General features: G+C 42.4%; 37 protein-coding genes and 6 pseudogenes (1 of these 43 only partly in view). 24 read left to right on the forward strand and 19 right to left on the reverse strand.

The features are described 5' to 3' along the window. Window positions 1–275, reverse strand: the 5' portion of a protein-coding gene (locus HGO23_RS19270) for a Thoeris anti-defense Tad2 family protein (RefSeq protein ID WP_209027526.1). Its footprint begins 520 nt before the window's first position; only the first 275 of its 795 coding nucleotides appear in the window; the start codon lies at window positions 273–275; its stop codon lies off the left edge, out of view. A gap of 354 nt (window positions 276–629) precedes the next feature. On the opposite strand from HGO23_RS19270, the gene HGO23_RS19275 reads away from it, so the two are divergent. The 3 genes from HGO23_RS19275 to HGO23_RS19285 all read left to right on the forward strand — a co-directional run bounded on the left by HGO23_RS19275 (window position 630) and on the right by HGO23_RS19285 (window position 2110). Next, the gene (locus tag HGO23_RS19275; RefSeq protein WP_169928490.1) at window positions 630–794 is read left to right on the forward strand and encodes a hypothetical protein; all 165 of its coding nucleotides are present in this window, start codon (window positions 630–632) and stop codon (window positions 792–794) included. Window positions 795–902: 108 nt separating this feature from the next. Next, window positions 903–1760: a hypothetical protein gene (locus tag HGO23_RS19280; RefSeq protein ID WP_209027527.1), complete on the forward strand. Its 858-nt coding sequence runs from the start codon at window positions 903–905 to the stop codon at window positions 1758–1760. Then, entirely contained in the window at window positions 1757–2110 is a 354-nt protein-coding gene (locus HGO23_RS19285; protein ID WP_280529523.1) for a tail fiber assembly protein, read from the forward strand. Before HGO23_RS19280 ends, HGO23_RS19285 begins: the two co-directional genes overlap by 4 nt. A 124-nt stretch (window positions 2111–2234) precedes the next feature. Here the strand turns inward: HGO23_RS19285 and HGO23_RS19290 are convergent, their stop codons facing one another. The 4 genes from HGO23_RS19290 to HGO23_RS19305 form a co-directional block, all read right to left on the reverse strand. Next, window positions 2235–2681, reverse strand: coding sequence for a biopolymer transporter ExbB (locus HGO23_RS19290; protein WP_209027528.1), 447 nt, complete (start codon window positions 2679–2681; stop codon window positions 2235–2237). 20 nt (window positions 2682–2701) lie between these two features. Continuing rightward, window positions 2702–2872, reverse strand: a complete 171-nt coding sequence (locus tag HGO23_RS19295; protein WP_209027529.1) for a hypothetical protein — start codon at window positions 2870–2872, stop codon at window positions 2702–2704. Window positions 2873–3087: 215 nt separating this feature from the next. Next, window positions 3088–3540 (reverse strand): hypothetical protein, encoded by a 453-nt coding sequence (locus HGO23_RS19300; protein WP_209027530.1) that lies wholly within the window; start codon window positions 3538–3540, stop codon window positions 3088–3090. Window positions 3541–3792: 252 nt separating this feature from the next. Continuing rightward, window positions 3793–4320, reverse strand: coding sequence for a phage tail protein (locus tag HGO23_RS19305; protein ID WP_209027531.1), 528 nt, complete (start codon window positions 4318–4320; stop codon window positions 3793–3795). Between the two features lie 1195 nt (window positions 4321–5515). On the opposite strand from HGO23_RS19305, the gene HGO23_RS19310 reads away from it, so the two are divergent. From HGO23_RS19310 to HGO23_RS19320, 3 genes and pseudogenes are all read left to right on the forward strand, one after another. Next, a complete protein-coding gene (locus tag HGO23_RS19310) occupies window positions 5516–5800 on the forward strand; it encodes a hypothetical protein (RefSeq protein WP_209027532.1) in 285 nt (94 codons plus the stop codon). A gap of 344 nt (window positions 5801–6144) precedes the next feature. Next, a complete protein-coding gene (gene dinD / locus HGO23_RS19315) occupies window positions 6145–6969 on the forward strand; it encodes a DNA damage-inducible protein D (protein ID WP_209027533.1) in 825 nt (274 codons plus the stop codon). A 345-nt stretch (window positions 6970–7314) separates the two neighbouring features. Beyond that, window positions 7315–7689 (forward strand): annotated as a pseudogene (locus HGO23_RS19320) (Arm DNA-binding domain-containing protein); the annotation flags it as partial. A 9-nt stretch (window positions 7690–7698) separates the two neighbouring features. Here the strand turns inward: HGO23_RS19320 and HGO23_RS20115 are convergent. From HGO23_RS20115 to HGO23_RS19335, 3 genes are all read right to left on the reverse strand, one after another. Next, on the reverse strand, window positions 7699–7869 hold the full coding sequence (locus tag HGO23_RS20115; RefSeq protein ID WP_425330503.1) for an IS3 family transposase: 171 nt from the start codon (window positions 7867–7869) through the stop codon (window positions 7699–7701). A gap of 53 nt (window positions 7870–7922) precedes the next feature. After that, window positions 7923–8606, reverse strand: a complete 684-nt coding sequence (locus HGO23_RS19330) for an IS3 family transposase (RefSeq protein WP_209028834.1) — start codon at window positions 8604–8606, stop codon at window positions 7923–7925. 235 nt (window positions 8607–8841) lie between these two features. Then, window positions 8842–9501, reverse strand: coding sequence for a 50S ribosomal protein L11 methyltransferase (locus HGO23_RS19335; protein ID WP_209027534.1), 660 nt, complete (start codon window positions 9499–9501; stop codon window positions 8842–8844). Window positions 9502–9680: 179 nt separating this feature from the next. Here HGO23_RS19335 and HGO23_RS19340 point away from each other — a divergent pair, with 179 nt between their 5' ends. The 5 genes and pseudogenes from HGO23_RS19340 to HGO23_RS19360 all read left to right on the forward strand — a co-directional run. Then, window positions 9681–9917: a hypothetical protein gene (locus HGO23_RS19340; RefSeq protein WP_099136793.1), complete on the forward strand. Its 237-nt coding sequence runs from the start codon at window positions 9681–9683 to the stop codon at window positions 9915–9917. After that, the gene (locus tag HGO23_RS19345; protein ID WP_209027535.1) at window positions 9910–10302 is read left to right on the forward strand and encodes a hypothetical protein; all 393 of its coding nucleotides are present in this window, start codon (window positions 9910–9912) and stop codon (window positions 10300–10302) included. The genes HGO23_RS19340 and HGO23_RS19345 overlap by 8 nt, the downstream gene beginning before the upstream one ends. A gap of 592 nt (window positions 10303–10894) precedes the next feature. Continuing rightward, window positions 10895–11215, forward strand: coding sequence for a hypothetical protein (locus tag HGO23_RS19350; RefSeq protein WP_209027536.1), 321 nt, complete (start codon window positions 10895–10897; stop codon window positions 11213–11215). A 311-nt stretch (window positions 11216–11526) separates the two neighbouring features. Continuing rightward, window positions 11527–12362: pseudogene (dinD, locus tag HGO23_RS19355) on the forward strand (DNA damage-inducible protein D). 328 nt (window positions 12363–12690) lie between these two features. Continuing rightward, window positions 12691–13773: pseudogene (locus tag HGO23_RS19360) on the forward strand (tyrosine-type recombinase/integrase); the annotation flags it as partial. 7 nt (window positions 13774–13780) lie between these two features. On the opposite strand, the gene HGO23_RS19365 reads toward HGO23_RS19360, so the two are convergent. After that, window positions 13781–14182, reverse strand: coding sequence for a hypothetical protein (locus HGO23_RS19365; protein ID WP_209027537.1), 402 nt, complete (start codon window positions 14180–14182; stop codon window positions 13781–13783). Beyond that, on the reverse strand, window positions 14161–15534 hold the full coding sequence (locus HGO23_RS19370) for an MFS transporter (RefSeq protein WP_209027538.1): 1374 nt from the start codon (window positions 15532–15534) through the stop codon (window positions 14161–14163). The genes HGO23_RS19365 and HGO23_RS19370 overlap by 22 nt, the downstream gene beginning before the upstream one ends. 90 nt (window positions 15535–15624) lie before the next feature. On the opposite strand from HGO23_RS19370, the gene HGO23_RS19375 reads away from it, so the two are divergent. From HGO23_RS19375 to HGO23_RS19390, 4 genes and pseudogenes are all read left to right on the forward strand, one after another. After that, window positions 15625–16515 (forward strand): LysR family transcriptional regulator, encoded by an 891-nt coding sequence (locus HGO23_RS19375; RefSeq protein WP_209027539.1) that lies wholly within the window; start codon window positions 15625–15627, stop codon window positions 16513–16515. 687 nt (window positions 16516–17202) lie between these two features. After that, window positions 17203–18048: pseudogene (locus tag HGO23_RS19380) on the forward strand (Fic family protein); the annotation flags it as partial. 390 nt (window positions 18049–18438) lie between these two features. Beyond that, window positions 18439–19740, forward strand: coding sequence for a CmlA/FloR family chloramphenicol efflux MFS transporter (cml, locus tag HGO23_RS19385; RefSeq protein WP_209028836.1), 1302 nt, complete (start codon window positions 18439–18441; stop codon window positions 19738–19740). Between the two features lie 234 nt (window positions 19741–19974). After that, window positions 19975–20137, forward strand: a pseudogene (locus tag HGO23_RS19390) (ISKra4 family transposase); the annotation flags it as partial. Window positions 20138–20218: 81 nt separating this feature from the next. Here HGO23_RS19390 and HGO23_RS19395 read toward each other — a convergent pair. Then, the gene (locus HGO23_RS19395) at window positions 20219–21172 is read right to left on the reverse strand and encodes an Rpn family recombination-promoting nuclease/putative transposase (protein WP_099136789.1); all 954 of its coding nucleotides are present in this window, start codon (window positions 21170–21172) and stop codon (window positions 20219–20221) included. 184 nt (window positions 21173–21356) lie between these two features. Beyond that, the gene (locus HGO23_RS19400; protein WP_209027540.1) at window positions 21357–22772 is read right to left on the reverse strand and encodes an MFS transporter; all 1416 of its coding nucleotides are present in this window, start codon (window positions 22770–22772) and stop codon (window positions 21357–21359) included. A gap of 95 nt (window positions 22773–22867) precedes the next feature. Between HGO23_RS19400 and HGO23_RS19405 the strand changes: the two genes are divergently transcribed. Next, entirely contained in the window at window positions 22868–23524 is a 657-nt protein-coding gene (locus tag HGO23_RS19405; RefSeq protein ID WP_099136787.1) for a helix-turn-helix transcriptional regulator, read from the forward strand. A gap of 81 nt (window positions 23525–23605) precedes the next feature. Here the strand turns inward: HGO23_RS19405 and HGO23_RS19410 are convergent, their stop codons facing one another. Continuing rightward, window positions 23606–25255 carry an LTA synthase family protein gene (locus tag HGO23_RS19410; RefSeq protein WP_209027541.1) on the reverse strand — a complete coding sequence of 550 codons (1650 nt, stop codon included), beginning with the start codon at window positions 25253–25255 and terminating at the stop codon, window positions 23606–23608. A 368-nt stretch (window positions 25256–25623) separates the two neighbouring features. Here HGO23_RS19410 and HGO23_RS19415 point away from each other — a divergent pair, with 368 nt between their 5' ends. Continuing rightward, entirely contained in the window at window positions 25624–27714 is a 2091-nt protein-coding gene (locus tag HGO23_RS19415; RefSeq protein ID WP_244967850.1) for a plasmid pRiA4b ORF-3 family protein, read from the forward strand. Between the two features lie 162 nt (window positions 27715–27876). Next, window positions 27877–28707, forward strand: coding sequence for a formate dehydrogenase accessory sulfurtransferase FdhD (fdhD, locus tag HGO23_RS19420; protein ID WP_209027542.1), 831 nt, complete (start codon window positions 27877–27879; stop codon window positions 28705–28707). Between the two features lie 87 nt (window positions 28708–28794). Here fdhD and HGO23_RS19425 read toward each other — a convergent pair whose 3' ends face one another. Further along, window positions 28795–28956: a hypothetical protein gene (locus HGO23_RS19425; protein ID WP_209027543.1), complete on the reverse strand. Its 162-nt coding sequence runs from the start codon at window positions 28954–28956 to the stop codon at window positions 28795–28797. Window positions 28957–29489: 533 nt separating this feature from the next. Here HGO23_RS19425 and HGO23_RS19430 point away from each other — a divergent pair. The 6 genes and pseudogenes from HGO23_RS19430 (at window position 29490) to HGO23_RS19455 (ending at window position 36403) form a co-directional block, all read left to right on the forward strand. Beyond that, entirely contained in the window at window positions 29490–30227 is a 738-nt protein-coding gene (locus tag HGO23_RS19430; RefSeq protein WP_209027544.1) for a Slam-dependent surface lipoprotein, read from the forward strand. 93 nt (window positions 30228–30320) lie between these two features. Next, window positions 30321–31796: a surface lipoprotein assembly modifier gene (locus HGO23_RS19435; RefSeq protein WP_099136783.1), complete on the forward strand. Its 1476-nt coding sequence runs from the start codon at window positions 30321–30323 to the stop codon at window positions 31794–31796. 60 nt (window positions 31797–31856) lie between these two features. Beyond that, window positions 31857–34808, forward strand: a complete 2952-nt coding sequence (locus HGO23_RS19440; RefSeq protein ID WP_209027545.1) for a TonB-dependent receptor domain-containing protein — start codon at window positions 31857–31859, stop codon at window positions 34806–34808. Between the two features lie 8 nt (window positions 34809–34816). Beyond that, a complete protein-coding gene (locus tag HGO23_RS19445; protein ID WP_209027546.1) occupies window positions 34817–35632 on the forward strand; it encodes an energy transducer TonB in 816 nt (271 codons plus the stop codon). Between the two features lie 199 nt (window positions 35633–35831). After that, a pseudogene (locus HGO23_RS19880) lies at window positions 35832–36059 on the forward strand (type II toxin-antitoxin system RelE/ParE family toxin); the annotation flags it as partial. A gap of 14 nt (window positions 36060–36073) precedes the next feature. Then, entirely contained in the window at window positions 36074–36403 is a 330-nt protein-coding gene (locus HGO23_RS19455) for a HigA family addiction module antitoxin (protein ID WP_244967851.1), read from the forward strand. 146 nt (window positions 36404–36549) lie between these two features. Here HGO23_RS19455 and mnmE read toward each other — a convergent pair whose 3' ends face one another. The 5 genes from mnmE to rpmH form a co-directional block, all read right to left on the reverse strand. Beyond that, a complete protein-coding gene (gene mnmE / locus HGO23_RS19460; protein WP_209027547.1) occupies window positions 36550–37914 on the reverse strand; it encodes a tRNA uridine-5-carboxymethylaminomethyl(34) synthesis GTPase MnmE in 1365 nt (454 codons plus the stop codon). A 92-nt stretch (window positions 37915–38006) separates the two neighbouring features. Further along, window positions 38007–39638, reverse strand: a complete 1632-nt coding sequence (gene yidC / locus HGO23_RS19465) for a membrane protein insertase YidC (RefSeq protein WP_209027548.1) — start codon at window positions 39636–39638, stop codon at window positions 38007–38009. 2 nt (window positions 39639–39640) lie between these two features. After that, entirely contained in the window at window positions 39641–39901 is a 261-nt protein-coding gene (yidD, locus tag HGO23_RS19470; RefSeq protein ID WP_099136768.1) for a membrane protein insertion efficiency factor YidD, read from the reverse strand. Continuing rightward, window positions 39865–40224, reverse strand: a complete 360-nt coding sequence (gene rnpA, locus HGO23_RS19475) for a ribonuclease P protein component (RefSeq protein WP_099136767.1) — start codon at window positions 40222–40224, stop codon at window positions 39865–39867. Before rnpA ends, yidD begins: the two co-directional genes overlap by 37 nt. A 17-nt stretch (window positions 40225–40241) precedes the next feature. Beyond that, entirely contained in the window at window positions 40242–40382 is a 141-nt protein-coding gene (gene rpmH, locus HGO23_RS19480; protein ID WP_038267117.1) for a 50S ribosomal protein L34, read from the reverse strand. Window positions 40383–41070 lie beyond the last annotated feature (688 nt).

Consider the following 41070-nt stretch of genomic DNA (forward strand, 5'->3'; position numbering starts at 1 on the left):
TCTTGTGTTGGAGTCCAGCGAGACCAATAACCGTTTTTATCACTCTTCTCAATATAAGCATCCCCATCATCTGTATTACCAACCTCTGATTTATGAGTAAGACGCATGTGCTCTATAGGAGCATTCCAACCGCTACGGTGTACCTGTTTTCCCAAATACACGAGGCTCAGCGCCCATGCAGAAGTACCGGCTGGGACAGTTATATTGTCATCGCCAATATTATATTGGTCTGGATTAAATGGACACTTGAGATCCAGATTATTAACGTCAGACATAAACACCTCACTTTATTATTCGTTAAAGGTCATTTCATCCTGCTGTTAACGCACCAGAAACCTTACTGAGGTCAAATCTTCATCTCAATCGGATTACTACTATAGCAAGGCTTATAATTTGAAAGGTGATAGGTGATTTAGTGAGTTGTAAATTCGAAGTTTGGTGCTGATAGTGAATACCCTTATTCCCCTTCCATTAAGCCTCACTAAACGGCAAGTTAAATAGCTCTGCCGTTCCTTATGTATCCATAATTTGTGTAATTTATATTATTGCATTATTTGCATCATTAGTTTTATTTGTTGCATATATTGCAATAATATAGCTGTATAAATTATCAGCATTTGAGGTTAGAGATGAAAGTCGATAACAAAGCGATTTTACTGACTCGTCAGCAGATGGACGCCCTACGCAAGATACAGCAGGACGAATACAGCCGCTCAGAACTGGGTATTAAACCCACCCTTCACGAAGTGGCCCGCAAGCTGGTAGATAAGGCTTTATCACAGACAGGAAGATAACAATGGCAAATTATCACGAAGCGAGGTATCACGCTGTCAACGCACTGAAAAAAATGGTTGAGCCGATGACGGAAGCCGAAAACGAGACCCTGATAGCACGGTGGAGAGATGAGCAACACTAATGCGGATGTAATTAAAGAGTTTCTAATCTCACTCGGCTTTGAGGTGGATGGCGCGGGTGAGAAAAAATTCAGCGCAATCATCGCGGGCGATTACGCGGATAAATCAGCGTCTAATAAACAGATATTTAGCAGTTTTGTTTCCTCATCAAAGGGTGTTGAGGCCGACGACAATAACGGTAATCGTATCGGAATGTACACTAATGATGGCCGGGTTTATTTTGCCGTACACCGGAATAACAAATGGCTGGGGGATGTGGAGTGTCCAGGCAGGGGCGGCACAATGGCGTTGCAAGGGGACAGCTACACGAAAGAGGAGGCTAATAGCCGATATCAATCCGCAGGAAACTACGCAGATAAATCCGCCGACAACAAACAGGCGTTTAACAGCTTTGTTTCCTCATTACGGGGGATTGAGGCGGGTGATGATAACGGTAATTTAATTGGCATATACGCGAATAAAGGCCATGCTTATTTTACTGCCCATAAGAATGGCAAATGGATTGGGGATGTGGGATACCCAGATAGAAGCGGCACAATGGCACTGCGGGAGGATGTGTTGGGTATAGCGTCATACCGTAATGTTCTGCGCAATCGCAAACTCAATTCCACATACACCAATCGTGAAAATCGTCCAATTTTTGTCAGTTGTACTGTAGAGCGAACCGGCAGCTACCGACTGTATTTTATTGTCGATGGGGTTACTGTTGCGGAAGATTCCCGCCCGCCCGGGGTTGAGGGTGGACGCTGGGCGCATCATATCTCTGCCATTGTCCCGGCAGGTGCCAGTTATCACCTGTACGGTGATGGTGATGCGGCCACATTATTACATTGGATGGAATTATGAAGATGAAATATTTCAAATCACCTGAAAATCAGGTTTACGGCTATGAGTCAGATACCCCGGACGACTGGATTAAGGCGGGTTTAATCCCGATTACCGAGGCAGAGGCTGACGCTATTGCAAATCCGCCCCCGACACCCGCGCAATTGCAGCAACGGGCAGAACGGGAAAAACAATACCGAATGTCGCAAGCGGCAAACTCAATAGCCCCGCTACAGTACGCCGTCGATCTCAACATGGCAACGAGTGGAGAGCAAACGGCTCTGACGGAGTGGAAAAAATACTGTGTGCTGCTCAATCGGGTGGATTGCACTACCGCTCCCGATGTCAAATGGCCGGAGCAGCCGAAGTAAATAAGGGGGCTGCGTGCCCCTTACTTCATTCAATAGCCAATAGGGGAGATTAGCGGGTAGTTGGGTGGATTGGGGAAATTGTGGGTAGATGCGAAAAAGCCCTCGGAGGGAGGGCTGGAAGATGCTAGCTTTTTTTTGAAAAATTGAATAACTGAAATAATAACAAACATATATGGATAAAGGAGGCTATGGCAATTCCGATTGTTATTGATGGCAATGGAATCCCCGTTATATTTGAAATCAGCAATATACCAGAAAAGAAAAGAATACCGAGTTCAACAAATACAAATGAGTACATTATTACGACAGATGTCATATAGCCATAGTGATTTAGCTTGGTTATATTGCGCCCTTTTAATCCTATGACAAATGTTAGTGCTGCTATTAGTACGGCTATGGTGGTTCCTGCGTATGACGATGACGCAATAGCACCGCCTAATGCCCCCCTATTTTTCGCAAAAGAAATGTCAGGGACTAAATAATATTTAAAGGTAAAGTAAAGTATTATTACTATAATGTATGGCAACAAAATTAGGATTAAGGCTGGTGCAACCTTATGTTTTTTTGTCATTTGCGCCCCCTTAATCTCAGTTATCTCAAATCTTCGCCTATGGCTTGAGTGAAACTCCTCATTATAGCTGATCTCATTCCAACAAAACAATTGTGTATCTCTTCTGCTATTTCTGCGTTTGATACTTTATGCAGGTTAGCACTAATTTGCCCTTTTCCTGAGAGGTAAAATTCAGTAAGGATATCTGCCATTTCTTCTCTAGCTTTTATATGTATATCACTAAATGCATCGCCTTGTCTTTCTATTATTTGAGTGGTTATTTGTTTTATATCTCTGTTTTTTTGGGTTTTATTATTACCTCAAGGCCATTAAGTAATTCTTCTGGTATATCTCGGCACCCCATGGTGCGTAAAATATTATTTATAATGCCTACACCCCGCCCATCAGATTCCACTCTTAAAGTAGTTCATCCAATGAATTGCATTGTCAATGCATCTTCTGTTGTTACATTTTGCATTAATGATTCAATTTGAAGTGAGGTGCCATTTAACTCCTTTTGCATGATGTAATGCTTTAATTCTCGAATTTTGGGGCCATACATAGATGATGCAAAGCCCATAATATTTCCATTAATAAAAACAAATGATGGGAAGCCAAGCGATTCATCGGAAGCCAGACTATCTCTAATATTAGCGACTGAAAAAGTTGATGTGTTGATTTTTTTTATCAATTCACTATCGCTTTTTTTGGTGAAAAGATATGTGCTTTCGTCAATTTTATGAAGGTATAAGTGGTAAGTATTGCAATCTAGTTCATGTTCTTGTGGATTTATAATATTTTTTTCAAAAAGGCTCAATAAATTGATTCTTTCTTTGATACCATTATTTTCTTGATAGAATGCATAAAAATTTATCTTCATAATAAACCCTGTTTTTATAACCACTTATACGTAATCTGAATTCAGCCCCACCATACACTACATCACCCCTGCTAATGTGTTGATCAGAAATTGCTTAATTTGTGAGATTATGGACATAATTAATTCTCTTAGAGATCAACTAAAAGTTATTATTTAAATTTGAAACAATATTGTCAGTTATATTATTGACAGGTGATTTTCATGATTGATATGAACCCGCAGAAAGTTGCGGGTTTACTTGTTAGCTCAGAATTAAGCTGCTCTTACTATGTAATTGAATGCAATATTACGGGGACGTGTTTCTGATGCGGTTCTAGCAACCCTAGATGCATCAAAACTCCAATCGCCGTTCGTAGGGAATGATCCGGGAGCATGCCCTGCCGTGTCGATCATATTAAATTTCGCCTGAAACGCCCCGTTCGCGCGTGGAGCTTCAACCCCTTTTACCATTCCGAGTGATCCTGTAATATTTTGTAACGCATCTGTCTGCTCCGATAAAATCTGGCGCCCATTATCTATTCCACGCCTCCCATCCCAACCACGAATAAACTCCCCTCTCAAATCAGGTAGTCTGCCAGATGGATAGGCAAGAGCCAGTTTTGGGTATCTTCCTTTGTCAAATAGGTCACCATTGCATTGCAACCAGCCTTCCGGTGAAATTTCTGACGGCCAAGGAACAGGAACACCAATAGGTATCACTGTATAACCAAAGTCTTCATAAGATTGCTGCGCTAATGTAGTATCTTTTAATTCTGATATTTCAGGCTTTTTATCTTGCATATTTATTCCCTCATTTAATCAACAATACACATTGCTAAATAACATGAAGGCGGTGGGATACTTCTCCGCCTGTGAACATCAATAAAAAGGTTCATCAATACTGGAGAGAACTTCTGGTTAGGATGGCACGGAATGGTTGTTTGGAAATTAATAAAATCCATACCCCACTGATAAGACTATGAGTTTAAAGGGGGCAATTATCCCCTTTAACCTAACTCCTTGATTTCATTAATCTCTGTCCCTGTGACAGAATTACGCAAAATCAACATGTTACAAGCGATGTTCGTGTAACCCATTGATATAATTAATTTCCTGCACAGAGCGGTAATTAAGCAAAATCAGCAAGTTATCTAAAAGCGGGATCTCTCACCTTTAACTCTTAAGCCTTCTGCATGGTGCCGGCATCGTTCCGTTTGAAACGGAGAGATTAACCAATGAGTAGCTAAGGAGATTTGGCACTCTTCCGTTTCAAGCGGAGGTGTGAAATTAACTACAAGGATTCCTTGAGCTTAAGGAATCATCAATCTCAGAGGCTCAACTACGAAATTTTCGTAGTTTATATTTTCACCAATTGGGATTTGAAAGCCCATTTAAGTGGGAATGCCCATTTTAGTGATAACTCATTGATATCTAATCAGACGACAGATTTGTCTTCTGCTTATAATTTGAGCGCTGATAATGTCGGTATGCAAAACCCAATATCCGATAATCTGACTTTGCACAACTCAATAAGAGGTGTGCCCAAAAGAGTGGGCTAGAAACAAGGGGTTAAGTCGTTTTGTCCAGACCGTTATGTCTAAGTAATACGTTGAAACACAATGAATTTATTGCGTTTGTCCAGCACATAAAGTAACCATTGGGATTTCCGCCATGGTTGGGTCAAAGTGACGGCCTCGGAAGAATCAATGAGTTAAGCAACTAGGGTGGAAATCGCCACGGTTGCCACTTATCCTCAAATTGAGGATGAATGAAGTATCAATAAGTTACAAATGACACAAGAAGGCTTGAGTTTAAGCCGCCCAGTAAAAGCCCTTTAAAATCCAAATTTGGGTTGTCTTTAAGGTGGGTATTGAGATTTCCTCAACACCTTTTGCTGAATGTGACTGAGTAACTGAGTACGTATTACGTTCGCAGTGATTTAACTGACTGATTTTTATCATGAAGCAAAAACCAGATCATCTATAGGCGGTGGAACATGGCAAGAAGACAGAAGAAGAACGCACCCTTGATAGTCGCCACGATCACAGGAAAGATTACCGTTTCCCCCAAGCGTATAAAGTGCCAAACAGGTAAGGTGATGGCAGTCGCTACCATGCAGGCACAGAGCGAGAAGCGCAGTGATTACCCGCTGCGTGTCGTGGGCTTTGATGAAATGGCGCTATCGGTGATGCTGTTACAGAAAGGTCAGGTGATCACTGTGACGGGAAAGGCTTCTTACTGGCGGGGCTATCAGTTGGCTGTCAGTTCTATCGCTCAATAGGTTCCGACGCAATACGTCGCAACCCTCTATAGCTCGGAACGTTAAACGTACCAACCTACTCACTTTCGACGAAATTCGTCGTCAGTCATTAGCTCAGGATGTTTAGTGTACTGACTTCATTGATTGTGGGGATACCAGATAACGACAAAGGAAATGATTAATACGGTGAAAGTAACAAAATAATGCGGAGGTTCAACTACCGAGGATTTTCCGGTAGTTCGATAGCCACGGTGAGATTACGGAGAGGGTTATTCTTGGATGGCATAACAGTATTTGAATTACACTAAAGGTAAGCTATCCGTATTATCAATCTATACCACTAACAAATATGAGAGGTTCGATACATGGAGCACCACCACCAGCCATTTGAAGAAATAAAACTATTCAGCGATGAGGGAGTTGAATACTGGTCAGCGCGAGAATTAGCGCCACTACTAGATTATAAAGATTGGCGGAATTTCCAAAAGGTTTTAAACAAAGCAATTCAGGCGTGTGAAGCCAGTAATCAAGAGCCTTCATACCATTTCGTTGAAGCCAACAAAATGGTTACTCTTGGGTCTGGTGCTGAAAGAAAAATAGATGATATAAACCTATCCCGTTATGCCTGCTATCTTGTTGTGCAAAATGGTGATCCCAGCAAGCCAGTGATAGCCGCAGGACAAACATATTTTGCTATTCAGACCAGACGACAGGAATTAGCCGATGATGAGACGTTCAAAAAACTGCGAGAAGATGAAAAACGGCTATTTCTACGCAATGAATTAAAAGAACATAATAAACAGTTAGTCGAAACAGCCCAGCGAGCAGGAGTAGAAACAAATATCGACTTTGCCATTTTCCAAAATCACGGCTACCAAGGCCTATACGGTGGGCTAGATCAAAAAGCAATCCACCAGCGAAAAGACTTAAAGAAATCACAACGAATATTAGATCACATGGGGTCAACAGAACTTGCGGCTAACTTGTTTAGAGCAACGCAGGCCGAGGACAAGCTGAGACGGGATAACGTAAAAAGTAAAACACAAGCAAACCAGACTCATTTTGACGTTGGAAGAAAAGTAAGAGATACGATCCAAGAGTTGGGTGGAACAATGCCAGAGGATTTACCATCACCAGAGAAAAGCATCAAACAATTAGAAACGATAGCAAAGAAAAAACTCAAAAAGTAATCACATCACTAATATGTGACTTTCATGATTGTACATATTTCAATCATCCCATTGGTACACCTCGATTTAGCGTGTACCCAAGGGTGTACCCCTAGAAAATATTGAATAGAACAAATCCAGTAATGACACGGCCTAACACCTCCTACTCAATGAATAGATTCAAATAACGTTTCTTAGCATTTCAGAGAAAATCACAAAGCCAGATATATATTGTTATATCTGGCTTTTTTGTTATCAGAGTATTGCAGAACGAATCACAGTAGCGCATGGTTATCGTGTACCACTAGAGATCATGAAACTCATTTAGTGGTACACGGTCATTTTTTTACATTGGAAATTGCACAAATGCCGAAGCTCACTGACAAAGAGATCAGAGCATGGATAAAATCCGGTGAAAGGTTCGAGGGAAGAGCGGACGGTAACGAGCTATATCTATGCTATCGAAAAACCTTTAAACACCCTATATGGCGTTTTAGGTATAAGTTCGCAGGTACACCCAGAGTGATAACTCTAGGCTCATACATTGATCTATCACTATCAAAAGCAAGAGAATTCACCAGAGAGCTATCAGCCCGTGTTGCGTTGGGCTATGACGTTGCTGGGGAAAAGCAGGAACGCAAAACCGAAGCACTGGCAAAAATTGAAGCTGAAAAGAACTCCATCAAAGTATCAGATCTCGCGGCTGAATATTTTGAACGTCAGATACTCCCGCGCTGGAAACTGTTCTGCTCAAGAAAAATCGGACACTTTTACGAAGGCCATTTCATATTCCACGGGTGTTAAATCATTATTGGCCGTGTGCAATCGTGTTAAATTGTAATAATGCAGATAATCCAATACATCTTTTTTCCTCTCTGCCTGGTTTTCATGATGGGTTTTGAAGAGCCAATCCTGTTTCAAACTGCCAAAGAAACGTTCGACAACAGCGTTATCCCAACACGCCCCGACATCCCCTAGCTTGCTCTCATGTCATAACTGCTGAGCAAGTCCCGGTATTGCTGGCTTGTATATTGGCTCCTTCTATCACTATAAAAAACACAGCCTTGTGACGGCTGACGTAAGTGATACGCTTTCATTAAGGCCTGGCTGATCAAGGTTGTATCTATTTCCGTTGAGATCTGCCATCCCACTATCCGACGTGAGGACAAATCCATCACAATAGCCAGATATAACCAACCTTCGGGCGTCTTCAAATAGGTGATATCTCCTGCCCAAACTTCATTCGGCGCCAACGGATTAAAGTTCCGGTTAAGTAGATGACAGGCTGTTGATATCGCTTTACCTTTGCGCGGAGCCCGGTAGCGCTGCCGCTGTCTGACGGATAATCCGAGCTGATTCATGAGCTTTCGGGTCCGATAGTCACTGATGGTAAAGCCTTCTTTGCGTAATTTTTTCGCCAACATCCGATAGCCTAAACTTTCCCGGCTTTCTTTAAAGAGTGCCGTTGCCTTTCGGTGTAATTCGCGTTGCTCATCAGAAAGTAACCGAACGGGTTTTGCCTGCCAGGCATAAAACGTGGAACGACTGACTTTCATCACGCGACATAACTGGCAAATGGGAAATGGCTCTGCATGTTCTTTTATGAACCAACATCTTACAGCAGTTCTCTCGCAAAGAAGGCGCTCGCCTTCTTTCAGATCTCCTTCTCCATTTTTAGCTTTTTCGTTTCATAAAGACACCTTAATTAAAGTCATTCTATTCCTTTACCAAAGTGTCCGAATTTATTAAAGCACAACAGTCTCCGTGAGCCGAAAATCCTAATCAACCTGAACTCTGTTTAAGAAAGGAAAGATAATATGGAAGCCAAGTTTTTATCGCTTTGGGATAATATTATATTAAGACAACATTTTTTATAGAAGCGGTTAATGACCTTTATTTTTTTATTTCATGAAAACTCCACCATATCCCAAATTTTTTCTCTCTTTTTTCTTTGTACAAAACGGAATACTTTTGAAGTGTTTTGTAGAATGCCTTCATTGGGCCAAATTCTGCGAAGGTCATAAACATTACCCCTTCATCTGTCAGATAGTTACGATACTGGCTAAGAAGAGTTTCTCCGTAACTTGATATGGTATGTCCTGAAAGGCTTTTTTCTGACCAAAACTCAGGAGAAATTGGCCCATTAGCAAATATATAATCATATTTACCTTCGACAGACTCAAAGAGATTACTATTCATAAAATGGATGTCAGTAATCTTATTCAGATAAGCATTATTTTTGGCATGATATAATATATGGTCATCGACATCTGTTGCTATTATCAAAGATGCACCATTAAGGGCAGAATAAATGGCAAGAACACCACTACCAGTTCCTATATCAAGAACTTTTTTCCCCATAAAATTATGATGCCTAATATTTTTTATAAGTAATGGTGTAGAATGCGTTTGTAATGGGGATGGAAGAAATGCTTGAGGAATAACAGATAAATTAATCCCTGCCAGTGATATTTTCACAGGGATTCCATTATTCATTCTTAATCTTTCCTGCTCCAACCACCATTTTATATAATTTTTGCTATTCTTATTCATAGTAAGCTCTTTTTGTCAAGATTATTTTCAATTATTAAGAATAGATACAGTCGAGAGTTTTTTATTTCACATGCTCCACCATACAAAGATTGGTGTTTATCACTTCATTATAATAAAAACTAATGACTAATAGAGATCTGTATAAGTCAAAACAGTTTCATTTCATAATGGTGGGAATAATGCTGGAAATTTGTTTGCAATCTCTGCACATTACTGTTTCTGTGGCTAAGCCTGTCTTTTGGGATATTGCTGCCACCAAGTCTATCAATATGCTGCTAATTGCCGCTATTACAGATTTTGTTATGGGAGGCTCTTCCTCGTTAGGTAGGTTAAAGCAGCTTTGTAAGTTTAATATACCAACCTGTAGTCGAGGTCCTCACTTTGGCTCAGTTCCAATAGGACAAATTTTTGGCTGATCGCGCCAATTGGGATTTGAAAGCCCATTTAAGTGGGAATGCCCACTTTGACGGTAACTCATTGATATTAAATCAAGCTGCAAATATGCAGTCTGCTTGTATTTTAACCACCAGACTTATTGTCGGTTGGTTACCTCGTTGCATAGAGCAAGAACTGCCCCTCTTTAAGAGGTTCAGTTTGAGCACTGAAAATATCGGTATGCAAAATGATGAATATTTGTGCCGACGAAAAACGTCGATGCAAAATTCAATATCCGATAATCGAACTTTGAACGTAACTGATAGTTACTCGCAAATGACTTTGTGCATAAATGATATTGACTCACAAACTTTGCACACCTCTTTAAGAGGAGCACAAAAGAGTGAGGCAGAAACAAGGGGTTAAGTCGCTTTGTCCAGCCCCTTATGTCCAAGCAATACGTTGAAACACAATGCATTTATTGTGTTTGTCCAGCACATAAAGTAACCATAGAGGTATTCTCTGAGAACCAAAGTGAGGACCTCGGATAAATCAACGAGTTATCCAACTATGGTGAAGATCACCACGGTTGCCACTGGTTATTGCTTCCGTGAGCGTGGTACAGATATGGCACAGTTATTGACAGTTATTTTTCGTATCTGTACCACCTTAATTGATTGATATAAAAGTAAAATGTTCCAAGTGGTACAGATGGTACAGTTATTTCGTGTTTTTTTCGTTAGGGCGTGATTTTCGAATAAATTTGCTAAGTCTCTATTGTGAAAATCACAACGCAGGTGGGCTTGAGTTTAAGCCGTCATAGTAAAATCCTTATAAAACAACATGGTCAAAATCGTGACCATCTTTAAGGTGTGATATTCCACCTTGGGTATTGTGATTTCCGCAATACCTTTTGCTGAATGTAACTGAGTGACTCCATACGTATTACGTTCGCAGTGATTTAACTGACTGATTTTCATCATGAAGAAAAAACAAGATCATCTATAGGTGGTGGAAAATGGCACGAAGAAAGCAAAAGAATTCACAAGCTACAGCAGCCACGGTCACAGGAAAGATAACCGTTGCCCCCAAGCGCATCAAGTGCCAGACAGGGAAAGTAATGGCAGTCGCTACCATGCAGGTACAGAGCGATAAGCGCAGTGATTACCCGCTGTGTGTCGTGGGCTTTGATGAAATGGCGCTGTCGGTGATGCTGTTACAGAAAGGTCAGGTGATCACTGTTACGGGAAAGGCTTCTTACTGGCGGGGCTATCAGTTGGCTGTCATCTCAATAGGTTCCGAGGCAATACGTCGCGACCTCTATAGCTCAGAGCGTTAAACGTACCAACCTATTTCATCTCACTGAATGCGATATTCGTCGTCAGTCATTAGCTCAGGACGTTTAGTGTATTGACTTCACTTCATTGATTGTGGGGATATCAGATGACGACAAAGGAAATGATTAATAAAGTGAAAGGTAACAAAATAATGCGGAGGTTCAACTACCGAGGATTTTCCGGTAGTTCGATAGCCACGGTGAGATTACGGAGAGGGTTATTCTTGGATGGCATAACAGTATTTGAATTACACTAAAGGTAAGCTATCCGTATTATCAATCTATACCACTAACAAATATGAGAGGTTCGATACATGGAGCAACACCACCAGCCATTTGAAGAAATAAAAAGAATTGATGAATCTGGTATCGAATTCTGGTCGGCTAGAGAGCTTTCTAAGCTTCTTGAATATTAAGAGTACCGTCACTTCACGCCTGTTTTAGAACGAGCTAAAGAGGCCTGCTCCCATAGCGGACACAATATTGAAGACCATTTCGAGGATGTCCTCGATATGGTCAATATTGGCTCAGGTGCACAAAGAAAATTAAAGGATGTAATACTGTCTCGCTATGCCTGCTACCTCGTTGTACAAAATGGCGATCCTAGCAAGCCAGTGATAGCGGCAGGGCAGACATATTTTGCGATTCAAACTAGACGGCAAGAGCTAGCAGATGATGCAACATTTAAAAGACTACGAGAAGATGAAAAGCGGCTATTCCTGCGCAATGAGCTAAAAGAGCATAACAAGCAGTTAGTTGAAACAGCCCAGCGAGCAGGCGTAGAAACAAATATTGATTTTGCCATTTTCCAAAATCACGGCTACCAAGGTTTATACGGTGGACTAGACCAGAAAGCAATCCACCAGCGAACCACCAGCGAAAAAGCTTAAAAAAATCACAGCGAATATTAGATCACATGGGGTCAACAGAGCTTGCTGCTAACTTGTTTAGAGCAACCCAAGCCGAGGAAAAGCTGAGACGAGATAACGTAAAAAGCAAAACACAAGCAAACCAGACTCATTTTGACGTTGGAAGAAAAGTAAGAGATACGATCCAAGAGTTGGGTGGAACAATGCCAGAGGATTTACCATCACCAGAGAAAAGCATCAAACAATTAGAAACGATAGCAAAGAAAAAACTCAAAAAGTAATCACATCGCTAATATATGACTTTCATGATTGCACACATTTCAATCATCCCAGTGGTACACCTCGATTTAGCGTGTACCCAAGGGTATATTCCTAGAAAATATTGAATAGAACAAACCCAGTAATGACAAGACCTAATACCTCATACTCAATGAATAGATTCAAATTTCAGAGAAAATCACAAAGCCAGATATATTGTTATATCTGGCTTTTTTACTATCAGAGCATTGCAGAACGAATCACAGTAGCGCATGGTTATCGTGTACCACTAGAGATCATGAAACTCATTTAGTGGTACACGGTCATTTTTTTACATTGGAAATTGCACAAATGCCGAAGCTCACTGACAAAGAGATCAGAGCATGGATAAAATCCGGTGAAAGGTTCGAGGGAAGAGCGGACGGTAACGAGCTATATCTATGCTATCGAAAAACCTTTAAACACCCTATATGGCGTTTTAGGTATAAGTTCGCAGGTACGCCCAGAGTGATAACTCTAGGCTCATACATTGCTCTATCACTATCAAAAGCAAGAGAATTCACCAGAGAGCTATCAGCCCGTGTTGCGTTGGGCTATGACGTTGCTGGGGAAAAGCAGGAACGCAAAACCGAAGCACTGGCAAAAATTGAAGCTGAAAAGAACTCCATCAAAGTATCAGATCTCGCGGCTGAATATTTTGAACGTCAGATACTGCCACGCTGGAAACACCCCGACATACTCCGCAAAAGAATAGATAAAGACATTAATCCTCGCATTGGTCATATGAAGCTGGAGGACGTGAAACCCCGCCATATTGATGAAATGCTCAAGAGCATAGTAGACAGAGGCGCACCAACTATGGCGACCGATGTTTTCCGGTGGCTAAGGCGCATGTTCGATTATGCTATTAAGCGGCAGATGATAGAAATTAACCCGTGTTCAGCTTTCGAGGTTGCGGACGCTGGTGGAAAAGAAGTATCACGCGATAGATGGCTAACCAGAGAAGAATTAATCATTGTGCTGAGGGCGGTTAGAACGTCTACGATCAGCCGTCAGAATGAAATCAGCTTTAAAATACTGTTAGCTCTATGCTTGCGGAAAATGAAACTATACGGCGCACGATGGCAAGAATTCAACTTTAAACAGGCTGTATGGCACTTTCCGGCAGAACGTAGCAAAAACGGTGATGCGGTAGATATTCCACTGTGCCCACAGGTTATAGAGTGGTTTATGGAGTTAAAGACTATGGCTTGCGGTAGCCAGTACGTTTTACCAGCCAGAAAAATGCAGCATCGTATGATCCCTCATATTCAGGAAACAACCCTGTCCGTTGCGCTTGCCAAAGTAAGACGAGCAATACCTATTGATATGCCTAACTTCACTATTCACGACTTTAGACGAACTGCCAGAATCCACTTAGCCGCATTAGGTGTTTCCATTTCTATTCCACAATGGCTGTTTCATGCAGGTATCGCCAGCTGACGTAGCCTGTATGGATATCAATAATTACTACAGACCAACGGACCTGCGTAGTTCCTGCACTATGATGGGTTTCGCGATAGCGACATATCACGCTTTCTGCAGTTTCAGCCAGCGTCTCGCAGGCATCGATATCAATGTGCAGCTGGGGGCGAGTCCCTACGTTGTTACGAAACAGATTTTCTACTTCAGTGAGACCGATGCGGTGACCTTTTATTGTTATCATGCTGAAATCATTACTGAAACTATTCAGTAGTTTCTCTAGCGCGGATGGATAATCCTCACGACCGGAAAATACCTCCTCTATCCATTGGTGAAGTTCGATCACACTGTGGTGAGCAATTAATTCTTTTTCTGATTGCATAGAGATTCCGTTTTTTGGCTAAGTTGTATGAGTTTTAACAGGGGCAAAAATAAAAATCCCAGCCCGGCGGCAATAAGGAACGAGTAGTGATAAGCAGATGTGGTGGTGGTTTGCTGCTGTAACAGATTAAAAATAAGAGTAAAGAATGCAGCGCCGACGCTAAAAGACATCTGGCGATTCAGGTTCCAGACCGTGCTGGCTCGTGCTAGACGTTCACCGTCAAAATCCAGCATTGCGGTGGTCTGAGCTGTGTTAGCAGCAATGCCTCCTCCCGTGCCCATCAGCAAGTAAGCTGCAACCAGCAGTGGTAGTCCATGCGCAGCCCCGATCAGCGACAGAAGCGCGATTCCTACGGCGTGCAACATCAAACCAGCAAAGAACAGCCTTGCTGCTCCAATACGGTTATAGAGACTACCGCAAGCCATCATGGCACAGAACGATCCGCCAGCGTACAGTACCATTAGCAGTCCCGTTTCACTGGCAGACCAGCCGAGTACCTGCTGCAGATAGAAAATATTGAGTAGGTTAACGCCAGTAAATATGCCTGGCACAGCGTAGTAAACCAAAACAGAGAAGCTCATACGCTTATTGCGCAATACGCTCAGATCGAGAATCGGATGGACTACGCTGCGAGCGTGTTTGATATAGAGTAGGCTAAAAACAATACCTGCCCCTGCTAATGCGAGAGGAAGCCACCGACTGGTAGCACTGGCATACAGTGACATACCTAACAGTAGATTGGCAAGCGCTAGACTCACCAGCAGCAGACCCATGAGGTCTGGTCGGCGCGCTGTGGTTTTTTCTTCTTTGATCCACAAAAATGCCAGTAACGCCGTGATGAGACTGAAGGGAATATTGCAGAGAAATACCCAGCGCCAAGACAAGTGATCGACGATTATTCCTCCAGCTCCAGGTGAAATGGCAGGTGCAATCAGCGCAACAGCCATAATCAATGTCGATATTCTAGCTCGCTCATTCTTTTTAAATAACTCAAAAGTAAGTGCCTGACCTACCGGGATCAGTAAACCGCCTCCTAACCCTTGAATAAACCGGAACAAGATTAGTGATGCAAAATCGCTGGACAGACCTGATAGTAAAGCACCCACAGTAAATATTGCCATGGAAGCCGCCATGGTCAATCTTGCTCCAAAATAACTGGCTAGCCAGGTACTTAGTGGAATAATGAGAGTTAGTCCCAGAATATAGCTGTTTGCCACCCAAGCGACACTGGATTCAGAAATACTCAGTTCACGAGCAATATCAGGCAATGCGATTGCTGACATAAAAATATTTACGCAGTCAATGAAAAATCCTGCTAAAAAAATAAAGGCAATACGATAACGATATGTCATTTTATCCTCCGGCGCGGAGTCTAATTTAACTTGACCAGTAGTGTCGATTAACTTAAATTGAACTAGTTGTTTATTAATATTTAACAGTTCATGTCTTTTAATCATTTAAATCGAATTCAAACTTTCCTTGCCGTGGTCGATTGCGGCTCATTTACGCGCGCAGCAGAACGGCTTTTTATCAGTAAAGCCATGGCCAGTGTTCATGTAAAATCTCTGGAGGAAGTACTGAATGTACCGTTGCTTATTCGCAATACTCGAGGTATCACGCTGACCGAAGCTGGTGAAGTGCTGTATAATGATTTTCAGGAAATATTTTTTAATATTCAAACATCTATTGAGAATATATCGGATAGTCATCGTTCCCTGTCTGGAACCTTGAGTATTACATCCACGGCGGAATTTGGTGAGCAATTTTTACTGCCTTTGATAGGTGAATTTTGCAAACTTCATCCGAGGTTAGATATCTGCTATTACGCAAATTCATCATTAAATGATTTAGTTTCAGAACGGCTCGATCTAGCAATTCGTTTAGGTACTTTACGTGACTCAGCGTTAAAAAGCCGAAAACTCGGCAGCTATGCCATTGTCATAGTGGCCTCTCCTGAATGGCTAAAAAACAACCCCATTCAGTCTGTTGATGAGTTAAATTCCGTACCATGGATTGCTAACAGTAATTTACAAACTCCAACACAATGGACGCTACACAACGATAGAAGGGAAGAGTTTGAGCTTCGCGCAATGGCCAGATATCATTCAAATTCATCCTCATCTATTAAGGCAATGACTCAGGCTGGGCTCGGCGTAGCTATTCTGCCGGAATGGATGGTGAAAAAAGAAATTGCAAAGAAAGAGTTAGTTCGGTTGTTTCCCGACTACAGTTTGCCCGAACAAGATATTACGATTGTTTTTGCTGGTGATCACCGCATTCGTCTCAAATGCCGCGTTTTTATTGATTATTTGATACAAAATTTGCATTTTTAATTTAGGATGATTCTTGAGATGTAGAGATTCATAAAGTCAGGGCATTATTTTTCTTTATGCCTCCTCCACTCATCGAACAAAAAATTGACCTTGCTCAACCCAATCTGTAATGTAATAACCTGTTATTAAACACGATCCACCGCCTGCAAGGATCCCCCATTAGCTCCCGACGAAATACACCTCAACCTTTTCACCAGATAGGAACGTTTAGTGTACTGACACTACTGATGAAAGACATCGACAGCCGCAGAACACAAGCTGACAGCATGGAAGAAATAAGAGATATTATTAATTCCTCACATAACTTATAAGGGTAAAATTTATGGATTCGATTCTGAAAAAAGACACATTTACACCTTATCTTGCAAGTCAGATAGCTATTATTGCAATTTTTAACCTTTTTATGTGCAAGTAAAATTAGTCATCCACCCAAGCTAGAGTATCTTGAAAATTTATTTAATGCCCGTGATATCTCGCTGATTATTACCGCGTTATTATCATATTTCTTTGTGTTTGAAAGAGGGCATACCTTAGCAACAATAATCATTAAAAACAGCATGTTCTCTACGATAACCAAAGTCATCCGATTGGTGGAGTTGTTCTTAATTGTGATGTCTCTTTTTGTAACTTCAATATCTCCACCACACCACCGCTAACGCATAAGCTGAGGCGGTAAACAGTGATGATATAGATGAACATTTTAAACGTGGCGGCGAAATAACGGAGTATTTTATAAGAGAATTGCATTCCCTTGCTGTAGATAATTTACAACGCGAAGGAGATAAAACACCCGGTCAATATCGCCATTATGGTGTAAGCATAGAACAATCAGAGCATCTTCCACCTGATAGTATACAAGTACCTGGCTATATGAATGAATTAGCTTCTTTCATTAACCGTGCGGGCAATCCTAAATACGATTTAATGAAGATAGCTCTTGCCCATCATCGCTTTGGTTGGATTCATCCCTTCAGCAACGGAAACGGTCGGACAGTAAGATTGTTAACTTACGCACTACTTATCAAGTATGGATTTAATGTTCAAGCTGGCGGTAGAATTCTCAACCCTACAGCAGTGTTTTACAACGATAGAAACAAATATTATGAAATGTTATCGAAAGCAGATCTTGGGACCAATGAAGGACTTGAAGAGTGGTGTACTTATGTATTAAGTGGTATCTCTACTGAGCTAAAAAAGGTTGACCAGCTAACTAGTTTACAATTTTTGAGTCAGAAAATCTTATTTCCAGCAATAGCATTTTCTTTAGAAAAGGGTGTGTTAAGCGATATCGAAGCAAAAATACTGAGAAAAGCTGTTATAGCGGGCATTATTAAGGCGGGAGACTTGAAAGAGGTTTTACCTGAACTTAAACCAGCGCAAATAACATATCAAATATCTAAGCTAGTAGAACAGAAACTATTAAAGCCAATATCAGGTAACGCCAGAAGCTACACAATTGATATATCTCATTCATATCTGATAAGAGGTGTAGTTCGATCATTAAGAAATGAAGGGTTCGTTTCTGTTTTATAGTTACCAACACCCTATCAATATTGAGCGTGACAAAAGGACGGGTAGTTTACGGTGAGGATTATCCTTGGAAAGCATATCCACCAGCGAACATATTTTAATTAACCTAGTGGTACACCTCGATTTAGCGTGTACCCAAGGGTATATTCCTAGAAAATATTGAATAACGAAAACCCAGTAATGGCGGGACTTCAAACTATCTACTCAATAAATAAATTCTCCAATCAAGCCAAAATGGTTAGAAATGTTGAATAATTATCTATAGAGTATCATCCGTAATTTAAGACTCTTTGCATCTCAGCATGAAGATCTTACGATACAAATTCACTACAGGATAACCCACATATGAGCACTCTCAAGAAGCGCAAAACAGATAGATAAGCCGCAGCAACCATAGTTTTTTCGGTTGTTGCGGCGTTCTCAGGAACCACTCAATTCTATGAGCACGCCGTCAATTCCTTAACTTTAGGAGATGGATTCGTGTACTCAAAAAATTTTTCCTGGCGATATTCTCTTACCGCCACAATATTATTGTTATCCCCATTCGATTTACTGGCATCACTGGGTATGGATATGTATCTGCCCGTCGTTCCTCTCATGGCCGATGTACTCGGTGCCGAAACAGGAACGATCCAGCTAACGTTGACGGTATACCTGGTTCTAATAGGAGTCGGTCAGCTTCTATTTGGCCCGCTGTCAGATCGGTTCGGCCGTCGTCCTGTTTTGCTTAGTGGTGGAATTGCTTACATCGTTGCTTCATTCGGCCTTGCCATAACTTTATCACCAGAAGTTTTTTTGGGCCTCCGAGTTATTCAAGCCTTTGGGGCTTCGGCATGTCTCGTAGCCATGTTTGCGGCTGTACGCGACATCTATTCGGGACGGAAGGAAAGCAATATCATCTATGGCTTGCTCGGCTCTATGCTTGCCATGGTTCCGGCAGTAGGCCCTTTGCTCGGAGCACTGATTAACACCTGGCTGGGGTGGCGTGCAATCTTTGGTTTACTAGGATGTGCAATGGTAGTCGCTGTTATTACAGCCTGGAAACTCTGTCCAGAAACCCGGCAGCAACGGGCGACAAGCTTACAGTGGTCGCAACTACTTCTTCCTGTAAAACGCCTAACTTTCTGGCTGTACACACTCTGCTACAGTGCAGGTTTCGGCAGCTTCTTCGTTTTCTTTTCGACTGCACCCTGGGTAATGATGGGCCGACAAGGATTATCACAGCTTACCTTCAGTTTGCTATTTGCAACTGTGGCTATCGCAATGATGGTGACTTCACGAATTGTAGGAGATTTGATTGTTCGGTGGGGAAGTCTGAATATGTTACGGATGGGAATGTGCTGCCTAATAGTAGGAGCACTGCTGCTGGCTGTTGGAGAGATACTCATACCTGAATCGGTATTTGGCTTCATAATCCCAATGTGGCTTATTGGTGTTGGCATATCTACTGGAGCTTCTGTGGCACCTAATGGCGCCCTTCGAGGCTTCGATCATATCGCTGGTACTGTTACAGCACTCTATTTCTGCTTAGGGGGATTACTGTTAGGAGCAGTTGGAACGTTCACCATTACACTTTTATCCAATGCCACTACCTGGCCGATTATCGCTTATTGCCTGATTTTGGCAACAATCGTGCTTTGTCTGTCCTGCTTTATTAACAATGAAGGGCACAAACAACTGGATCAAAATCATTAAACGGATGATCTATGGATACCGCGATACGAATGATTTCTTTCTGAAGCCTCGTATCGCGTGTCCTGATAATATTCCATTTCAAGCAGTTGGTTTAAATTGAATTATTCAAATAGTACAAATAGCAATACATTGTGTGAGTTATCAACAAAACCTGCCGAGTTTCGCCTCCGATAAAACTTCAACTACTGAATTCTCAATGTTGAAATTATCGATATGCCATATATACGATTTAAAATGCTCCCTAGTTATGGCGAAATGTATCGGCACGGAGAGCCAATTTCTTCCGTATTTGTTGAATCCACAATCAATGAAGTGATATCAAAGCGCATGGTGAAAGAAAACGCAGCAAATGCAATGGAGCCAACAGGGTGCACATAACTTACTGCAAACTCAATCCTAATTCATACCATTATTATAGTCCTTACCCGCTCCGAAAAACGCGGGTAAGAGAACACGAAAAAGGAATAAAGATGAGGGGTTATTGCAGGGAGAGCAGTTCGTCACGGCTCAGGCCGGTACTTTCCATAACTAGTTCGATACTGACACCGTTTTTTAACAGGCTACGCGCCATTTCTAATCGCGCCTCACGTTGACCTTCTTCCCTACCTTGCTGGAGGCCTTGTAAAATGCCTTGTTGAATGCCTTGTTGAATGCCTTCTTCCCGACCTTTTTCCTGTAATCGTTGAGCAATACTCATAATCACCTCCTGATGACTATCTGCCTGTTCAACCAGTTGCTGGATCACCTGTTCAAAATGCGGTGAATCCATCGTGATAAACAGGTAATTAAGGATAGTAACCACATCATTGTCACTATTATAATTGTGTTTAAGGGCCTGTGCCAATAGCGTGGTCACGACCTTAAACCCCTCCCGCAAATTTTTATGCTTCATCGCCAGTTCCATCACGGCGATTTTGCGATGATTCACCAGTTCGTTATCATCAATTACGGTCACATCAACTAACGGAAACGGATTAAAGTACATCTCTTCCGCCAATTCTGGCAACGAAAAGCATTGCGTCCAGGTCTGCTGGAAAGGATAAGGACTACTATCACCGTGGTAAAACAAAACGGGCACAACCAACGGCAGTTCCTTATTTCCCTGTTGCAGATGCTGATTCATGGCCATAAACGCATAATGCATCATTCGCCACGCCATCATTTTATCTGGAGTGGACTGGTGTTCAACAAGGACATAGATATAGCCATCCCCCTGTTGCGTTTGCACCGAATAGAGGACATCCGACATTCTCGAACGCAACTGTCGGTCAATGAATGAAGAATTGGTTAACGTTAATGTGCTAATGTCACACAGTTGCTTAATTTTTTCCGGCAGATGAATGTCAAAAAAATCTTTGGCGTTTTCAATCTGAGTCATGAACCCTTTGAAAGCCGCATCATGAGGTGTGGGTGTGGTCTTTTTATTCGTCATACTCGTCCGTTGCCATTTGAGGTTTCTCTTAGCATTGAAAATAGAGAGTATATACAAAGAACAACACTTTGAATGCGTGGCCCAGAATTTAATAAATATGGCTGACATACTGCAAATAACAAATATTTCTTATGCATTGGTTTTCTATAGAAAGCCAATGCACAGATTATACTATTTGCCTATTTTACGACTGTTCTACTGTAATCCTTGCTGATTTCCATGCAGTCAATAACGCCAATATTGGTGCAATAGAGAAAAGTAAAAATAACCAATGGGAAGAAGAAACGGCGCCCTCAATACCGCCGGGCTGATAAAATCCAAATATGTTGGTGACCATACCAGCCAATGCAGAGCCAAATGCTGTGGAAAATAGCTGAACGGTAGTAATAGATGAGCCGACAATGTTTTTATCAGTATCACTGGAAACCTGCAAAATGCGGGTCAACAAATGAGGCCAACCAAAACCGACACCAAAACCAAATAGCCCCAAGCCAAAAATTATCGGTAATATTATTTGCCACTCTCCCGCTGACTGACAGGGCAACATTACAAGCAATATCAACATACCAATAAACATGAAAGCAGGACCACTTACAATCGCAAAGCGAATTTTCTCACCCTGCCAACTAGCACTGAGCATTTCCCCAATCGTCCAACCAATTGCCGCAGTGGCAACCATATAACCAGAAACTAAAGGAGATTGCCCGTGCAGAATTTGCAGAAAATAGGGAACAAAAACATCACCCGCTAACCCTATCACTAAAAGTGATATAGTCGCGAATAAGATTAGATGGGGAGAGTGCCAACTCAACGCATTTTTTGGAAATAATTTTGCTGAAGTTCGCGGTTCATAGATAACCAATAAGGATACCAATATTACTGCTGTAACAATACCAAGAATATTGATACGCACATCTTGTGACAAACTTCCTGAGGAAACTGCGAGTACAGAAGCAGATAACAAAATAAGCTGCACAGCGGGTAAAGCTGTTTTCGTTGTATTCTCTACCTGTTTTTGGGGAAGAATCCGATAAGTGAATAAGGCGTACAACAAAGTAATAGGCAACATAATGCCAAACGCATAACGCCACACATTCATTTCAGCAAAAATGCCACCAATAGCTGGCCCGATTAGAGTTGACACCCCCCATACTCCTGAAATTAATGCCATCGCTCGTGGCCAAAGCGATTGTGCAAACACCAGATTAATCATCGAATAGGAAAGTGCAAAGAGAAATCCGCCTCCAAGCCCCTGAATGGCTCTCCCAATCAGCATGATTTCCATTGTAGGTGCGAAAGTACAAAATAAACTGCCGATGAAAAAAACCAGGGCCGCAACCAAATAAGCATTTCTTGCGCCTGATGTACTCAGTAGTCTCGCTGAGAGTATCGATCCGATAATAGATGCCACAACAAACAGCGTTGTATTCCAGGCATAGAGGTTCAATCCCCCGATATCCTTTACTACAGAAGGCAAAATCGTAATCGCAATTAAAGTATTTACAGCCATCAATCCCACACCCAGTGAAAGCGCTATCGCACTCGGTGCATTTTTACTGGAAAACAGATCCCTCCAGCGATTTTCCTCAGTCATTACCATGATTATTATTCCTGAACTCAGGTTGAGTTGTGAAATTTGTTACGTTAAATTAAACAAGATAAATCTTGAAATAAATTACTGTCAGGTTCAACAATATGTCAAGCATAGACTTGGAAAATAGCATGATAACACTACAATCTGTGAGTGAACGATTATTGATGCTATTAAAAACGCGAGGCGCTATGCAAGCTGCTGATGCTGGTAAGATATTAGGCACCACAGCAGAAGCAGCCCGCCAACAGTTTGTGAAACTGGCTAAAGAGGGTCTGGTTGAAGGGCACTCAGAAATAAGGGGTGTCGGTCGTCCGATTCAGCTTTGGTATCTGACCGACAAAGGGAACGCTAAATTTCCCAATACTCATGCAGAATTAACCGTCCAGATGATTACAATTATCCGCAATCAATTGGGCGAATCAACTTTGGATTTAATTATCAAATCTCGTGAAAAAGAAGTTACTGATAATTATAAGACCGCAATGGAAGGAGCAACTGGATTACAGGAAAAAATTGAGCGTCTGGCTAAAATACGCTGCCAGGAAGGTTATATGGCTCAATATATCGTTCAGGAAGATAATTCAGTTTTGTTTATTGAAAATCACTGCCCAATCTGTGCTGCCGCCAGCATATGCCAGGGTTTTTGTCGCGCTGAACTCAAAATGTTTCGGGAAATTCTGCAAGCACAAGTGGAAAGAACTGAATATATTCTGAACGGTGCCCGACGCTGCGCTTACCGCATTACACCATCGAAATAGGCCAGATAAAGCTTACATATAAAACCTACACAATTGAGCCCGTGTAGGTTTTATTTGCATAATATTTACACTATGCCCAGGTTATTCTCTACCTGCCACAAATAACTGCTGGTAAATATAATGTTTATAGCTCTCCACCAGCGCTTTGTCCTGACAGTCATTAAGCGCACCACCACATAAATGACGCATCGTTATATTAGCCTGATAGAAAGGCGGAACTGTTAGCCGAGTCCTTTCCAAAATCATCCCTCCGAGAAAAGAAATATCTGTCAGCTTGCCGGTGGTCATAGGCGCTCCTTGTTGCAGATTATCCCGCATCGTAAATTGGGTCAGATACGCCGGATCGGGCAGTGAAGAGGAATACTGGTTAAAATGGATATTTGGTTGATGATCGCCAAATGAGAGAAAAACTGTCGGTTTATCTCGTTTAGTCACAAATTCACTGAATTCCTTGATAGACGGATCCGATGTCGTGATCTTTTCCATATAGTGGCTGAATTTTCCTACTGCTGATGAATCTTCAAGTTTGCCCGTCAATCCATAATCGTCGCTATGGTTCTCTTCATAAGGCCCATGCTCGTACATAGTCAGGGCGTAAATAAAGATAGGTTTATCCGTCTCCTCAGTCAGGATAGTTTTCACGTAAGACAATACATCTTGTGTCCTGATCTGCCACAAATTTTCATCCATACTTGCTGGATAACCCAACTCTTGTGGCTGGATAATGCGATCAATGCCCAGTGTCTGGTAAGCATGTCCGGCATGATAGGCAGATTTATTAAATGGCGTCAGTACCACAGTGTAATAGCCATTGTCTTTCATGGCACGAAACAGGCTATTTTGCAGATGATCAACCACAAAATAAAACACAGAATTTTTACCCGAACCGAAGTCATCAGTATCTAATCCAGTCAGGATAGAAAACTCTGATAGCCATGTTCCACCACCAAAGGTTTGCACCCGGAGTGGACTTTGCGCGCTAACCCCCGCATCGTGCTGAAACATAAAAAGGTCTGGTAACCGGGTATTCGTCGGTAACTGATAAATATGCGGATTAACCGTAGATTCCTGCAATAATACAACCACATCCGGTTTTACATCTGACTGTGGTTCAGGCAGAGTGACGTTTTTCGCCTGCTGCAAAAAATAATCCGCTGATATACCAAATTTAGGAGATTGATACTCTACATCTTTAGCTGACATAACCATATTGGTCATGGTTCCACGTCCTTTGGGTAATTCAGCCTGCCATTCGTTATGGTAAGCATTGACGGTAAGATTGACACTCCCAGCACCGGCAGCAACCAATACAACACTCAACGCCCGCCATTTTAGTCCTCGCACCGGATTTGCGCTTCTCCAGCTTAGGAACATATTGAAGATTAGCCAAACCAGCATCGCTACTACCGCAAGACCGGCTAACCAATAGTGGCGCAGTGTTTCCTGATTTGAAGGATCGAGCATAATATTCAAATCAGAGAACATCAGTTGGTCTTTATAGTAATGAATTTTTAGCTGGTTAAGGAACTTGATGATAATAAAAAGGGTTCCGGTAAATACTGCGGAAAACAACCAACGTGCTGAAATAAGAAATACCAGTCCGAAGAGGGTACTAAATACACCAACAGAAACTAACGCGGGGTAGATATCAGCACTTTTTTCAAATACTAATACCAGGGCTGCGATCAGTAATATCCCCAAATAGACCCCTGAGATTATTTTTTTCTTCATACTCTACTGTATTCCATGCATGAGTCCAGTTTCACATCAGCCGATGAAAATAGCACAGGTCTCTCGATATACTGTAGACAAAATAAAGCCATTTTTTCAGTACCTAGTGTGCCAACCTGGCAGATAAAGCTAAGTTTAAAAAAATCTATCACCATGATTCCATTGTTAATACTATGCTGATTAATTCAATCGGAATTAACTATTAAATTTGAAATTTGTTGAAGAATTTGGCGATCATAGTGACAAATAAGGGTATTATCAGAATGAAATGCTGTTAATAACTATATTTACAATCTAGGTTAGATTAGATTGGACAGTACAATCATGATTATTCTTATTGATTAATATATTGAAAATAGAAGAGATTGATGATGAAACTAACACCTGAAAAATTATTCTCCGCGATAGAAGAATATGCCCTCCAGCCTGAGAAACAACGGCATTTAACCCCACGACAAGTACAGTGGTTTGCCAATCCAGAGAATGTCTTTTTGATGATCACTACGGCATTAACTCTACCTAAGGAAACTATGGATGATATAGGAGACAGCGTTCAAGATTGGATTGAAGTTGCCATCTCAGAGCTCGCGTTAATAGCTGTCAATTCACCTAAGGAAGTCAAACAACAATTTGAACAAGCTATTGAGCTAATTCTAAATTATGCTAAAGAAAACTTCGAACTGCATAGTGAGAACGTATTGTTATGTTCTTCAATCTTGAAGAGATACCAGTTTCACATCAAAACTGACATCGCTCATCTGCTGGATATTATAAAGCATACCGATAACACAAATGTGGCTTCTTTTCCCCAAAAGCCCCCCAAATTAAAACAACTGATTCATGAGCTTAGTCTTCAATCCGGTATCGAATTCATTGAATTTTTCGAAGATGGTTTTTCTGTTGCGCCTCTTGAAGTGTTACACCATTTACTTTCGGAAGTGATTCAGTATTCATGGGGCATTGATGCACTACTTTTGCTGACTCAATACTTTGAGGAACCAATAGCGCTTACCAGTGCACAGGTGCTGGATCAATGTCCTTCTTCTGCTTGGAAAAATTTATCCTACTTGCAGCTTATAAACCTGTGTGCTCGCTTCAACCGCCATCCTTCAATTAAACACTATATGAAGCGATGGAAAAAACGCGCACTGACACACCATAAAGCACGGACGACAGCAGAAATATACGAACTATATGCCACCCACGTTGATGGCAATGATTGTGCCAGTATGATGATGAAAGCCATACTGGATGGTCAGGAATACCAGATAAGTATGATGCTGGATTTTAAATCTGGTATCCGGGAAACCTTATTGGATACCGCCCCTGACCAAACACTCAGTGAGTTAATAGCACAATTAAGCACCGATACCAATGTTGAATTTACGCTTGTTTCTCCAGACTGGCTGCAACAAGTGCTACCATGGATCTTTTCCGTTCAGCAAACGACAAACACGCCTCTCGACCTTTATTCACTTTATTGGTTGTCACAATTGCCTATCGACTGGACTCAACCAGAAGAGTTTGATCTTGAGCGATGGAGCCAGAAATTGGGTTATGAGATAAACCCGAAGCGGCAAGAGCAGAGTCGCCTCGGTTACTTCAGCCTCGGCCAAGCTGTTCAATCAGCGCTCATGATGAGTTGGCTGGCACCAGAAGAATGTATATTGAAAGCGAAAAAGCCCAGAGACTTGTTGAAACTCTACTATTATGCAAACAAGAACGTGTTTACCGGGCGTCTGACTTACTCCGCCGCTGTCGAGAGATATAAGCTACCACCAGAAGAGAAACGCTTGACGAATGAATATCTGGATTTGGCTCATGCACTCCACGATCCCGCGATAAACCGTAAGAGATTTGGTTTATTTGATACCCTGTCTGAATTCAGTTTTCAGATCTTTACCATGGATCTGGACGACCTCTCGGCTTCAGTCCCACCGCAAGGGCTGGTTATCAAAATCAGCTTACTGGAAGCAAGCCCTGCTGTCTGGCGTCGGGTTCATATCAGTAACCAGATGACGCTGAATGAATTTCATGATGTGATACAAAATGTCATGGGATGGGAAAATATGCACCTGTTTCGTTTTGATCTTGGGGGAATAGAAATCCCGGAAGAAAATTATGACCAAGTATGTATTGGTTTATTCTTACGTGATATTGGCGATGAGCTCAACTACCAGTATGACTTTGGAGATGACTGGCTCCATCTGGTGACAGTAGAGAAGGTACTTGAAAAAGATATCCTTCAGCCTAGGGTTACCACAGGTAACGGGGTATGCCCGACTGAAGATTCTGGCGGTGTTTGGGAATGGAATTATTTACTCAAGTTGAGAAAGAGAAAAATCCTGACCGAAGACGATGCAGAGCATTTGGAGTATATCGGCTTGTCTCCAAGTGAGTCACTTGAACCTTTTGATAAACAAGAAGCGAATCGTAGACTCAGAAAACTATTCGAATAATTTTTTATTCGAATTCGAATAAAGAGCTGTTCAAGCAATAAAGTCAGTAAGACCAGAGAAGAAAATAGTCTCTGGTATTTTTACTGACAGCTCAAACGCCGGATTGAGCCGACGATATTCAGTCAACAGCATCATAAATTAATCCGATGGAGAATGAAGCAGATGGATAACGCAAGGTCAGGAAACCACTTAATCATTGATAAGATTTGCGGTACTTCCCGTATCTATGTACAACAAAAAAATCATCTGAGCAGCCCCGCACAGGATTGGGTGGCAGAAGAAGTCCCCATTGCCTTAGTTTACAACGGCATTTCTCATGTTGTGATGATGGCAAGTCCGAAAGATCTCGAACATTTCGCAATCGGCTTCTCATTATCGGAAGGGTTCATCATTTCTCCACAGGAAATTCGTGGTATTGATTCAGTCATCAGTTGTCACGGCGGCATTGAATTACATATCGAACTTTCCAGTCGCCGTTTTGCTGAATTGAAAGAGCGCCGTCGCAGTATGGCAGGCAGAACGGGTTGCGGTATTTGTGGCACTGAACAGCTATCTGAAATATTTCGCCCAATCACTCCCCTGTCCTTTACACAAAATTTCTCATTAAGCTGTCTGGATCAGGCGCTTTCACAATTACCCCGTCTGCAAGATATCGGCGCAATAACGGGTTGTACCCATGCTGCTGGTTGGGTTGACGCAGAAGGATATTTACTGGGTGGATGCGAAGACGTTGGTCGCCATGTTGCATTGGATAAGTTACTGGGAATGCGATCAAAAACAGGCTGGCAGCAAGGGGCAGTTTTGGTTTCCAGCCGGGCCAGTTACGAAATGGTGCAAAAATCCGCCAATTGTGGCGTGGAAATATTGTTTGCAGTTTCTGCCGCTACTTCACTTGCAATCGAAGTAGCGGAAAAATGTAACCTGACACTGGTAGGTTTCTGTAAGCCGGGACGAGCAACAGTATACACACACCCTCAACGGTTAAAAGATTAATCAAGGCTATGAAACACCCATCCCTTGCAACCCCGCTTCACGAGCGGTTTGTTTCACACTATCAATTAATAAAGCCGGAACATCATGTCAACGGAATTCAGGATCAACGGTAACAGACAAAGCTGACAACATATTTGCTTGCCTTTTCCCCTTAGCCTCTGCCCCCTTACGCAATACTGCATCCCAACCATCATCGGGTAATTGATTTAAGGAAGTTTGCTCCCACAGAAAAGGAATCGAATTCAACAATCCAATCAAGCGCTCATGTCGCCCCCTGTTTCAGGATGGCGCATTTTTGAAAATGACTAAAATGAAGAACCCCGCTGCAAGCAGCCGGGTATCGAAAACCATTAGTTTACGCCGCAAGCGGTGGGGAATTAGACCCTAAGAGATTAAACAGATATTAGATTGATAAATATAAAGATATTCTTAATGGAATTCGAGTTATACTCACGTAAAAAAGAGCTTCTCCGAGTATAAGTAACTATTTCACTACATAAAATTAGATTATTAATACCACAATAATATAAAGTAATTAAGTTTACTAACCTCACATTTTTGACAAAAAGAAAATTGTTCCCCATCTATCAAAAAAAAATAAAAATTAAATAAATTTATCACGTTACATAAAAATCACCTTTAGCCACTCCACAACACAAAAACAAACAATAATTATTATCATTTACATTACCATATGAAAGGTGTAATTTTCTTTGCGCAATAAATCAGTTCGTTTTTCATGATGGGGTAAAAAGGACCCCCTGATCCAAACGAGGATAATAATGAGAAAGATTAAAGTATTAGTCGCTGCTATAGGCGTATTAGGATTTATGGCGCAGGCTCAGGCAGCAGTAGGATTTGGTCAGAGTCAAGTAAGTACACCATCATATATTAAGGTTGGCAAAACTAAGGCGGGTTCAGGTCCACATGGTGGTAGTGGTGGAGAACCGGGTATAGGTGTCAGTTCTGTCTACGGTGGTCAAATCATTGGGTTTGCTGGTCTGACCCGTATGGCTCCAGCCGATAATAATGGCATTCATAATATCTCAATGGTGGGTGCTCCGGGTACACACAGTGGTATGGGTGTATTCCATTTCAGCAAAGTTGCCAATGCGGATGTTTACTTTGGTGAATGGTCGTCTGGTCAGGAAAGTGATAATTCCCATACAGTTTATTACGCTGGCAAGGATATCACTACCAACATTCCAACCGATGGTACAGCGACTTATTCAGTGACAGGCCTTAACCAATACGACGGTAATAATGCCCTAACAGGTACATTTACTGCAGATTTTGGTGAAAGAACACTGGTTGGTTCGATGTCAAATACTGCAATGACAATAAATATTGATGCCGATATCTATGCCGATGCTAAGTTTGAGGGCGACGCTAACATTGGCAACCTTGCCGGGACAACAGAAGGTCACTTCTTTGGCGATAATGCATCCAGTCTGGCTGGATATGCCAAATTTGACGGTGACAGCACCAAAGATACCGCCTTCGGTGGTACTAAACAGTAATTGTTAATTCTTCAGAGAACAGTGCCCTAAATGGGTACCGTTCTCTGTTTTTATTTTTTCTAGTAGCATGAACTTTGTGATCTGGTTTCCCCAATGTTTGACAATAGAAAAACGCCAATATTATTAACAGCATTGATAGCCTTATGCTTTTCTTTATCCACTTATGCTGATGAAGATACCTCACGTAAAATCTGGCAAGAGGCACAACATAATCAACAGGAAAAAGAAACCAATCTGATTACCCCTGACCCCATTTTTACCGAGGACAACGCTTCATCTATTGTCATTAATGGGCAAACATTTCAGGTAGAAAATAATCTAAATGATATCGGTCAGACTCTCTATCTTGCCGTCAATCATCGACAATGGTCAGATGTAAGTCGTTTTCTCGCAGCTTACCAAAAATTATCAGGGCATGATGTTATGTTGATAAATTTTGCCCAGGGTGGGCTGGCACGTTTTGAAGGTGATTTGGATCTTGCTGCTTATCATTATCAACAAATCCTGAACCAACAACCCGATTTTCCTCGCATCAAACTAGAATTAGCTCGTGTTTATTTTGAAGATCATAAAAACCGGGAAGCCGAAGACCTGTTCTCAGAATTGAGTGAACCGCAACAGTTACCAGAAGCGGTTTTAAAGAACATTAACAGTTACCTGAAAGCCATAAAACTGAGAAATGGTTGGCGTGGCTCATTCTCTGCCGGTTATGCCTATAACGATAACGTCAATATGTCTCCTGATCAGGAAAGCTTCTCTCAGCATTATGACCCAAAGAATAACCGATTCTTTCAAGGTCAAGTCCCCAGAGCTATCAAGGCGTGGGGTATGTCTTATGATGCTACATTAAACCGGCGCTACCAGCTTATCGGCCATCACGGTATTTTTGGGCGTGGCCTGATTTACGGCGAAAACTATCGTGACTACCACGATGAGAACGAAAACACTTTCCAGCTAATCGGTGGCTACAATTATAAAAACAGGAACCACAATATCTCTTTTGGCCCTGTGTTTGAATATAAGCAGCGTGCTGGTGATACCTTTTATCGCGCCACAGGTCTCAAAACTGAGTGGAGATGGGGAATTACCTCCCAAACAGCTCTTAATATTGAACTTGAGCACAAACAATTGCGCCATCAGCAACATTACCGCAGGAAAGATGGTGAACTCACCTCTTCTTACCTCACTTTATCCCACGCCATCAACAAAGAATTTATCCTGTTTGGCGGCGGTGACTGGGTTTACCGAGATAACGATCTGCATCCCGCAGACCGTTATCAACAATGGGGTGGACGTGCCGGGATTGCCGGTCAAATCTACCCCGGTATCAATGGCTCACTGTTTGCCACACTGCGGGATCGGCGTTTTGGCGCTTACAGCCCGATGCTTAGGGCCAGACGTCAGGATACGGAGCAAATTTACACTGCTGTTATCAAAATTCCTGCCGCTGAAATATTGGGCATGACTCCCTCTGTGACTTTCCGCCACCGACGCAATCACAGCAATGTGGATTGGCTGTACAGCTTTAACAAAAACGAAGTGCTAATCAGGCTGGAAAAATATTTTTAAGCAAAATCTGATGATTTTCATTGGCGCGATGATAATTGATAAATGAGACGAGGGATATCAATGGTATATCGAATTAAAACCCGGCTTACCCCCATCACAGTAGCTCTGTCACTGACATTTTCACTGGCAGCACCACCTCTGTTTGCTGAATCCAAACCTGCCACCACTGCCCCAAACGGCAAGACTGATTTAGGTAAGATTCGGGTTACAGATAACAGTAATAAAGATGAAGCCGGTTATGATGCGGTCTATGACAAAGATATCTCTAATATTTATATCGGCAAAAAGCAGATAGAACGCTACAAAGGTGCATCTCCTGCCGATGTAATTAAAGGTGCCGCGGGTGTATACAGCGGTGATACCCGCAATAGTGGTGCCTTAGATATCAATATCCGTGGCGTTCAAGGGCAAGGGCGTGTTCCCGTCACTATTGATGGAACGGAACAGGCCATTACCGTTGGGCGTGGTTACAACGGTGCCAATAACCGCAACTATATTGACCCTAACTTAATCAGCAGTATTGAAATCGAAAAAGGCCCCTCCCTGAATCGTAAAGTCAAAGGATCTATCGGTGGTGCAGTCGCTATCAAGACACTAAATATTGATGATGTGGTGCCGGAAGGTGAAACATTTGGCATCAATACCAAACTGGAAACCAGCAGTAACTCAGTCAGGGAACGAATTCCTTCTTTGTCACTAGGGCAAGATTACCGTGATATTCCCAACTTTACCTACAAAGATGCTGAAACTGATCCTGTCTTGAAAATCACGCCACATTCGTCAAAAGACAGCAGGCTGTTTGGATTCAAAGACAATGCGTTCCGCATCGCCGTGGGCACAAAGCAAGAGTATTTTGACCTAATGCTGGCTTATGCTTACCGCCGTCAGGGGAACTATTTTGCCGGTAAAGGTGGTGCCCATCGTTATGATGAAGCCGTTACAGAAGCTGATAAAAAACTGATGACTGAACCAAAAACAAGTTTAGATCCTTATTTGCCCTTTGCTGCCCGCATCTACCGCCTCGGTAATGAAGTTCCTAATACTTCCAGTGAGATGCAATCTGTGTTAATTAAAAACACCTGGCACTTCACCGATGATCAAGCACTACAACTCGGTTTTCGCAATACTCGCATGGATTTTGGCGATATTATGCCTTCAAGACTGGCAATGGTACTTGCTGAAGATAATGTGGTTCCTCAATGGCCGCTGGCCAATGTCCGTCAACAAGCGGCCAACCTGACTTATAAATGGCACCCTGCTGAAAATCCCTATATCGATTTCGATATGAACTTGTGGACAACCCGTACGACAAGTAATACCAATACCGCAGGTGGATATCCCCGTAGCCCGGTTAGCCGGGATTATAAATGGGAACAAGAGCGCGACAAAAAGACTCCCAATATTGATGGCACACTGATAAATACAGCTGTCACCAATTCCCAAAATAATCGCTGGGGCGTGGATATTTCTAATAAATTTGAATTAACCCATAATCTGGACTTGACCCTGATGGGAAATTTCCAACGCGAACACCTGGATTCCAATGATGAATATAATCCCCAAAATATGTATTTTTTCCAGTCACCGGCAAGAAAAGGACAGCGCCAAGAAGTCAATCTCGCCTTTAACTTTGATTGGCGTCCTGCTTCATGGCTGGCATTAAGCGCTGGTGCTAAACGTGTTTCCTATTGGTCCAAAGATGATTTTCTCAATGAACGTCGTGCCGCGAGAGATGGACGTTATAAAAAAGTGGGTGATACCATTGGGCATGAGATGAGTTATTGGCGAACACCAACGACAGAAGAATCGGAATATTTTAAGAAAAAGCAGAATAACGATTATTATTCCAAACTCAACAGAAAAGAAAAAAAAGAGTTACGTAATAAAGTAAAAAAAATTAAATCCAGAATTGATCGCCATGAGCAGATGCGTTGGATGGTTCAAGAAAAATTCACTTGGGAATATGATTCCAGTAATGGTCAGCTTAAAAAGAACCAAAACCCCTATTTCAACGGTCAACTTGATATGAATGAGAGAATCATCGATCCAATAAGTGGCAAAGAAGTTTATAAATATGAATATGGTATGAAAGTCGATGCAAATAGTGTATCTGGCTCTGATGCTACCGATCCCTGGGAACCGGCTCCAAAACGTAAGGATCATGCATGGGCCCCGACATTTTCTGCTACGGCCTATATCACCGACAATTTCCGAATCTATACCCGTTATGCTGAAGCAGTAAGAATGCCGAGTATTTTTGAAGATACTGTCGGTTTTTCAGCCGTTAAAGAAAATTACACAGGCCTAAACTTCAAACCAGAACGAGCCAAAACCACAGAAGTGGGCTTCGTTTATGATTTCAGCCAATTAGTTAATGCTGAACGCAATGCCGATATCAAACTCTCCTATTACAACACCGTCATTGAAAATGTGTTCGACCGGGATAATACCTATCGTTTCTCCCAATTGGATAAACAAAAACTGGCTGGTCTGGAATTACAAGCGCGTTACGACAACGGTAGCGTCTTTACCGATATTGGCTTGGTCTACAATATGAGAAACAAGGTATGTGACAATAACTCAGTCGCAAGAATGGACTCCCAGAATCGTTACGGTATCTCTGAATGTATTGATGGCGGTTTTCCGGGGGGTTATTTGCGTACTTCCATTCAACCGAAATATTCAGCTAATCTGAATATCGGCGGACGTCTATTTGATGAAAAACTGGAACTGGGCAGCCGGATGCTCTACCACAGCGGAGCAGAAAACAAAGATGAAAAATGGCTGATGGATATCTTACCCAATGAATACAAAGGGCAATCTAACAACCCAATGCGCTGGAATCCGGTATTCACTGTTGATGCTTATGTTAGCTATCAGATCACCCCTACCATATCAATGGAGCTGACTGGTACTAACTTAACCAACCGCTATTATCTTGATCCGTTGACCCGCTCAATGATACCGGCACCGGGCAGAACCTTTAAACTCAGTCTTACCAGCCAATTTTAGAGAACTATATGATCAATACAGCCATATCGGACAATTCTGTTAACTATGTTCCGTTGACGCTCAATAAACGCTTTCTGGTTGGTATCCTGATTGCTGTTTTAGTGCATACCAGTCTGATATGGCTGTTAAACCGACATACAGATTCTTACGATGATAGTGCTCACTATCTCAACCAAAATTTGCCTGAGAAAGAATTTTCGATCACTATGATAGCGGCTTCAACATGGATGGAGGAACCGGAACCTGTTGAATTATCTCAGCCACTGCCAACTGCTCCTGAATCACCAACAACGCCAGCAATTACACTAGATAAAGAGGTACAAACAGAAAAAAAGATCGAGAAGCCTGTCGAGCCAGTCAAAACTCAAAAGCTGAAAAAGCAGCGGAAAGAAAAATCAAAAGAAAATGTAGAAAAACAATCTGTTCAACCCGCTCAGAAACAGCACCTAAAAGAGCTGGAAACCAATGGCATTGAGCAGATCAATTCACAAGGCGGCATGAGCAGAGCGACAACTTCACAACCAGTGATGGGTCAAGGTAATAGTGAATCGGATAATTACCGCACAAAACTCAGACAGGAAATTGAACGCCATAAACGTTATCCCCGCAAAGCAAAACGAATGAGACAGGAAGGTACAGTTACCGTCAATTTTATGCTGCAAGATGATGGTTCCATCACCACAGCCAGAGTCACTCAATCCTCCGGTTACAGTGCAATGGATAATGAGGCTTTAAAAGCCCTCGGTCTTGCTAAATCCGTTGGCCCGAAACCTGCAAATCTGGCAGCAGATATAACACTGAAAATTAGCTTTGAGTTGAATTGACAAATAAAAAACCCTCCTGAGTTTAATATGTCCAAAGGGTTAAAGGGTAAAGTTGCACTAGTCACGTTCCTTGCGAGTGATAGTGCTGTTTATATTACCGGGCAATCAATTATTACAAGAAAATAAGTCAATCCTTCCAAATAACTTTTTCAATATCTGATTAACATGTTACACAGCTTCATGTCTTGGTTCCAAAAAGATACCCAGTACAATTGAAGGAGTTCTTTTCAGGAAACTCCAGATTCTGGATGCCGCAACTCAGGAGTCAGATCTGAGGATCCCGCCAGGAAACCGTTTTGAGCACCTTCAGGGTAATCTTTCGGGATGGTGTTCCATCCGAGTGAATAAACAATACTGACTTATTTTTCAGTGGATTGGTGGGACTGCCCAAAATACTTATCTAGATCCTCATACGTACAAGGGTTAACGGAGGTTAAGATTATGAGGAATACAAAACGTCGTCCGGTAACGGTTGGCCAAATGCTGGTAACCGAATTCCTGGAGCCGATGAATATCGAGATCAGCGAACTGGCTGAAGCTATGGGAGTTCACAGAAATACCCTGAGCCGAATTGTACACGATAAGGGAAATTTGACTGCATCTATGGCGATTAAACTTGCAGTAGCGCTAGGTAACACCCCTGAGTTTTGGTTGAACATTCAACATGCCGTAGAGCTATGGGATGTACGTCACAAGGCTTACGAGCAGGAGGCAAAGAATGTCAAACAGGTTAGGCCACACTTAGAACATAGTGAAGTTGCATTCAGATAAAGAACCTACTGGTTTTACTCTCATTGTGCTCCGAAAAACTAAAATCGGAGCACAATGGAGCAGAATCCTTTCCCCCCAGCCAATAAAATTTTTCAAATCAACCTATTAATTTGAAGTAGCTTTATGTTGTTGGGGCTTTCAGAATATTACTTCCCAATACAAAAACTCGAAAAAATCCGTCCAAGCAGATCATCGGAAGTAAATTCTCCCGTGATTTCACTCAATGCCTGTTGTGCCAAACGCAGTTCTTCCGCCAACAATTCCCCTGAACGGGCAAATACCAATTGTTGATGACCTTCCTGCAAATGTTCTGCTGTGGTATTCAGTGCCTGTAAATGACGGCGACGGGCAAGGAAGCCGCCTTCAATATTACTGTTGAAGCCCATGGTTTCTTTTAGATGATCGCGCAGCAAATCAATCCCTTTACCTTCACGGGCAGAAAGGCGGATCAATGAATGACCATTGCCCTCTGATACACCGATTTTTTCCCCGGTCATATCTGTTTTGTTACGAATAACCGTAATAGGCAGAGATGCAGGTAGTTTAGCCATAAATTCCGGCCAGATTTGTGCAGGTTCGATAGCATCGGTTGTCGTACTGTCCACCATAAACAGCACTCTGTCGGCTTGTTCGATTTCTTGCCACGCACGTTCGATACCAATGCGCTCCACTTCATCACTGGCTTCACGCAAACCTGCGGTATCAATCACATGCAGCGGCATACCATCAATATGGATATGCTCGCGCAAAACATCACGTGTTGTACCCGCAATATCGGTGACAATCGCAGCTTCACGACCAGCCAACGCATTTAGCAAGCTGGATTTACCCGCATTCGGGCGACCTGCGATCACCACGTTCATTCCTTCACGCAAAAGACTACCTTGACGTGCTTGTAAACGAACATGTTCAAGTTCTGCAATCACTTCATCCAACTTGGCTTCTATCTTGCCATCGGAAAGAAAATCAATTTCTTCATCAGGAAAATCAATCGCCGCTTCAACGTAGATGCGCAGATTAGTCAGCGCTTCTACCATTTGATGAACCTGTCTGGAGAATGCTCCTTGCAAGGAATTCATTGCAGAACGGGCAGCCTGCTCCGAGCTGGCATCAATCAGATCCGCAATTGCCTCAGCCTGAGCTAAGTCAAGTTTCTCATTCAGAAATGCGCGCTCAGAAAACTCCCCCGGATTCGCGATACGCACACCGGAAATTGCCAGAATACGTTTCAACAGCAAATCAAGAATAACCGGCCCGCCGTGCCCTTGGAGCTCCAGCACATCTTCACCAGTAAACGAGTTAGGACCTGGGAAATAAAGAGCAATACCTTGATCTAATACAGAACCATCCAGATCACAGAACGGCAGGTAATCGGCATAACGGGGCTTCGGGAGTTTTCCCAATACCACCTCAGCAACTTCCGCAGCTTTGGGGCCAGAAATACGCAGAATGCCTACACCGCCTCGTCCCGGAGGAGTGGCCTGAGCGACTATCGTATCGGTGGTATTCATGAAATTCTCTCTTTTACCAATTTTCTGAAATAGCAAAGGCGGCCAATGACCGCCCTCTATATATTTTTTTAAAAAATCTATTTTTAAAAGACTTATTTTTTAGAAAGGTCTGCTTTCTTTTCGCGAGTATGTAAACCGCGTTTTTCCAGACTGCGGAAAATAACCTGCTGCTGGATAATAGTAACCAGGTTACTGACGATGTAGTACAGCACCAGACCTGACGGGAACCACAGGAAGAAGATAGTAAACACGACAGGCATGTAAGTCATGATCTTCTGCTGCATTGGGTCAGTCACGGTAGTTGGTGACAGTTTCTGGATCACAAACATAGTCACACCCATCAGCAATGGCAGGATGTAGTACGGGTCTTGCGCAGACAAGTCCTTAATCCAGCCCATAAATGGTGCATGACGCAATTCAACAGATCCCATCAGCATGTAATACAATGCCAGGAAGATTGGCATCTGAATCAACAGAGGCAGACAGCCACCCAATGGATTTACTTTCTCTGTTTTATACAACGCCATCATTTCCTGACTCATGCGCTGACGGTCATCACCGTAACGCTCACGCATCGCAGTGATTTTCGGCTGCAACAGACGCATTTTCGCCATAGAGGTATATTGCGCCTTAGTCAGCGGATACATGATACCGCGCACGATAAAGGTAATGGCAATAATGGAGAAGCCCCAGTTACCAATGAACTCATGCAGGAATTTCAGTAGTTTGAACAGAGGCTGGGAAATAAACCACAACCAACCGTAATCAACAGTCAGATCCAGATGTGGAGCAACCGCTGCCATTTTGTCCTGAATTTCAGGGCCAACCCACAGGGTAGAGGAGATATTCTGCTTACTGTTTGGTGCAATATCAATGGTTTCACCTTTGTACCCGATAATCGCCATTTTCTGGTTTTTCAGGTCAATGGTATAGAAATTACTGGTTTTACCTTCTCCCGGAACCCAGGCTGTAGCGAAATACTGCTGGAGCATCGCTACCCAGCCGCCTTTTGTGGTTACGGAAAGCGGTTTACTTTCAATTTCATCAAATTTGTATTTTTCGTATTTTGCTTCATCAGAAGAATAAGCAGCACCACGATAGGTATGCAGAGCAAAGTTACTGCTGCTGGTATCGCGATGTTTCGGCAGGTTAACGCTCTGCTTCAACTGACCAAAAAACGCCATCTGCAACGGTTTATCGGTCACGTTATCAATGCTGTAATCAACAGAAACAGCATAGTTACCACGTTTCAACACAAAAGTTTTAACATATACAACACCATCTGGTGCGGTATAAGTCATCGGAATACGCAACTCATTCTGACCATCAGCCAAAACATAACTATTCTGAGTGGTAGTATAGAGAGGACGCTCAGCTTGATTATCTGGGCCATTAATGCCAGTTAATCCACTTTGAGCCTGATAAGTGAACTCTGGGGTCGTTTCCAACAGTTTAAACGGCGTTTGGGAACCAAGAGTATCAGGATAGGCCAGCAGGTCAGCCTCTTCAATATCACCACCATGGGTATTAATGTGCAACGTAAGCACATCCGTTTTCACGGTGATCAGTTTGCCTTGCCCATTGCTTGCTTCGCTACTCAGCGTATTTGCTTGTTGCGTGATCTGCGTCGCCGGTTGTGGGTTCTGGTCCTTCTCCCACGCCTGCCAGACCAAGAACGAAACAAACAGCAAAGCGATGAGAAGAAGATTGCGTTGCGAATCCATCGTTAATGTTCTCTGTTATCTTCGTTTTTTCTAGGTGGGACAGGATCATCACCACCTTCGTGTAAAGGGTGGCATTTTAATACGCGTTTCACCGTTAACCAACTGCCTTTTATCATTCCAAACCTGCGTAATGCCTCAATGCCATATTGGGAACAAGTAGGGTTGAAACGACAACGAGGCCCCAGTAGTGGACTAATCACTAACTGATAACCTCTGATTAAAGTAATCAAGAGGCGCGAGCCAACCGACTGTGACGACGCCATAATTTGCCTAACGTTTCCGTTAGCTCACGATTATCAAGCTCAGCGACCCCTTTCCTCACCAAAATCACAAAATCCATGGAAGGTAATTTATGTTGGTTTAAACGAAAACTTTCACGAGCCAATCGCTTAATACGATTACGCTCATGGGCGCGTTTAACATTTTTTTTGGCGACGGTTAGACCGATGCGGGGATGCCCCAGCTCATTAAGGCGTCCAAGGATGGTTATCTCTGCGGAACTTGCCCGTTGTGGCTGCTGGAAAACATAAGTGAAATGCTCGGGAGTTAACAAACGTAACTCCCTCGGAAAAGCGAGCTTAACCACTTGGATGGTTAGCTTTATTACTTAGAAACAGTCAGACGAGCACGGCCTTTCGCACGACGGCGAGCCAGAACCTGACGACCATTTTTAGTGGCCATACGAGCGCGGAAGCCGTGAGTACGGTTACGCTTCAGTACGGATGGTTGAAAAGTGCGTTTCATAGCGATTTCTACCTAACTTAAAATTTGTAACTGATTCAGCAAATGCGTTGGCGACCAGTGAGAAATAAGTAGACACCGATGCCTCAATTGCAACATCAATATATAGAAAGAGGCAGGATTGTAATAAAATGTACTACCCTTAGTCAATCCAAGATGACGCGAGCCTGACCGCGTTTCAATCGGTGTCAGGCTTGTTGCTACCCAATATTTTGCTATCTAAAGTGTTAACCCTGACTTCTACCAGCCATAGCCGGAAAAAATCGTTCGGCATTACACACAGGGTGCAAGATTATACGGACTGTGTAATAAAGCGCAAGGATCCAACACGGATCCTAAGATTTGAATAATAATTATACTGCTGTTTTCCCTTTGAATTTTAAACGATAGCTAAATGGAATTTGCTATATACCATGATTACACTACAGTATCTTCTATGGGCTTTATATTCTACGAGTACCAAAGCGTGGTGATCTCCCTGTGGATAAAAAGCGTCAAAGCTGTGTAAAAGAATGAGGATTTATGTCGTCTTTTGCGTTATGATCATTGGTCACGATTCCGATCTCGCTGTACGGATCGTTGGGAGAGCGATGAAATTAAAAGTCGCCACAAGGTACTAAGGTACTAAGGTACTGCGAGCTTTCTCATCGGTAGACGTTCTTATCGGTAACATTCTTATTGATAAATAGTA

It is taken from the genome of Xenorhabdus budapestensis, from assembly GCF_017743015.1.
In the GTDB taxonomy this organism is placed as follows: domain Bacteria; phylum Pseudomonadota; class Gammaproteobacteria; order Enterobacterales; family Enterobacteriaceae; genus Xenorhabdus; species Xenorhabdus budapestensis.

Bases quoted from the DNA above. Each gene is read 5' to 3' on its own strand.
- HGO23_RS19275 (WP_169928490.1), top strand. From the start codon at position 630: ATGAAAGTCGATAACAAAGCGATTTTACTGACTCGTCAGCAGATGGAC.
- HGO23_RS19280 (WP_209027527.1), top strand. From the start codon at position 903: ATGAGCAACACTAATGCGGATGTAATTAAAGAGTTTCTAATCTCACTC.
- HGO23_RS19285 (WP_280529523.1), top strand. From the start codon at position 1,757: ATGAAGATGAAATATTTCAAATCACCTGAAAATCAGGTTTACGGCTAT.
- HGO23_RS19290 (WP_209027528.1), bottom strand. From the start codon at position 2,681: ATGACAAAAAAACATAAGGTTGCACCAGCCTTAATCCTAATTTTGTTG.
- HGO23_RS19295 (WP_209027529.1), bottom strand. From the start codon at position 2,872: ATGGCAGATATCCTTACTGAATTTTACCTCTCAGGAAAAGGGCAAATT.
- HGO23_RS19300 (WP_209027530.1), bottom strand. From the start codon at position 3,540: ATGAAGATAAATTTTTATGCATTCTATCAAGAAAATAATGGTATCAAA.
- HGO23_RS19305 (WP_209027531.1), bottom strand. From the start codon at position 4,320: ATGCAAGATAAAAAGCCTGAAATATCAGAATTAAAAGATACTACATTA.
- HGO23_RS19310 (WP_209027532.1), top strand. From the start codon at position 5,516: ATGGCAAGAAGACAGAAGAAGAACGCACCCTTGATAGTCGCCACGATC.
- dinD (WP_209027533.1), top strand. From the start codon at position 6,145: ATGGAGCACCACCACCAGCCATTTGAAGAAATAAAACTATTCAGCGAT.
- HGO23_RS19335 (WP_209027534.1), bottom strand. From the start codon at position 9,501: ATGAATAAGAATAGCAAAAATTATATAAAATGGTGGTTGGAGCAGGAA.
- HGO23_RS19340 (WP_099136793.1), top strand. From the start codon at position 9,681: ATGCTGGAAATTTGTTTGCAATCTCTGCACATTACTGTTTCTGTGGCT.
- HGO23_RS19350 (WP_209027536.1), top strand. From the start codon at position 10,895: ATGGCACGAAGAAAGCAAAAGAATTCACAAGCTACAGCAGCCACGGTC.
- HGO23_RS19365 (WP_209027537.1), bottom strand. From the start codon at position 14,182: ATGCAATCAGAAAAAGAATTAATTGCTCACCACAGTGTGATCGAACTT.
- HGO23_RS19370 (WP_209027538.1), bottom strand. From the start codon at position 15,534: ATGACATATCGTTATCGTATTGCCTTTATTTTTTTAGCAGGATTTTTC.
- HGO23_RS19375 (WP_209027539.1), top strand. From the start codon at position 15,625: ATGTCTTTTAATCATTTAAATCGAATTCAAACTTTCCTTGCCGTGGTC.
- HGO23_RS19395 (WP_099136789.1), bottom strand. From the start codon at position 21,172: ATGACGAATAAAAAGACCACACCCACACCTCATGATGCGGCTTTCAAA.
- HGO23_RS19400 (WP_209027540.1), bottom strand. From the start codon at position 22,772: ATGGTAATGACTGAGGAAAATCGCTGGAGGGATCTGTTTTCCAGTAAA.
- HGO23_RS19405 (WP_099136787.1), top strand. From the start codon at position 22,868: ATGTCAAGCATAGACTTGGAAAATAGCATGATAACACTACAATCTGTG.
- HGO23_RS19410 (WP_209027541.1), bottom strand. From the start codon at position 25,255: ATGAAGAAAAAAATAATCTCAGGGGTCTATTTGGGGATATTACTGATC.
- HGO23_RS19415 (WP_244967850.1), top strand. From the start codon at position 25,624: ATGATGAAACTAACACCTGAAAAATTATTCTCCGCGATAGAAGAATAT.
- fdhD (WP_209027542.1), top strand. From the start codon at position 27,877: ATGGATAACGCAAGGTCAGGAAACCACTTAATCATTGATAAGATTTGC.
- HGO23_RS19430 (WP_209027544.1), top strand. From the start codon at position 29,490: ATGAGAAAGATTAAAGTATTAGTCGCTGCTATAGGCGTATTAGGATTT.
- HGO23_RS19435 (WP_099136783.1), top strand. From the start codon at position 30,321: ATGTTTGACAATAGAAAAACGCCAATATTATTAACAGCATTGATAGCC.
- HGO23_RS19440 (WP_209027545.1), top strand. From the start codon at position 31,857: ATGGTATATCGAATTAAAACCCGGCTTACCCCCATCACAGTAGCTCTG.
- HGO23_RS19445 (WP_209027546.1), top strand. From the start codon at position 34,817: ATGATCAATACAGCCATATCGGACAATTCTGTTAACTATGTTCCGTTG.
- HGO23_RS19455 (WP_244967851.1), top strand. From the start codon at position 36,074: ATGAGGAATACAAAACGTCGTCCGGTAACGGTTGGCCAAATGCTGGTA.
- mnmE (WP_209027547.1), bottom strand. From the start codon at position 37,914: ATGAATACCACCGATACGATAGTCGCTCAGGCCACTCCTCCGGGACGA.
- yidC (WP_209027548.1), bottom strand. From the start codon at position 39,638: ATGGATTCGCAACGCAATCTTCTTCTCATCGCTTTGCTGTTTGTTTCG.
- yidD (WP_099136768.1), bottom strand. From the start codon at position 39,901: ATGGCGTCGTCACAGTCGGTTGGCTCGCGCCTCTTGATTACTTTAATC.
- rpmH (WP_038267117.1), bottom strand. From the start codon at position 40,382: ATGAAACGCACTTTTCAACCATCCGTACTGAAGCGTAACCGTACTCAC.